Genomic DNA, 56,393 nt, shown 5'->3' on the forward strand with positions numbered 1-56,393 from the left:
ATTGGTACATTTGATGCTAATGGAATTTGTATATTTAGGGAACAGCTGCTTGCAAGATTATTTTGGGCAATCTGAAACTGCCTTTCGCGGTGTTACTGTCATGTCGTATCTCATCATCTGTTTAATTGAGTGAGTATTTGCCAGTTTTCAGAGCATTCTGACAATGCATCTCCCTCCCGCTTTCCAGAGCTCATAGTTTTACCGCTCATCACAACCAGCCGTTAATTATCCGGAGATCCGGTGTCCAGCCGTTTGAGTAATCCTGCCAGTTGTAACACACCACCTTTGCAGTGCGAGCAATGCCATATCGGCTCCGTTGCTGCGTCTGGTTTTTTTCGTGGGCGCTGCTGCCTTCGGTTCCTGTGCTTTGATTAAGGCCAGTTTTGCGTGATATTTTTTTAAAGGTGTTTTTTGGAAAAAAGGAAAACATAAATCTAGTCAGGCATTGGGGTGAATGATAGATGACGATGGGGTAACGCATAGCCCTAGGCTACGGTTTAACGAATTGAATATAAAAAAGAAGCTGATTGAAACAGGGGGCTGAGCCAATTTACTGCGTAAATATGGATCTGCCCCCGGATATGCCGCAAATTAGCGGACTATTTCCATCTCTGCCAATAAATTATCAGCGTTATCAACGTATTGCATCATCCACAATACATAACGGATATCCACATGAATAGCACGGGTGATTTCCGGGTTGAAATACCAGTCTTTGGTGATGGACTCATAAGTCGAATCGAAGTTTAAGCCCACCAACTCGCCTTTGCCGTTCATCACTGCTGAACCCGAGTTGCCGCCTGTGGTGTCGGCGCTGGATAAGAAGTTGACCGGCACTGAGTTAAAGGCTTTTACCTCGTTTTTTGGGCAGTTAAAAATGCCGCAGAACCAAGGCTCTTTGCTTTGGGCAGCTAAGTCAGCATAAAAGTAGCCAGCTGTTTTACCTGCCTGATAGGCATCCACCAGCTTTTGCGGCGCGTTAAACGGATACTCAGCCTGACGTTTGGCGATTAACCCCTTCACTGAAGTAAAAGGCGTTTTATAGACACCGTCTTTGGCCGGATAACCGTCCACAGAACCATAAGTGATACGCAAGGTGCTGTTGGCGTCCGGGTACACTGGTTTTCCCTGTGCTTTGTTGTAGGCAATAATAGCTTGCATATAAGCTGGGCGCACTTGGGACAGCTGCCCTTTCAGCTCTTTATCCTGAGCTTCTAAAGCCAGGTTTTTGTCAGAAATAGCCACTGCGATGCGAATAAAGGGGTCTGCACTTTGCGCAAAATCAGCTGGTGTTTTACCCAGCCAGGTTTTACGCCCTTCGGTGCTGGTTAAGCTGCTTTGTGGGTAAAGCGCTGTGATTTTTTCAGCAACCTGTGCCTGGCTCATGCCAGCAGTTAAACCTAAAGCGGCGTCTAACTCTGCTACACGCACCGCATCAGGCTGAGCTAAATACTCTGCGAGCTGTTCTGACCAAATGGCGATATCCATAGTCGGGTGGAAGCTTTTCTCCATCCGGGCTAAACGGCCTTCGATCATTTTTAAGTCACGTTGCTGAAAGCCCATTTCCCGTTCTGCGTCCGGCTTTTGGTTTTCCTGCGCTAAACGGTACAGCAAAATAGCGGCTTGTAATAAATCACTGCGTTTGGCCGCTTCAAAGTAATAAGTTTGTTGAGTAAAAGCCTGTTCGGCGTCTATCACCTGCTTTAAAGCATCAATACTTTGCTGGTAAGGCGCGCGCTCTGCATCGGCTTTAATCCACTCCAGCAAGGCTTTTTCCTGGATTTCTTTAATGGCCTGAATATCCGTCACTTTAAAACCGTCCAATAAGCCCTGCAGTTTTTTCATGCGGTTATTGTGGCCTTTGACAGTGGAGGCGTATTTCACTTTTAGGTCGCCGTCAGCGGCACTTAAACGATCAATGGTGTTGATCATTTGTTGATAGGTTTTTACCTGAGCCGGATATTGCCAGTCGGCGGCAAAAGAGATTTCATCGGCTAAACGGTAACGGCTGGTTTGGCCAGGGTAACCGGCTAATAAAATACCATCGCCCTGGCGTACACCACTGGCATTAATTTTTAAGAAGTTTTTGCTTTGATAAGGCACGTTATCCACTGAATACGGTGCAGGTTTGCCATCTTTGCCGACATAACCACGGATAAAGGTGTAATCGCCTGTATGGCGTGGGTATTCGAAGTTATCTATATCACCACCGTAATTCCCTACAGATTCTGAGGGTGCATACACCAAACGTACATCCTGCAGCATCAGCTGTTTAATTTGAAAGTATTCCATGCCATGGTGAAAACTCACCACAGAGCAGCGATAATTCGCATCGCTTTCGCAGTCTTTAATCAGCGCTTTGCGGTTGGCTTCTATCGCCTCATAACGCGCTTTGCCGGATAAATCTGCAGCCAAAGCACCGGTAACTTGTGCTGTTACATCGGTCACAGCTTCAGTGATATACAAGCGTTCCTGCGGCCCGGCTGGTAGCTCTTCAGCCATAGTTTTAGCTAAAAAGCCTTTATCAATCAGGTTATTGTCTTTGGTCGAATTGTTCTGAATAGCATTGTAGGCGCAGTGATGGTTCGTCACCACTAGGCCTTTTGGTGAAACAAAAGAAGCCGAGCAGTAGCCAAGGCTGACAATAGCATTCATAGGATACTGGCTTAAATCAGCCAGCTGTTTGCCTGGTATTTCAATGCCTTTGGCGGTTAATTCTTTTTGTAATTCAGCCAGTTGATGTGGCTGCCACTGACCTTCGTCGGCAGTAGTGGCAAAACTGATAGCCAAGGCTAAGGTACTAAGCAAATAAACAGATTTCATAGGATCCCTTGGGGTTTTTCGTTGTAGTTTTCATTTGTGAAGCACAAAGGCGTTAAATTATCCATGGAAAGCGCTCTGGTGCAACTGTGTTTAGTTCAGCGTGGGAAATTTGAGCCAAGTGGCATGTCTGATTCTTTTGTCAGACGGATTGAGCAAAAAGCCGCATCGTGCTAACAATAGTGGCATAAAAACAACACGATGGATCAACTACTTATGCAAGCATGGAATGAGCGTTTTCCCCGTTTAGCACAGTTACATTTTGCCCAGTGGGGTTATTTACTGGCCACAGTGTTTTTTCTGCTGTTTTTGTTACTGGGGGCAGACAACAGCGTTCTGGCAAAAATAGGCTCTGTGTTATTACTGCTCGCGACAGCCAAAGAAATGTGGCAACGCTTTGCTATCTGGTGGCACAGCCTGCTAGGCAAAGCCTGTATCCTGACTTTCTACGCCATAGTGCTGAATTTTTCTTTTGCTTATGCCGAATCTCTGGTCAACGGTGTGATAGGCGTAAGGCCTGATATAGTGCCTTACAGCGTCAACTTAGCGGCTTTGCTGCTGGCCCCGGCCTGGACCTTAATTGGCAGCATGCTGACCTTGCAGTTTTATTCCATGCTGCATTTGATTAAAGTCATGCTGCTGTTGATGTTGCGCCCTTTTGGCGTTCCTTCGAAACATCTGCTGGATGACGAAGTCTTTCCGGTCTGGACTTTAACCGCTCGTATTATCTACCTGCCAGTGGTTACTATCATTTTAACTTTTACTTTATTCAGCTATTTCAGCGGCCATCCGGAGCAATTTTTAAACTGGACCACGACTGAGCAACAAAACAGCCCTGAAGCGATGCAAAAACAACTGGCAGAAATAAAGCAACGTGAAGCAGAGTTGCAACAGCAGCAACAAGGGCCTCATAGCAAAGTCCCGGAGTTTCAGATCTTTATTGAAGACGGCTATTTAATGGGCGACAGAGGTTTTAAATTACCCACTATGCTGTGGTTGAATAAACTGGTGGCGTCTTTTAACTACCATATCGAAAGCCTTGGCGCGTCCAGTTGCAAACTGACAGAGCCTGAGCATCTGGTGCATATTAACGACTACGAAGTGCTGGTGATCACACCTGATACCACGCAGCCTGTAGGCTATAGCTATAAAGTGCGGGTCTGTGACTCGCCGGCTTTTCCTGCTGGCGTGACAGGCCGGGTTTTGGCTCCGCCCATTCAAACTGAAACGCCAGAACAGAGATAATCACAAACACAAAGGCCGGGTCTAAACCCGGCCTTCATCTGTGCGCTTAGTTTAAATCATCAGCTGTTTTGTGCCTGACGAATTTGTTTATTCAACAGTGGCGTTAAGGCAAACATGAAGATGGCGCAGCTACCCCAACCCAACCTAAAATAGCGAATACATCAGCATAAATAGCCAATGCAGTGCCTGTGTCTGTACCTGCTGGCATAGAGGCTAAGGTACCAAAACGCCCCGCTAACATTTCACCAAAAGCCGAAGCTAAAAACCAGACGCCCATCATTAAGCTGACTACGCGGCTGACGGACAAGGTAGTAACAGCAGACAGACCAATAGGCGATAACACCATCTCACCTATTTCCAGCACCAGGTAAGCCAGAATAAACCACCAAAAACCAGCTAATCCATTGGCTTCAGGGTTCAGTGCCGCGTATTGCAATACAAAATGCGCCAGACCTGCGAACAACAAACCAAAACCAAATTTGGCAGGGGCAGATGGGTTCCAGCCTTTTTTATCCAGCACAGGCCAAAGCCAGGCAAAAGGAATAGCCAAAGCAAAAATAAACAAGGCGCCCACCGAAGTTAATTGTGAAGCGTTAGGCGTAAAGTCGCTGACCAACAGGTTGAAGGTGTAGCTGTTCATCACCCGATCGGAAAATGCCAGCCAGGTACCATAAGTTTGTTCGTACAAGCCCCAGAACACAGCAGAGATACCAATCAGCACCATCAGCACTATCATATTGGCGCGTTCGACTTTGCTGCACTCAACAAAAATAAACTTAAACCACCAAATCAGTAAGGCGATAGTCATCAGAATAGCCACCACTTCAGTGGCCGTGATTTCAGTGCCTTCAGCTAGGCCTAAAACGGCTGCTAAAGCGCCAAAGTCAAAGCGGGTTTGCAGGATTTGCTGCACCACAATAACGCCAAGCAAAGCACCGATATAAATCAGCGTTTCACGGCGAATACCAAAACGTTTTTCGTCCAAAAGCTCAGGACGACCTGGTTCAGCCTGGCCCTGCAAATGTTTGGTTTGGGTAACAAACACCAGCCAACCTAAAATCAGGCCTATGCCAGCCGAACCAAAACCATATTCCCAGCCATATTCAATACCGACCCAGCCAACAAACAAACTGGAGATAAAGGCACCCATATTGATGCCCATATAAAAGATGGTAAAAGCAGAGTCACGGCGCGGATCGTTATCCTGGTACAAGCGCCCTACTATGGTGGAAATATTCGGTTTTAAAAAACCAACCCCCACTGCAACTAAGGCCAGCGACAAATACATAATTTGCACCGCGACATTGTCAAACCCCATTTCTGGGGTAGCTGCATGACCGCGATAGGCCATGCCAAGCATCCCTACCGCCATTAAAGCGCCACCAAAAGTGACGGCTTTGCGCATTCCGAGGTATTTATCTGCCAATAAACCACCGACCACCGGCAAGGCATAGGCTAAACCGGCATAAGTGCCAAGCAGAATATAACCATCGTCATCAGAAAATAAATGGTGTTTGGTCAGGTATAAAAACAACAGGGCTTTTAAGCCGTAAAAGGCAAAACGTTCCCACATTTCGGTGAAAAAACAGACATAAAGGCCCATAGGATGGCCGAGCAGCTGTCGCTGTACAGGAAGAGTAGTAGTTGTCATAGGGATCCGCGAATACTGTAATTATTATCCCCTTCTTACTTGAAGCTGCAGCTTTGTTGACTTCCCGCCCTCGCCCCAATCACATAGGTGAACTATGCTCCAGGGGTCTTGTGCACTTGTCGCCGCGCTGCAACTCCAATTAATTTGGGTATTAGTCTTAAAGTCTTAAAACGGCCTTATTAAAGCCGTTGCCAGAGAACTCAGCAAGCTTTTCCTGTGGCTAGTCCAGTCTGACCAGCGGCGAAATTCACTATTAAATGGTGATTTTCACGGTTTAAATTTCATACATTAACTTTATCTTTATGATTTATATCACAATTAAAATTGGCCCCGATCTTGTAACCATTTTGGCATAAGTGAAAAAAGGAGAACGACCATGGGTGCTTTACGACTGATATTTAATGTTTTCTGGTTTGTGATGGGTGGTTTTTTAATGGGGCTGGCCTGGTGGTGTATTGGTTTACTCTGCTTTTTAAGTATTGTATTTATTCCTTTTGGTCGCGCCTGTTTTGTCATTGGTGAAATGGCGTTCTGGCCTTTTGGTAACGAGCATGTCAACCGCGAGCGCCTGAACCGCATTTCCGATATTGGCACTGGACCACTAGGTTTTGTCGGTAACGTGATTTGGTTTGTGTTTGCCGGATTTTGGCTGGCCCTGGGGCATTTAATTCATGCTGTGGCCTGTTTTGTCACCATCATCGGCATTCCGTTTGGCTTAGCTCACTTAAAGCTGGCCACTTTAAGTCTGGCCCCTATAGGCCGTACTGTGGTCAATAAAGCTTATTAAGCGGACAACGGAGTAAGGGCCAGCAAAATGGCTCTTACTCTTGCTCTTGCAGTTGTTTTTGCTCTTGTTCTTTTTGTACCTGCCAGGCTTTTTGCTCTGCACGGTAATAATCCCAGACACAAGGACAGCAGCTGCCGCTGCCACAGCAATCGCTGCTTTCTGGCGCAACAGGTTCTTCGGTAGGTATACGCAGCCGAATACCGTCAATTGTGGTAAACATAAAAAACTCCGGCAAAAAAGGCGGCGGCATTGTAGCATTGTCCTTAAAAAAATAATGACAGATCTGCAGCCATGCCTGAACAAACGCCATCCAAACAACAAAAAATCTGGCAAACGGTGTTACAAATTCCGGCCGGAAAAATTGCCAGTTATGGTCAAATTGCCGATTTAGCTGGCTTGCCTGGCCGTGCCCGCTTAGTCGGAAAAACGCTGGGCTTAGCACCGGATGAGCTGCAACTGCCCTGGTACAGAGTGATGCGCTCTGGCGGTCAGTTGGCGTTTGCAGCAGGTACACCCCAGGCTTTGGCACAACAACAATTACTGCTGGCCGAAGGTGTGATAGTAAGAAATGGACGGGTTGCTAAAGATTTTTGGTGGCAACCTGATTTGGCTGAGTTGTTGTTTAAACTGCAGTATTAGTGATACATATAACCCAGCATACCAGTAACAAAGCCTGCAATGGCGCCCATAGGTGGTGCCCAGTGTTGCTCTAACCTGACCTGTGGCGCTATATCCTGAAACAGCGAATACAAAATACCACCAGCGGCAAACAACATAATCATAGCTACCAGAGCTGGTGATTCAGCCAGCCAGAAATAACCAACTAATCCAGCGAGTGGGCCAAAACATGCCATAGCTGTAAAGCTTGCTACTAGGACCCAACCTGAATAAGTCGAAAATTGCCTGAGTTCACGGTAAGCGTTAAAACCTTCCGGGATATTTTGTAGCGCAATTAAAGCGCCCAGTAATAAAGCCTGTGAACCTCCAGCCGCAATAGCTGCGCCTAAAGCCAGAGATTCAGGTAAAAAATCTGCCAGCATAGCCATCAGTTGACTGGCAGAGGTTTGATTTTTGCTCAGCCAAATATCCAGCAACATAAAAACAACAGCACCACAGATAAACCAGCTACAAGCCGCCACTGGTGAAAGCACCTTCATGCCTTCGGGAACCAGCACTAAAGCAATAGCGGATAACAAGGCGCCGGCACCAAAAGCCATAATGCTGTGTCTGAACTCCTGTTCCAGCCAGTCCGACTGAATATGCTCAAACTTAGCCAGCACAGCCCCTAAAGGCATAGCAAGCCCTGTAGCCAAAGTGAGTAGAATGACGTGAAGTAGATCAGACATAACAATAACAACAACTTTGTCGTGCTTTGAATAAAATCAGCCTAGCCGCAAGCGTTTGATCAGTACAGTATTTTGTTGCCGCTGATACCAGTCATTACCTACCAGTTCCAACTCATCTATCAGACAAGAACCAAAATCCACTGAAGTTAAGGCTTTGATTTTCTGCAGAAACAGCACGGGGTTAGCAGGCTGTTGGGTGAAACGTAATACTGTCATATGAGCAGTTTGAAGGGCATAACGCTGGTCAATGGAATGCTGCAAAGTCGATTGCCCAAAGGCAGAGCGCAGCTTTGCTCTTAACTGATTGAGCTTTTGATCATCAAAAAAGCCCTGCACCAGCACACAAGAAGGCGATGCGGTGATCCCCTGAAAATCCAACCGGAACGGGCCTGTATCCGCTATCACCTCTTTGACTAATTCAACATAAGCCGCTGTATCTATCTGCGATAAAGCAAAACCTGCATAGCAGGAAATCAGCGATAAGACCGTTAAGTGTAAATCTGAAGCCGGATAATAATACTGTTGTGGCTCCAGCTGCATCAGCTCTGCCAGATGATGCTGGACTTGTTGTTTTACCTGCTCAGAAGGACGGGCCAGCAAAGTGACGCCATAACGGCTATCCTCTCTGGCTGTTAACAGAGCGTCAGTCTCAAACTGCTGTTGTTCAAATTTAACTAAAGACTGTTGCCACAAGGCTTGGTAATGCTGCTGCAACTCTGGTTTGGTCATCACCTGCTTCCTAAGTAAAAGCCTTAGAACGCAACAACCAGCGCAGTGGCAATTGCGACACTAACATCCCCAGCAGCATCAGACCACAGCCTGTCAGCGCCCTGCTGCTTAGCTCTTCACCTAACAGCCAGACTCCACCTATAGCGGCAAACACAGTTTCTAAGCTTAAAATAATAGCCGCATGAGCCGGATGAGCATGTTTTTGTGCCATCACTTGTAAGGTATAGGCTATACCCACTGACACCACACCCGCATAAAGCACTGACTTCCAGGCCAATAATGCATTAGTGACTGTGGGTGTTTCGATGCTAAAAGCCACCAGCATGCTCAAAACACCGCAGACCACAAATTGCAGACAAGCTAATAAAATTGGCGGCACTTTTTTGCTGTAGTGGTCAATAGTCAGTAAGTGGGCAGCCCAGAACAATGCGCCTATCAGCTGCAATAAATCGCCGAAATTTACTGAAAAATTATCACCAACACTCAATATATACAAACCTGAGACAGCAATAGCGCAACCGAGCCAGATATTGCCACTGATTTTATGCTTCAGGAAAATCCCCAACAGCGGCACCAGCACTATGTAAAGCCCGGTAATAAAACCTGCGTTGGCAGCAGTCGTATATAAAAGTCCAACCTGTTGCAGTGATGCGGCAATAAAAAGTAAAACCCCAACAGGCACAGCGCCCCATAACAACAGTTTCCAGTCGACCTGCTGCAATTTACCCTGACGTTGATACCACCAGATCAAAGGCAATAAACTCAAAGCGCCAATCAAAAAGCGTAGGCCGTTAAAGGAATAAGGCCCTAAATGCTCCATACCCAAACGCTGGGCAACAAAACCTAAACCCCAGATCGCCGCGGCCAGTAATAACATCAGATTGGCTTGCATGGTCGACTCCCTAAAAAAGCCTATTGAAATTTTGTGTTGTAAAACGCCGGGTTAAAACGTGTCGCCATTGCCATCAGAAGCACTGCAATGGCGGCTAATAATAACCAACTGATACTAAAGCTTTGGCTAAAGTCACGGATAAAACCAGCAATCAGCGGCGAAAAAGCCGCCAGCGTATAGCCTATACCCTGTACAAAAGCCGTCAGACTGGCGGCAGAGGCAGGTTGGTGTTGATGATCCATAGAGACAATTAAAGACAAAGGAAACAACCCACCAATACCTAAACCTAACAGCGAAGCCCAAACTAAACCCAGCGTAGGTGCTATCACTAAACCGGAAAAGCCTGTCGCCATCAGGACTAAAAGTACCAGTAATACAGCACGACGGTCGGCTTTACGACTAGCCAGCCACGGGCTGATAAAACCCGACACGACCTCCATGCACAGCAACAATCCCAGCAGCAAGCCACTTTTTTGTTCACTCCAGCCCTGCTCGACATAATACGCAGGTAACCAGGCCAACACACAGGTAAAAGCACAAGTGACCAAACCAAAAAACATCGCTAAGGTCCAGGCCCGGCCGTAGTTGGCAAAACCCAGAGGTTTTTGTGGCGATTGCACCACAGGCAAATTTTCAATAACGTTTTTCTGTGAAAACCACAACAGCAAAGCCACTACAGATAAAACCACCCAACCGGATAAAGCCACCCGCCAACTCTGTGCCCAATCGGCCCAAAACGCTGCTAAAGAGGCTGTTAAAGCCGCACCGGCAATAATGGCGGAGATATACCAGCCCATCACTAAAGGCGCTTTGGTACCGAATTTTTGTTTAATCACGCCAGGCACCACAGCCTGTACCATGGCAATCCCTAAACCCGCCACTATCGCACTTAGAGTTAAATCTAAAGCTGCTACAGCCCAATAACGCTGCGCTGTAGCAGCGGCTATAGCAATAGAGGCCCAGAACACCACCTGATAAGAGCCAAACCATATCGCCAACTGATGCGCAAAAAAGATGCCTAAGCCCATCGCCAGTACAGGCAACATAGTCAGTAACGAAGCCTGAGTAAAAGACAGATGCAATTCTGGTTGCATCAAAGGTAATAAAGGTCCGATAGAGGCCATAGAAGGCCGTAAAGTCAGAGCGAGTAGCACTAAACTCAGGATCAAAATCCAGGTTTTGGCGGTAAATTTAGAGGTTTCAGTCATAACAGTACCCTAAGTCAGATCAGCGCCCTAGCGCAAAGCAATTTAGATAAAGAGGGGCGGAAAAGTCGCGCACATTAACATAAGTCCAGGGCCCTGATCGACCCAAAGCAAAAGATCAGAAAACTCTGACTTTACCCTTGCGATCCAAACCAGATCTTTTATACTGTTTTTATATACAGTATTTTGAGATAAAAATCATGAATGCACTGCTGCAACAGCTCCAGAACAGACAACTGATCTGGCATGCGAATCAGACCGAAGCGCCTTATGAGCACTGCCAAAGCACAGGTTTTCCCGCTTTGGATCAGCTTCTGGGCGGTGGCTGGCCACAGCATAACGTGGTTGAGTTACAAAGCCATGGCGCTTGTGCTGAACTGCAATTGATCTCAAAAGCGCTGGGACAATCCGGATCGGATCTGCTGCAAGTTTGGATCAATCCACCTGCAGCACTTTGTGCTGAATACTTACTACAACAAAAGCGGCCTTTGCATCAGGTCTTGCAATTGAATGCACCCCGCTCTGCTGATGCGCTCTGGGCGGCAGAGCTGTGCTTAAAAAGTGGCAGTTGTACCGATGTGCTGCTGTGGCAAAACAACTTAAATTTAACCCAGTTGAAACGTTTGCAGTTAGCTGCAGCACAAGGCCAAAGCCAGTTGTATTTTTTCCGCCCAGCTATGGCTGAACAACAACTTTTACCCTGGGCTTTAAGTTTACAGCTGACTCCGGTAAAGACTGGCTTACAGATCCGTATTCTGAAACGTAAAGGTGGCTGGCAACAGCAGGAAGTCGTGTTGCCATGGGCAGAGCTGTATCCGCAGTTTATTAAGCCGGAGTTACAGCAAAAGCAGTATTCCAAGCCACCTTTATCCAGAGTCAGCTGAGGCTAGCAGTATGTCTGCCCAGATGGAGTTTTGGTTGTATTTATATTTCCCGCAATTGCAGCTGGATAAGTTGCTCGTGCTGCACTCAAACACGCCTGCAACTAAAACCTTATCAGACAAAGGCAAGAGTCATCATCTGGATTTAACAGCTCCGCTAGCGATAGTAGGCGCTGACCATCAGTTGCTGCAACTCAACTCTGCAGCCAGGCAGGCGGGTTTAACTTTGGGCATGGGCCTGGCTTCAGCCGCAGCTTTATGCCACCAATTACAACTGATCCCACACAACGCTGCACAAGAACAGCAGCAACTACAGCAGTTAGCTCAACTGTTGTATCAATACTGCGCTGATATAGCACTGCAGCCCAACTGCGGTTTAGTACTGAAACTAAGCCCCATGCTGGCTTTGTATGGCGGTGCAATGCAGTTTTGGCAGCAACTGCAACAGGTACTGCAACAAGCGGGTTATCAGTATCATTTTGCCACAGCACAGCAACCTTTAGTGGCGCGTTTACTGGCGCAGCAAGGCTGGGATCAATTTTTACTGCAAAACGAGCAAATTCAGCAGCAACTCAAGGCTTTGCCACTACAGCAGGCTCAATTACCAGACAAACTACAGGAGCAATTACAACGGCTTGGGCTGACTCAACTGGGTGATGTACTAAAGATCCCACAGGCGGAACTGGTGCGGCGTTTTGGGGCAGGCATGCTGCACTATTTACAACAACTCACAGGAGCAAAACCCGCGCTGTTACAGTTTGTTCAGCCTGCAGAACACTTTGAGCAGCAGTTGGAACTGCTGTATGAAATGGATCGCAGCGACCAGTTGCTTGGGCCTTTACAGCATCTGTTTGGCTTACTGCAGCTGTATTTACAACAAAGGGATCAACTGGCCTACCAGTTGGAGCTTTGCTTACAACAACGTCAGGAGCAGCAACAACAGTTGCAACTGCATTCAGCTCAGGGCGAATACCAAAGCAAAGAATGGCTAAAGCTCTGCGAGTTGCAGCTGGAACGGTTAAAGCTGAAAAAGCCGGTGATCCAGCTCAAACTGATACTCCGCCGCGCCGGGCCGCGTTACGCTCAGTACAAAACCCTGTTCGCTGGGAAACAGCAGCTGTATTCGGCTTTGCAGCTCTTGTCGTTATTACAGGCTCGTTTGGGTAAAGATCAGATCACAAGCCCTTGTCTGAACAATGATCTGCTGCCAGAGCAGGCCAGTAGCTATGCTGCTGCTTTAGAGCCACAAGCTGCTATTGCCGGTACTTTAGCGACGGTGCGCCCCGTATTTTTAGTCGACCCGCCTTTGGTGTTAGATGCAGAACAACAGCAGCAGTTACAGCTTTATTATGGTCCTGAACGTTTAAGTAGTGGCTGGTGGCAACAACAGAGCCAGCACCGCGACTATTATGTCGGCCAAAATGCACAGGGCCAATGGCTGTGGTTATTTCGTGATTTACAGCAGCCGGAACAGTTGTATCTGCAGGGGTATTTCAGCTGATGAAGATCACTGCTGCCAGCAAACACTGTAATTACTCTGAATTAGTCTGCCAGAGTCATTTCTCTTTTCTGCACGGCGCGTCCAGCCCGGCTGAATTGGTACAACAAGCCGCAGCTTTAGGTTATAAAGCCTTGGCGATTACCGATGAATGCTCATTGGCAGGCGTAGTACGTGCTCACCATCAGATCCAGGAAAAACAATTGCCACTGAAGCTGATTATTGGCTCTATGCTGGTATTAAACCCACAGTTACGGCTGGTGTTGCTTTGCCCGGATAAAGCCGCTTATAGCGAGTTATGCCGTATTATTACTCAGGCCAGACGCCGCGTCGAAAAAGGCTGCTACCAGCTGGCCGAATGGGATATTCAGCGCATACAGCATTGTCAGATCCTCTGGCTGCCCAGTGGCGATCAACAAACGGATCAGTACTGGGGCCATTGGTTAATTCAACATCACGCCGAACGCTTATGGCTGGGAGCCAGCCGCAAATTACAAAGCCAGGATCAGTTTTATTTGCCCTATTGCCAGCAACTGGCTCAGCAGCTGCAACTGCCCTGCTGCGCTGTAGGTGAAGTGCTGATGCATCAGGCAAGTCGCTTGCCTTTACAACATGCCCTAAGCGCCATTAAAGCGGCTAAGGCTGTGCCTGATATGGCGCGACAGCTATTAAGTAACGCCGAACAAAGTTTAAGACCGATAAAAAAATTGCAGCAGTTATTTCCGGCTGAACTTTTAGACAATAGCCAGAAACTGGCGAGTTTATGCCACTTTTCATTGGATGAATTAAGTTACCAGTACCCGACAGAGCTGGTACCTGCAGGCAAAACCGCCATGCAGCATTTACGGGATTTGGTCAAAGCTGGTGAGGCACAACGTTTTCCTGAAGGGGTGCCTGCTGATATTCAGCAGACCATCCACAAAGAGCTGGATTTAATAGAACAACTGAATTATCCCTATTACTTTTTAACTATCCATGATTTGGTGGTCTTTGCGCAAAACAGCAGATTTTATACCAGGGCCGTGGCTCTGCCGCGAACTCAGTCGTCTGTTATTGCCTGGCAATAACTGCTGTCGATCCACGCCAGATCAAGGTATTGATTGAACGTTTTATCTCGATAGAACGCGCTGAACCGCCAGATATAGACGTCGACTTTGAACATGAACGTCGTGAAGAAGTCATTCAGTATATTTATCAGAAATACGGCCGCGAGCGGGCAGCTTTGGCTGCTACTGTCATTTGTTATCGCTTTAAAAGTGCCTTTCGCGATATCAGCAAAGCTCTGGGTTTTGAGCTGCATCAGGTGGAGTTTTTTCTGAAAAACCTGCACAGGCGGGATAAAAATCAACACTGGAGCAGCCAACTGACTCAGCTTGGGCTGGATCCTGATGCCAAACAAGCGCAGTTACTGGTGCAACTGGTGCAGCAGTTAGTGGGTATGCCACGACATTTATCCCAGCATGTTGGTGGCTTTGTTATATCTCAAGGGCCTTTGTACGAACTGGTGCCGGTAGAAAATGCCGCCATGGCCGATCGCACCGTGATCCAGTGGGATAAAGATGATCTGGAATCGTTAAAACTATTGAAAGTAGATGTGCTGGCTTTGGGCATGCTGAGCGCCATTCGCAAAGCTTTTGATTTAGTCCGGCGTTACCAGAACACCGGGTTAAGCATAGCGGCCATCACCAAAGCAGGTGACGACCCCAAGGTGTATGAAGCCATTCAAAAAGCCGACACTGTCGGCTTATTTCAGATTGAATCACGAGCCCAGATGTCGATGTTGCCACGACTTCGTCCTGAAACCTATTACGACTTGGTGATCCAGATAGCCATAGTACGGCCAGGCCCTATTCAGGGTAATATGGTGCATCCTTATTTAAAACGCCGCCATGGCGAAGAAGCGGTGTCTTATCCTTCTGCTGCGGTACAACAAGTGTTGGAGCGTACTTTAGGTGTGCCTATTTTTCAGGAGCAGGTGATTAAACTGGCGATGGTGGCCGCTGGTTTTACTGGTGGTGAAGCCGATCAGCTGCGCCGTGCTATGGCCAGTTGGAAAAAAACCGGCGAGCTTATTCAGTTTAAACAAAAACTGATCGATGGCATGTTAAGCAGAGGCTATCAGCAAGAATTTGCCGAACGTTTTTACCAGCAAATTTGTGGTTTTGGTGAATATGGTTTTCCTGAATCCCATTCAGCCAGTTTTGCGGTACTGGCTTATGTCTCAGCTTATTTAAAGCATTATTACCCTGTGGCTTTTTATGTGGCTTTGCTTAATAGCCAGCCAATGGGTTTTTATGCGCCCAGCCAACTGATTCAGGATGCGCGGCAACATAATGTCGAAGTGCTGCCTGTTTGTGTCAATGACTCTGATTGGGATCATTTAATGGTGCACGCCACAGCTAAATCTGGTTTTGCCATTCGTTTAGGATTGCGACTGGTCAAAGGCTTAAGTCAGCAAGGCGCGCTGCTGTTGTTAACACACAGGCCAAAGGGCGGTTATCAGCAACTGGCCGAAGTAGCGCAGTCTGGCCTGAGTGATGGTGATTTAACCGCCCTTGCCAGTGCCAATGCCTTGCAACAACTGTCAGGTCAACGTTATCAGGCACGCTGGCAGCTATTGGACCAGCAACATAAATCACCTTTACTGGCGGCTGAGCCTTATCAGACTCAGTATCAGTTACCTATGGCCTCTGAACTGACTGAAGTAGTAGAAGATTATCAAAGTACCGGCCTGAGTTTACGCACTCACCCCGTGCAGTTATTAAAACAACAAGGCCTGTTGGGTAAATTTGTGCAGGCCGCAGAGCTTAGCGCACTGAACCATAAGTCGGTGGTGACTGTAATAGGTTTGGTTACAGCAAGACAAAGCCCAGGCACAGCGTCAGGCGTGACTTTTATTACGCTGGAAGATGGTACAGGTTTTAGTAATTTAGTGGTCTGGTCGGCCACAGCTTCAGCGCAGCGCCAGGCTTACTTAAAATCTAAGCTATTGAAGGTCAATGGCATTCTTGAGAAAAAAGATGGCGTGATTCATATCATTGCCGGACGTTTAACCGATCTGACGCCACTACTTGGCTCGTTGAAGTCCTACTCCAGAGAATTCCATTAACCCCTTCATACTTGAAGCCGCAGCTTTGTTGATCGCGCTCATCGCCCCAGTCACATAGGACTACTATGCTCCTGAGGTCTCGTTCGCTTGTCGCCTCGCTGCAACATCAATTATTTTGGGTTCTGATTAATTAACATTGAAGAATACAAGCGATGTGGACACCAAAAAGTAATAAAAGAAACAAACCCTACAGGGTGAAAAAAACCGGTATTAAAGATGAAAACATCGACCGGCAAATTCTGGTGCTACATCAGGCTATTGCCGCCAAATTATTAGCAGAGCCTGCTTTATTGGCACAGGTTAACGCCAAACTGGAGGAGCGACGCGACAACGGCCAGCTGGGTTATGGCGCTTACATGCACTGGGTTTCAGTGCTGGAGTTGTATCAGCAGCCCGAACAATTCTGTGCAGGTATTACAGAAGACAGTCCCTATTTACGTAAGTTACGCCGCCGCACTCCTTTTGTGGGTATTTTAACTGAGCAGGAAAGACAACAGGCCTTACAGCAAGATGCGATGGGCGATTTGCAGCAGGTTCTGGTTGATCTTTAAATCCAAATTCTGAAGAACACCTTGCTAAATCAGCAACTTGCTCAGACAATCAGCTATAGCTTTTTCTATGGATATGTTATGCAGGATCAAAGTCTGTTACACAAACTCCGCTCCCGTCTGGCGCATCAGCTCGACCCCGTGCTGTATTCAGGCAATGGTATGTCACCGCTGAACATAGCTATCGCGATTGTCATACTGGCAGGTATTTTTCTGGCCATTATTCAGACAGAGCCCAGCATTCGTCAGGGGCATGAGCAGTGGTTTCGAGTGACAGAGCTGGCTTTGGGCTCGCTGTTTTTACTGGAGTATCTGGCCAGGCTCTGGACTTGCGTTGAAAATGACTCTGTGAAAAATCGCTGGCAACATTTCTTTTCTTTTTTTGCTCTGGCCGACTTACTGGCGATTTTTGTCGCCTTTTCGCTTTATCTGGGCAATGGTGGCGTGATTTTACGTCTGGTGTTATTAATTCGGGTCGTTCGTTTAGCTCGATTGGGCCGGTTCTCCACTGCGCTGGAATGTATAGCTGAAGCAGTGCGCAGCCGCACCTATGAGCTTTTAGTCAGTGCTATTTTTGGCGTTATTATCCTGCTCTTTGCCGCCACTTGTCTGTATTTAGTGGAAGGCGATATTCAACCCGAAGCTTTTGGTTCTATCCCACGCGCCACCTGGTGGGCTGTCGCCACCTTAACGACCGTAGGTTATGGCGATGTCTACCCCATCACAGTGCTTGGCCGAATTCTGGCAGGTATTACCGCTGTCACTGGTATTTGTATGATTGCAGTGCCTACAGGCATTTTGGCATCGGCTTTTAGTGACGCTATTAAAGAAGCCAAAGAAAAACACCGCCGCCTGCCAAAGATGCTGGATAAGGATCTTTAACTAAGTAGTGACTTAGTTTTGCAAATGCACTAACAACTCCAGCAAGTCATCGACCACTAAATCAGCTTGCTCCGCATAAATATGGTTATCACCGTAGCGGTATAAACAACAATAAGAGCCGGCATTACGAGCGGTTTGAATATCAAACAGATAATCGCCGACATACAGGATTTCATCCGGCATCACGCCCAAACGTTCGGCAATCAGCCATAACCCTTCAGGCTGAGGTTTAGCAGGTGCATCATCGCGGGTCAGAACCAACTCAATAGGTATATCCAGCGCCTGCATACAAAGTTCTGTGGCCTGACGCATATTGCGCGTCAAAATAGCATGGGTATTTGTCTGTGCTTCAGCTGCTTTAGCAACAGATCTGCATTGGGCATCCAACTGGCGTTATGCGCGCCTTCGAGCTCAAAGTCGACAATAATTTGCGCGGCCTGCTGTTTCTCAATAGCGCAACTTAGAGTAGCTAAATGCTCCAGGATCAAAGTGTGCTCAGGCCAGCCTAGACGACGACGCAGCTCAGTAAAATCAAGCTGCGAATCGACCAGGGTTCCATCTAAATCAAAAACAACGGCTTTAATTTGCTGCAGAAATTCAGCCATGCTCTGACCCTGTATGTGCCATTTCACCCCGGTGTAATTTGTCATGTACAGCGTGATCGTGCTCCAGATACTGAGGCATCAAAGAGCCAATCAACATACCGGCAATACTGGCCAGTAAACCGGCAAACTGGGCTGGCACATAAGGATCTTCAGGTCCAAGGAAAATAATACCCAGCCAGGTGCTGACACCAAAAGCGATCGCCATTAAAGCGCCCTGATTGGTGGCTTTGCGCCAATACACACCAAAAGCCAGCGGCACAAAAGCGGCAACTAAAGTCACCTGATAGGCATCTTCCACCATGCCAAAAATGGTGGATTCACTATTGAGTGCATAAGCCAGAGTACAAGCAGCAAACACCAGAGTCACAGCCTGCATCAGTCGCAGTAACTGTTTATCCTGCATCGGGGGTAACAATGGTTTAAGAATATTTTCAGCAAAAGACACCGAAGGCGCCAATAAGGTGGCTGAAGCACAACCTTTAATGGCAGATAACAAAGCACCAAAGAAAATAACCTGGGCTATCAATGGCATATGCTGCAATACCAATTGCGGCAAAATCAGTTGAGAGTCAGACGCCATCAGATTTTTCACCATATCAGGCGCCACTATAGTGGCGGCGTAACCTATAAACAGCGGAATAAACGCAAACAGGAAATACAAAGAGCCACCGAGAATAGAACCCCAAACTGCTATTTTTTCTGACTTAGCCGACTGCACCCGCTGAAACACATCCTGCTGTGGCATAGAACCTAACATCATGGTGCAGGCAGCAGCCATAAACGCAATAATGGCTTTTAAATCAGCTTCCGGCCAAAACTCCAGTTTGCCCGCCGCAGCCGCGTGGTCTACCACCACGGACACACCGCCAACCATCTCAGAAACTTCACCGCTTATGTATAAAAGCCCCAGCACTATGACTATCATCTGCACCAGGTCGGTAATAGCCACAGCCCACATACCGCCAAACAGAGTGTAAATCAGAATACTGCCAGCTCCAATCCACATACCAGCTGTCATGCTGATAGCACCGTCCGAGACCACATTAAATACCAGACCCAAAGCCGTTAACTGAGCGCCAACCCAACCTAAGTAAGACAAAACAATAGCTAAAGTCGTCAGCACCTCCACTGAACGGCCATAACGTCTTTTATAAAAATCACCAATAGTCAGCAGTTTCATCCGGTACAAAGGCGCAGCAAAAAACACCCCAACCAGAATTAAACAAAGTGCAGCGCCAAAAGGGTCGGCTACTATGTCTCGTAAACTTCCATCAATGAAGGTAGCCGGAATACCCAGCACAGCTTCGCTGCCAAACCAGGTGGCAAAGACTGTGGCTGTCACCATATAAAACGGCAGATGCCGGCCTGCGACAGCGAAATCGCGGGTGTTTTTAACTCTCAATGCAGCCCAGAGCCCCAACGCAACAGAAAATACCCAATAACAAATCACTAAGGTTAATAACATAAGCTGCTGACCCTTTTAATCAGGCGGTAAAATTGGCGCTACTTTAACCAATCAATGTATTGAAATACAGCAAAAATACGCCGTTTGGATTGAAGTTTTTTCACTCTTTTTAATACCCCAAGTAATTGGTGTTGCAGAGAGGCGACAAGGGCGAGAGCTCGCAGTCAACAAAGCTGCAGCTTCAAGTACGAAGGGGATTTTAATAGCCAAAGTAATTGATGTTGCAGCAAGGCGACAAGGGCGTGAGCCCCTGGGAGCATAGCTTACCTATGTGACGAGGGCGAGAGCACGCAGTCAACAAAGCTGCAGCTTCAAGTACGAAGAGGATTTTCGGTCCAGACCGGTGCCCATGCGTACTGACTAAAAGCTTCACTAAACCATTGCAGCGCCTTACCCTGGCCTTGTTTTTGCCAGGCCAGATACAGCATGGCTTTTTCGCGTGGAATGCTGGTTTTTTTGGCTATTAATAAGCCTCTGGCCAGCTCGTCTCTGATCAAATGTTTAGGTAAAAACCCAACCCCTAAGCCCTGCACCTGCGCGGCAATTTTGGCCTGCATAGAGCTGACCCTAAGCACTCTGCGGGTAGTAAATAAACCTGAGCTGCGTTTAGGTGCATCCAGAGCTGAGTCTGAAACCACTATGGCGGTTTCCTGCTCTACATCGGCTAAATCAATCTGTCGGTTGATATTGGCCAGTTCATGCAAAGGCGATAAAGCAAACACAAACTCAACCTCGCCTATAGGCAGCAGCTCATATTTACCTTTGGGCATATCGGCCGACACCCCCACAGCCATTTGTGCGCGACCGGTTTCCAATGCTTCCCAGCCTCCTCCCAATACCTCTTCACGGATACTGACTTCGGTCATTTTGCCAAGCAGCATAAATTCATTAATCAAACTCAGCACAGGTGGATAAGGCACTATGCTGTCTTTGGCGATAACAAACTGGGTCTCCCAGCCGGTATCGACTTGCTTAATCGCATCCTGTAACCGACTGGCTGCCTGTAATAGCTCTCGCCCTTGCTGCAACAAGAGCTGTCCTGCCGGAGTCAGTTGAGCTTTTTGCTTGGAACGATCAAACAGCTGAACATCCAGATCAGACTCCAGCTTCGCTATCGTATAGCTCAAGGCAGACGGTACTTTGTATAAATGTTCAGCCGCCGCAGCAAAACTGCCCTTGCGGTCAATTACGTCCATAGCGCGTAAAGCGTCCAGCGTCAAAATAGGATGATTAGCCATAAAAACCTTAAAGTGGATCCTTCACGGATTCATATTCAAATATTTTGAACAGTCAACTCAGTTTATTCCGCTTTTTTAAAAATGCAAGCCAATCTAAAGTACACACATCGGAACTGACAAGCGGTTTAAAGCAGTCTGACAACCCTAATTAACGGTCAATTTATTTAAAGGTGAATAGTATGAACAAAGCAACTTTACAACAAATTTTTAGTACAAACGCAGGTTTTGGCGCTTTAGCTTTACGAGTACCAGTCGGTATTATTTTTGCTGCACACGGTGCTCAGAAATTATTTGGCTGGTTTGGCGGCTACGGTTTAGAAGGCACTGGCGGCTGGATGGAAAGTATAGGCCTGGCGCCGGGTGTACTAATGGCGTTTTTAGCCGGCGCAGCTGAGTTTTTTGGTGGTCTGGCATTGGTGTTTGGTGTGTTAACCCGCCCTGCGGCCGTGACTTTACTTATCGCCATGTTAGTGGCCATCTTTAAAGTGCATTTCGCCAACGGCCTCTTTATGAGCAATAACGGTTACGAATTTGGTTTAGCTCTGTTAGCCGCCAGCGTCTCTCTGCTGTTCAGCGGTGCAGGCAAAGCCTCCATCGACGCCATTATCGCGAAGAAACTGAACTAATAATCCACTCAAAGAGACTCTCTCTGCCACAGAGAGAGTCTTGCCCAAAGTAGCCTGCCGGGCTGCAGCTTCAAGAACGAGGGACATAGCCAAAGTAATTGGAGTTGCAGCAAGGCGACCAAGCAATTGAGACCCCATGAGCATAGTTCACTATGTGATTGGGGCGAATGAGCGCAGACAACAAAGCTGCAGCTTCAAGAACGAGGGATATCATGATTGAATTAAGACTTTCTGCCGATCGCGGTATAGCCAGTTTCGGCTGGTTAAAAAGCAAACACAGCTTCTCTTTTGGCCGTTATTACGACCCAGCTCATATGGGATTCTCAGCCTTAAGAGTGATTAATGATGACGAAGTTGATGCAGCTGCAGGCTTTGATACCCATGGCCATCAGGACATGGAAATCATCAGCTATGTGTTGGAAGGACAAATTGCTCATAAAGATTCAGCCGGTAATGTCAAAACTTTACCCGCAGGTGAATTCCAATTGATGAGCGCAGGCAAAGGCATTTACCACAGCGAATTTAACGCCAGTGAGAAAGACAACTTAAAGTTTTTGCAGATCTGGATCCAGCCAAACCAATTTGGCGGTGTACCAGGTTATCAGCAAAAAGACTTTAAAGCTGAACCAGGCTTAACTTTGGTGATATCGCCGGACGGCCGCGACGGTACGCTTCAAATCAAGCAGGATGCCTATTTGTCACAGCTTTTGCTAAGTGAGCATGATGTGATTGAATTACCTGTGACTGCCAAACGTAACTTTTACCTGCATTTAATTACAGGCGAATTAGAGTTAAACGGCACTCCAATGCAACCTGGTGATGGCGCAAAGATCAGTCAACAGACTGAACTGAAAGCTCTGGCAACCCAAGGTCCAGTCAAAGCCTTGTGGTTTGATTTGCCTTAACAATCGAAAGGGAGCCATTTTGCTCCCTTTGTTTCGTTATCCAGCCATAAATAAAAGACTCAGGACTTAAGCTCTTTTATTCAGTTTATTTAAGGTTTCAGACAAACTAGTGAGTAACGACTGATTTTTACCTACCACTGAATTTATTTCACTGGCCGAAGCACTGGCTTTAGATGCCAGACTCCTGACTTCGTCGGCAACCACAGAAAATCCCCGCCCAGCCTCACCTGCCCTGGCGGCCTCTATAGCGGCGTTCAGCGCCAGTAAGTTGGTCTGATCGGCAATGGAATTAATCGAAGACACCATATTGTTGATACTTTGTCCGGAGTTCACCAGTTCAGACATCACAGAATCACTGGTTTGTACCACCTGCAGCCGCTCAGAAATATCAGCACCAAACATAATAATTTTCTGCAACTCGCCCCGTGTATCTCTGACAGCACAAAAAGTAGCGGCAATGCCCAATTGTCTGCCATTACACTCTATATGAATATCAGAAATTACACTCTGTCCGGCCAGTACTTTAGTGGCCTGCTCCTGAGTCAAAAAGCTACGCCAGTCTGCAACTACACGACTGAATTGTTCGTTGTTTAACTTAAACTGTTGCTGCGGGTAATCATTGATCTCCATCAGTTGCCCGGCACTATTCCACTCCAACATCAGATTCGACTGACTAATCGCCTGAAATCGGATTTGATATTCCAAAGCTGAAGATTTTACTTTGCTGATATCCGCCAGAATAGCAATGTAATGGCTATGTTGACCCTGTTCATCGTAGACAGGGTTGCTGGTCACGGAAATCCATAAAGAAGAACCGTCTTTACGATGAATTTCAATTTCATCATAAAAAGCACGTGGAGCATTTAACTCCGCTTCAATCCGCTCTTTAGTCACAGGATCTGTTTTGGGTCCAACTAAAAACTCTCTGGCAATATGACCCAGTACTTCCTGTTGGTTGTACCCCGTCATCTGACTAAAGCCTTTATTTACATACTGGATCCGTCTGTCAGCACCGGATATCAGTACCGCATTATCCGTTTCATTGGCGACCATAGAAAGCAGCCGAAACTCTTTTTTCTGTTCGATTTCACGACTGATATCACTGGCAAACTTAACAATTTTCAGTACTTTGCCATCGGGTCCTTTGATCGGATTGTATGTAGCATGGATCCAGACTTCTTTACCGCTTTTGGTGAATCTTTTGTATTCAGCCGTCTGATACTGCCCCTCTTTCAAACGTCGCCAAAAGTCACTGTAACGGCTTGAAGCAGCCTCTTGTGGATCGACAAAAATACGATGATGCTGCCCTGTCACCTCGTTCAAGCTGTAGCCCATCAAACTCAGAAAATTAGGGTTAGCAAACAGAATTTTACCATCCAGATCAAATTCAATCACCGCCTGGGCTCTGTGAATGGCCTGCAACTGCGACTCAAAATTGGCCTGTTTGGCCACCTGCTCTGTCACATCGGAAGCAAACTTAATCACCTTATGCACTTTGCCATTTTTGACAATAGGCGTGTAAGAAGCCCGGATCCAAACTTCTCTGCCACTTTTAGCAATACGTTTAAATTCAGCCGTTTGAGATTTACCATCACGTAAATCTGCCCAAAACTGCTGATAAGCCGCAGAATTAGCAGTACCAGGCTCCACAAAAATACTGTGATGCTTGCCTTGCACTTCATGCAACTGGTAGCCCATCAGATCTAAAAAGTTACTGTTGGCATGCTCAATCCGTCCATCCAGCGAAAACTGGATCACAGCCTGGGTTGCATTAATGGCATTTAGGATATTGTCTGAATTAGAATTAAAACCAAACATAACCGCACTCCATGTCCCTGAACTTAATTTGATTTAGTGTTTAGTTAACTATAGGCAGGTGCTTGATTTAGTACAGAAAAAAGCTAATCATTTTTGTAAGGTACAGAGATAAACAACTTTTTTCGGCAAAGGATAAAGCGGCCTGGACAGTCTCACTTGAATTGTTTGCTGCGGCTGGCTACAGTGGCGCCCCTGATTACCCATTTGTGGTTTGCTACCTGCATGAACTTCTCGTCTTACCGCTATTTTTACATGGCCGCTTTAGCAGCATGATGATGGGTACTATTGGTGTCATAGCGCGCTACAGTGAAGTAGCTCCTGCCAGTCTGACCTTTTACCGCCTGGGTTTCGGTGCATTTATCCTGGCTCTCTATCTGGCGCTGACAGGCCAGCTCAGGTTCATCATAGCCAGACCACCACTGCTGGTGTTACTCAACGGTGTGTTACTGGCCAGTTTTATTTTGTGTTTTTTATCTGCTATTCAGACTATTTCTCTGACCTTAGCTATTTTGCTGGTGTATCTGGCCCCGGCGCTTTCAGCCATCATCGCTCATTTTTTGTTTGCAGAGCGCCTGACTAGCCGCACTTTTCTGTTGATCCTACTGGCATTCTTTGGCTTTGCTATGTTACAGGAATTTCAGATCGACAGTCGCATTGAGCAGCAACAAGGCCTGTGGTACGCGCTGGCGTCTTTGATTACCTACACAGCTTTTATTTTGCTCAACAAAAAAGTGCCAGACACAGTGCCTCTGTATCATAAAAGTTTTTATCAGCTGTTGGTGGGCTCTTGTTGCGTACTGCCTTTCATGGTCAATCAACCCTGGCCTGAAGCGCAACAATGGATCTGGTTGGTGATTGCAGGTTTATTTCCCGGATTTTTAGCCTTGATCTGTGCTTTGCAGGCTATTGAGCACTTACCTACCCGGGTCTTTGGAACTCTGGCTTATCTGGAGCCTGTAGTCGTGATTACTGCTGCCTGGTTACTCTTTGCTGAACCCATGTCGTGGTTACAATGGTTAGGTGCTCTGGTGATACTAAGTTCAGGCGTCGCTCAGGCGTGGCTAACTCAGGATACTGAAATTAAATAAGTTATTCGGCAACTTCTAAAGAGAGCCTGTTGCGCAGCGTTACTGTCTCCCCTGGACTGAACAGGTTGGTGTTGTGTAAATACAATTCCACTCTGATGCCAGGGGTGATACGCAGAGGCCGCTTCAATATATAACGCTTAGAGCAAGGTAAACTCAGCAGTAATTCTTGCTGCAGTCTGAGCTCTAACTGGCATTTCACGCCTTCCGGTATCACGCCTGTCATACTATAAGCAACAAGGTCGGCCTGCTTTACGGGCCATGGCGGCTCATGTGGCAGACGACTTTGTTGCCCTGCAATCAGCAGCTTTTCGCTGGTCCAAAGTAAATCCATAGGCGCAGCCTGTGTGAATAACGACACAAAGCACAACAAGCTACAGATATATTTCATGGCTTAGCCGCCTTGTTGGATCAAACTGAACTGGAGTTCAGCTTGCTTTAAATCGCGTTGCAGCTGACCTTGCATTTGATTTAACTGACGCAACTCCTGCTGTAAATTGCGGTTTTCATCCAGGAGCTGTTGTTTCTGTTGTTTGTCTTTGAGCACGCTCAGCTCTTTCGAGTTATCGTCAATACGTTGTTCTAGCTGATCAATAGTGTCAGCATTTTGCTGCAAGGTTTTTTGTAAGTTCAATAAAGCAGATTCAGCCTGATACCATTTGCGGCCGCGGTCATAACCTAAACGAAACTGAGGCTCCAATGCGCCAACACAGACTTTGTTATAGCTTCCCCCACTTTGGCCTAACTCACGACCCTCATCATAAGTGCAATACAACAATACCCCTTCGGCATGACCTTGTTGATAAGCCTGGAAATCAGAACTCAGCCCATGTTCAGCGCACTCTTTCTGATAGCTGCGAAATTTACTGCTGGCAATGCCTTGCTGGCCATCTGTTTTGCCAATGGCAAACCAGTCACCAACCTGACATTCCTGTGGACTGATGCTGCTACATCCAGCAAGCGCCAGTAGAGCAATCAACAAAACCCCTTGTTTCATCGGACCTGTTCCTTTGTGATACTTTTCATGTAAAGACACCTACTTATAACGGATCAGCGCAGCAAATACATCTTTTTTGCCTTAGACTAGAGGCAGTTTTTACGAATTGAAATGCCGTAGCCTCATGAATTATCTGGCCCATTTGCTGTTAGCACAACCCACATCCCATTCCCGCATTGGCAATTTATTGGGCGACTTTTTCTACGGTACCAGATTAGAGCTTTTAAGCCCTGCGATGGCCGCAGGTTTGTATAATCACAGAGCCGTGGATTGGTTTACCGATCGCCATCCAGAGGTCAGAGCGGCCCGCTTACTGTTTAGCCCACAGATGCGGCGTTTTGCACCTATAGCTCTGGATATGCTGTTTGATTTTTGTCTGATCAAACACTGGACGCGCTTTTATGATTCAGATTTTACAGACTATAAACATCAGTTGTACTTTAACCTGCAGCATGACTTACCACAGATGCCTGAGACAATGGCCAGAACCTTCAAAGCCGTGACTGAACAAGATTGGTTTGGCAACTACGCACAACTTGAAGGGATACAGCATGCACTGCGCCGCATGGCGTCACGTGGCCGCTTCACTGCGCGTTATGCTGCAATAGCGGATGAACTACCGCAGCTTCAGGCGTCAACAGAACAGGTATTTTTGAGTTTTTTTCCTCAGCTACAACAATTTATTCAACAAGCTGCGATAGAACAGCATCCGCTTTTGGCCTTGGAGCGTTACAACAAAGCCACGGGCAGAGACCAGAGTAATACAGCTTGATCTGGTGTCAGTTCAAGGGCTGTGATGGACGCCTTTTTAATAAAAAAATGTTCGGCCTCGCTATTGAGCAGCAAGGCCAGCAAAGTTGAAATATCGGGCTCATGACCGATACAACAGACAGACTCTACCCCCTGTTTGAGCAGATCAATCAGCGCCTTGTGCTGTATTTCAGGCAAAGTATCAATAATCAACCAGGCCTGCTTTTGAGGCTCTGGCCAGTGCGTATGTTGATGCAATAGTACTGCAGTTTGTTCAGCCCGCACCAAAGGGCTGGTCAGTAGCAGCTGCGGTGCTTGTAGCTGCCGTTTACAAAAGTCTGCCAACTTCAGTGTTTGTTTAACCCCTTTTTCCACCAAATGACGACTGGGATCGGGCACTCCCAAAGTTCGGTCCTGCGCTGTGGCATGGCGCACTAAATACACTAGCATCAGAGAAGGCTTCGCTTCGATCGCAAAAAATGCACATTCAACACAAGACAAAAATTTTTCATCGGCACCCACTCCCTGATTGTATGAAGCCTGAGTCTGCAACTATCCATCAGAGGGGTCAAGTTCGACACCAGATTGCGATACACAGACAGCCGAAAATATTGCTATAATCCGGCCACTTGCCGCACTGGGCCTACCGGGTCGGCCTATTAACCTGATGTGGAGAGCGGACCATGCAATTTCCTGATGACGGCAATGGCGATATGCTGCGTGCCTTAATGGACGCCGGAATAGATTTAAGCCAGCCTCTGGCCATTGATTTTTATCTGGTATTTAAAAACAAAGAACACGCAGAAAAAGCCATGGCGGCTTTAGTAGCGTCAGAGCTGCAAGGTGAAGTGGAATTACATTTCAACGACCTGGAACAGTGGGAGCTGATTGTCAGTCAGACCATGGTACCAGAACATGCAGCAGTCACAGCACGTGAGGCTGAACTGGATAAGTTTGCTAAGAAATTTGGCGGCCACAATGATGGCTGGGGCGTGATGCAACATCAGGACGGCGATGACGATTTTGATGATGAACACGGCGAACATTGTGACCATGATTGTGGTCACCAGCATTAATTTTTACTGATACAGATACGAGAGAGAAGCAATGGGCGCTCAATGGAAAGCTAAACATAAAGCAGATGCCTCGGCTGCCAAAGGCCGTATTTTTACTAAATTAGCCAAAGAAATCATGGTTGCAGCGCGTAATGGCGCCGACCCTGATATGAACTCTAAATTACGTGTAGCGGTAGAAGCTGCGAAAAAGGCCTCGATGCCACGTGAAACTTTAGAGCGCGCTATCAAAAAAGGCGCTGGTTTACTGGACGGCCCTGCTAACTACGAAACTGTGGTTTATGAGGGGTTTGCGCCACATCAGGTGCCTGTAATTGTTGAATGTTTAACAGACAACAAAAACCGCTCAGCTCAGAGTATCCGTGTGCTGTTCCGTAAAGGTCAGTTGGGTGGCTCGGGTTCAGTATCCTGGGACTTCAAATACTTAGGTGAAATTGTGGCTCACGCCGTAACACCAGATGCCGATCTGGAAGTTGCGGCTATTGAAGCCGGTGCACAGGACTTTGAGGAAGGTGAAGAAGGCGACAGCGTGTTCCTGACTGAACCCACCGATCTGGATGCCGTCAGCAAAGCGTTGCCTGCTTTTGGCTTTAACGTCACCTCAGCCAAGTTGGTGTATCGTCCAAATAACCCTGTGACTCTGGATGACGCAGCCCGTGCCGAAGTGGAAGCCTTTTTGGAAGCCATCGACGCCGACGATGACGTACAACATGTGTACGTAGGTTTGGCAGGTTGATACTGCAGACTGAACATAAGGCGGCTTTGGCCGCCTTTGTTGTATCTAAGCGTTTGATAAACAGAGGTGCTGATGTTAGTCATAAAAGTAGCTTCCGCCAATCCGGCAAAAATCAAAGCTGTTGCTTCTGCTTTTGCAGAGGTGTTCCCAGCTGAAACTCTGGATGTGCAAGGCATAGCGGTAGCCAGTGGTGTCGCCAATCAGCCAATGAGCAGCGATGAAACCTTATTGGGAGCCATGAACAGAGTAGCTGAATTGGCAAGCGTCAAGGCAGATTACCGTGTTGCGATAGAAGCGGGTTTAGATGGTGATTTTACCTTCGCCTGGATGGTAATCGAACATCAAGGCAAGCTGGGCAAAGCCCGCTCAGCCAGTTTAATGTTACCCCCCGCAGCTTTGTCGCAACTGCAACAAGGCAAAGAGTTGGGCGATGTGATGGATGCCATGTTTAATCAGGACAATATCAAACAAAAAGGTGGCGCCATAGCCTCTTGACTCAAAACAGATTAAGCCGCAGTTCTGTCTATCATCAAGCCTTAATTCTGGCGATGATCCCATTTTTAAATTCAGATTTGTTTTAAATCAGGTTGTCATACCACGGATTCAGCCTTAGTGTAGAGTAGAACTTCACATCAAGGAGAATCCAATGTCCGGACTCAAAGTACTGGCTCTGTGCGGCAGCTTAAGAGCAAAATCCACCAACAAAGCTTTAGTTGAGTATGCAATAGCTCATGCACCAAAGGGCATGCAGATTGAACTGGCTGATTTAACGGATGTACCTTTTTATAACTCAGACATCGCCACTAAACCTGCCGCCGTAGAACGCCTGCTGGCTCAGTGTGCACAAGCAGATGCTTTTTTGCTGGCCTGTCCTGAATACAATTATTCTATTGCGCCCGTGCTGAAAAACGCACTGGACTGGGCATCGCGTGAACCCAATAACGCCTTAAAGGCTGGTAAAGTGGCAGCTATTATGGGATCAGGCGGAGGTATGGGCACTTCAAGAGCTCAGTACCATTTACGCCAGGTTTGTGTGTTTTTAGACTTACATTTAGTGAATAAACCGGAAGTCTTCTGTAATGCCTTTGCCAATACTTTCGATGCAGACAACAAACTGACAGATGAACGTATTCAAAGCTTAATAGTGCAGCAATTGGACGCTTTGCAGCAGTTGGCATTACGTTTTAAAAACTAACAGTGCTGAACTTTACAATACAAAAAAAGCAGATAAAACAATAAGGTTGTTTTCATCTGCTTTCTTTGTCAGAGTAAGGAGCAAACGAATAAACAGATTTTATATCCAGGCCATCCAACGATATGGAACACCAGAGGTAGCTCTTGTTACAACGCCTAAAGCATGATTTCCATCTTTTCATGATTACGCTGGTGGGTCTAATCGCCAGCTGTACGCTATTGCCTTATGCGTTATACCGTATGGCTACAGGAGACTATCTGGTTAGCATGGTAGATATACTGATGATTACCGTCAGTACAGTTTCGGTCTGGATGGCGTGGCGCTCCGGAGAGACGGAAAAGCCAGGCTTTTTGATGGCCGCCGTTTTCTGTTTTGGAGCGGTGCTTGTTTGTATGAAACTGGGACAGGATGTACTGTTCTGGATTTATCCTCTGATGGTATTTATCTTCTTTTTAGTAGCCCCGATCAAAGCCTTATTGCTGCTATTGCTGATGGTCTGCGCTATTGTATCGCTGCATTTTTCTGAACACTCCGCTATTTTTAATACTAACTTTCAGTTGTTGGCTTTTATTACCACGACCTTAGTCACCAGTATTTTTGCGTATATTTTTGCTTACCGCACCCATCTGCAGCGTCAGGAATTAAGGCGTTTGGCCACTACAGATCCGCTCACAGGAGCGGCCACCAGGCATTCTCTGACCGACGAGTTAACCTATGCCATCCAGCTGTTTCAACAAAAAGGCGTAGTCAGCGGTTTAATGCTACTGGATTTAGACCACTTCAAACGTATCAATGACAATTTTGGTCATCATGCTGGCGATCAAATTTTAAGTCAGCTGGTACCGTTGTTGAAACAAATGATCCGTCAGCAGGACTCTGTATTTCGTTATGGCGGTGAAGAATTTGTCTTACTGATCAAAGAAATCCAGCTGGCCGATTTACATCGTTTGGCCGAAAAAATCCGCCATGCCATTTGGCATCAGTTGACTCTGCCAGATGGTTCAGCGCTGACCACGTCTATAGGTATAGCGACTGTACAACATGCCAGTGACTGGGAAAGCTGGTTACAAAACGCTGATGTGGCTTTGTATCAGGCTAAACACAATGGCCGTAATCAGGTGGTTATTGCTACAGGTTCAACAGAACAAGCCATAGCAACATCTTAGACTTAAGTCGAAGCGCCATTTCATCAACAATACTTTAAGCTGATATTCTTTGTTCTGCCCAGGTGTGATCTATGTTGCCTTTTATCATCAGCCGCTTTTTCGCTATTCAGATCCTGATTTTATTGGTTCTGGCTTTAGCCAACTATTTTTCAGCCATTAAATTAGGTTTTGTGCAGGACGTATTATTACTGCCGGCACTGACAGTGTTTCTAGTGTATCAGTACAGTAAAAAACAAAGTGCAGTACTGACAACAGAGCAAAGTCAAAAGGTGATTTATGCGCTTATCCTGAGCGATGCGTTGATACAGGCCGTGCTAACGTTCAGCAGCCCTGCCGGTATAATCGCTGTTCAGCATTTCACCGACGCTGCTTTAACTTACGCCGCCGTGATGGTGTTCCATAGCCTGATGATTTATTTTGCGGTGGGCTACGGCAAAAGCTTATTTGATAAACGCCAGGCTATAAGCTGAGACCTAAAAACGACTGCGACCACAATGCTGTTGCTCACACGGAATGCCGTCGCGATCCCCATCAATCATTACATCAGGGCAATTTTTTAAATAAAATTCGGCCTCTTCGCAAGACTGCATTTCAGTGCAATACTGCTTACCTTCGCATTGAAACTGAGTAAGGCTCTGAGTTTGTATCGGTGGCCAGACCGGACTGTCGGATAAAACTGTAGCTTTGTGTTCTTTTGCACTCTCATCCGTCCCTGTCATAGCTGGCAAAGAGGCCTGCGCACTGAACAAATACACAGATTGATAACCCAGCCATGCCAAAATAGACAAGCTGACCAAGCCTGACAACAGGCGTTGAAATGGCAAAGACGAAAGCCTTGGTTTTTTCAAGTCTGGAGCAGGCACAAAATGCTGGCCGGCTTTATAGGCTCCTACTGCTATGAGCTGTCCTGCTGAGTCGACTTCGATCTGAAAAAAAATGCTGTCACCGTTTTGCAGTTGATCTGGTTTCTTTCGAAAACCACTGCTGCAGATACTGATATCTGGCCCTGCTTTATCGCGTTGAATCAAACCGCGGCCTTGAGTGGGATTCCAATCTTTGAGTCTTCCCTGATGTAACATATCAACGTCCTGTTGTTGCTATTTCAAAAACAGCTTCATTTAACCTAAATCGCTTTTATTTTACAAGCATAAAAAAAGACCACGTCGATAGAAGTGGTCTTTTCAAACAGTATAAGCAATTAGTTACGGATCAGGTAATCAAAGGCACCTAAAGCCGCTGTTGCACCACTGCCCATCGCAATAATGATTTGCTTATAGGGTGTATTAGTTGCGTCGCCTGCTGCAAACACACCTTTTAATGAGGTCTGGCCATGGCTGTCGACAATAATTTCACCGCGTGGCGTTAATTCTACTGCACCACGTAACCACTCGGTGTTTGGCACTAAACCAATTTGTACAAAGATACCGGCCAGTTCCACAGTTTTGCTTTCGCCATTGGTACGGTCTGTGTACTGTAAGCCCACCACACGTTGGCCATCACCCAGCACTTCTGTGGTTTGTGCTTGCGTGATAATAGTGATGTTGCCCATAGACTCTGCTTTTTTGATCAGTACTGCATCTGCACGCAGCTTGCTGTCAAACTCCAGCACTGTCACATGCTGAACAATACCAGCTAAGTCGATCGCAGCTTCAATACCTGAGTTACCACCACCTATGACTGCAACTTTTTTACCTTTGAATAAAGGACCATCACAGTGCGGACAATAGGCTACGCCTTTACCACGGTATTCTTTTTCACCTGGCACATTCATCTCTCTCCAGCGGGCGCCAGGAGATAGAACTATGCTTTTACTTTTCAGCACGGCGCCATTTTCAAGCGTGATTTCAAATAATTCGTCTTTGCCCAGCTTCACAGCCTTTTGACTATTCATAATGTCTACTTCGTAATGACGAACGTGAGACTCTAAATTAGCCACCAATTTTGGACCTTCAGTTTCTTTGACAGAAATAAAGTTCTCAATACCCACAGTGTCCGCTACCTGACCGCCAAAACGCTCAGCAACAATACCTGTGTTCAGACCTTTACGGGCTGCATAAATAGCAGCTGCAGAACCTGCAGGACCGCCACCCACAATCAGCATGTCGAAGTTGTCTTTGGTCTTCAATGCTTCAGCCTGACGAGCCGCAGCGCCGCTGTCGACTTTGTTCAGAATGTTGGTCAGGGTTATAGCCCCCTGAGAGAACTGCTGACCATTTAAATAGACTGTTGGTACGGCCATGATATTACGTTTGCTGACTTCATCAGGGAACACAGCACCGTCAATCATGGTGGTTTTAATAGCAGGGTTTACTGCCGCCATTAAATTCAGCGCCTGCACAACTTCAGGACAAGTCTGACAGCTTAACGACACAAAAATTTCAAAGTTAAACTCACCCTGCAGTGCAGCAATTTGCTCCAGCACAGCAGCTTCTTCTTTAATAGTGTGGCCGCCTGAATGCAATAAAGCCAACACCAGTGAGGTAAACTCGTGGCCCATGGGCACACCAGCAAACCGAATTTCAGTATTTTTAACAGTAGAGCGTACCAGCATAGATGGCTTTAATACGGCTGTGTCTGTCTCATCTTTTAGATGGATCAGCGAACTTAAACTGGCGATATCTTCAGCCAAACTTTTCAACTCGGCTGCTTTATCGCTGCCGTCTAACGCAACTACCAGCTCCACCGGGCTTTTCAGGTTTTGCAAATAGGTTTTTAACTGGTTCTTTAAATTGGTATCTAACATATTTGGCCCCTTTCTTATAGCCACAGTCACGGCCACCTTGAGGTGGATTGCCACTGCCCTTTTGGACAAAGCTTCGCCGTACCAGTACATACTGGTGAGCAAAACTCACAAATTTATTTGGATTAGGGGCTGAGAACTCAGCCCCTTTTTCCCATCGTATTTGAAGCCGCAGTGTTGTTGACTGCTTTCACTCACCCCAATCACATAGGACTACTATGCTCATGGGGTCTCGTTCTTTTGTCGCCTAACTGCAACATCAACTACTTTGGGATCTGATGAATAAATCAGACTTAGATTTTACCAACCAGGTCTAAAGATGGAGCTAAAGTCGCTTCACCTGGAGTCCATTTAGCTGGACATACTTCACCGTCGTGGTTTGCAACGTATTGTGCAGCCTGAACTTTACGGAACAGTTCTGCAGCGCTACGGCCGATACCTAAGTCGTGAATTTCAGCAACTTTGATTTCGCCTTGTGGGTTGATCACGAAAGTACCACGTAAAGCTAAACCTTCTTCCTCGATCATCACACCGAAGTTACGAGTGATAGTACCTGTTGGGTCACCGATCATTGGGTAGTTGATTTTCTTGATAGTTTCAGAAGCATCGTGCCACGCTTTATGAGTGAAATGCGTGTCAGTAGATACTGAGTACACTTCAACACCGATTTCCTGGAACTTAGCGTAGAAATCAGCTAAATCACCTAATTCAGTTGGGCAAACGAAAGTGAAGTCAGCTGGGTAGAACACTACTACTGACCATTTGCCTAACAGATCCTGTTCAGTAACTGGAACAAATTTACCGTGATGGAAGGCTGTCGCTTTAAATGGCTTGATGGTGCTGTTGATAATTGAAGACATTGTCTTACTCCATGTTGGTTGATTACTAAAAATGAACTCGCTTCGATGGAACAAAGAATAACTGTTCCACACGATTAGAGATAACGAATTAAATCTATAAACCTAATCTGTTTTTATGATTGCAAAACTCAGATGCTTATCTGTTTTTTCACTTTAATCTACAGTGCCTGTATGACAATAAGAAAAACATCAGGTTCTGAGCTGCAGACCTTCTTTGCTGATAGAGAACACAAAAGTGCAAAGAATGACTATGCTGAATAAGCTGATATCTAAGTGGGGGCATAAATTGAAACTTCAAGCAGCTAAAGCCCTGACCTTGAGTGTTTTTTTGATGCTGCCCCCTGCTGTTGTAGCTGAAAATCCGCCGATATACCGTTACCGGCAAGCCAATGGGATTATCGCGTTTTCCGACCGTGCTCCGAAAAACAGGCCTTATCAGCGGCTTCGTTTTGATTGTTTCGCCTGTAGTGTGCAAAGCGCAGTGCTCTGGCACAACACTCCTTTGTTTCTGCAGAAATATCAGCAGGAAATAACCAGTGCAGCAAAGCAACATCAGCTGGATCCAGCTTTATTAAGGGCCGTGATCCACGCTGAATCTGCCTTTGATGCCAAAGCATTATCTAAAAGTGGCGCTGCCGGCTTAATGCAACTGATGCCTGAGACTGCTACTGAGCTTGGTGTCACAAATATCTGGCACCAGCAGCAAAATATTCAAGGTGGTGCTGCTTACCTTTCTTCTTTGCTCAAACGTTACAAAGGCAACATCAAGCTGGCAATGGCGGCGTACAATGCTGGGCCTGGTGCTGTGGATAAACATCAAGGCATTCCCCCTTATACAGAAACTCAACTCTACGTAGAAAGAGTTGTATTACTCTGGTCACGATATCAAAAAGCCATATAAAACGACTGAAACATTTAAAAGCAAAGAGTAACAATTTATAAGTATATGTTTTTAAATATTTTTTACTGGTTCCATTCTTTTGCAATTCTAAAATGCCAGGGGCAAACTAATAGTAGTTTTAAGGATGTTTTTTTAAGGATTTGTGATGAAACAATTAATAGCGGTTTGTGTGCCCGTGTTTTTGCTCAGTGCTTGTGTGATCCACGTAGGCCACAGTGCTGCGGCTGAAGATCTAAAACACCAAAAACGTCAGTTGCAACTCAATGCCGCTGGTTTAACGGAATTAAAAGCTGAAACTGAAGCAGGTGATTTGAAAATCATGGGGGTCCAGGGCCTCAGTCAAATAGAACTAACTGCGGATTTATATGCCAGCGAAGACAGACCCTTTACTTTATCTCTGGAAAAACAAGGCTCTGTGGCCTTACTTAAAGCAGTTGGAGGCCCTTGTATTGGGATCTGTACTGGCTCCTCGCTTATGCCGACATAGTCATACGGGTACCAGCTGAACTGGCACTTACTCTGGAAGACGGGTCAGGTGATATCAGCATTGAAGGCTTAAGCTCTGATCTGGTGATTGAAGATGATTCAGGCCATTTAACTGTGCAAGGTGGCCGTAATCTGGTCCTGGAAGATGATTCAGGCAATGTGAGTCTGACCCAGTTAAGTGGCAATCTGACTCTGGACGATGACTCTGGGGACCTGTTTATCCAGCATGTCGCTGGTACTGTATTGGTAGACGATGACTCTGGTGATATAGAAATTCAACAGGTTAAAGGTATGGTGAGCATCAGTGACGGTTCAGGCGATATCCATGTGCAACAAGCTGGGGGTTTTACCTTACTGGACGACGGTTCTGGTGAGCTGAAAATTGACCAGATCAATGGCCCTGTCAGCCTGAATAAAGATTAAACACAGAGTATCAGGGCTGAGCCTGACTCTGCCCTTTTTCGGTCCGTAACTGCCGCAATTGTTTATCATGCAAAGCTTTGAGGCTAAACCAGCCAATCAGAGCACCAGTCAAAGCCCAGGCCATATCGGACTGCGTATCCCAGACATAACCCTGAGTCCCTAAAAATGCTGCCGCATCTTCGCCTGACAACAAAGCCACCCACCACTCGATCAATTCATAAAAAGCACTGAAGGCTAAACAAAAACAGACGCTGAAAAAACATTGCCAGCTTTGACCAAAAATTAAAGCTCTACGCAAAATAATTTCACGGCAAATAATTACAGGGATAAAACCCTGCGCAAAATGCCCAACTTTGTCATAGTTGTTGCGCTCGCCGCCTGTCCAGTCCCGGATCCAGTCAAACAGTGGTACTTCAGCATAAGTGTAATGACCGCCTACCATTAAAATAATGCAGTGCAGCAGAATCAAGCTATACAACAAAGGTGTTAGAGGAAAACGGTTTTTGGTCAGAGCCAGTACAACCAGACCAATCAAGGCAGGCAGCACTTCCAGAAACCAGGTAAATTGGTCTTTAGGTTCAATACCAGACCAGATCAATACAGCAAAAAATACAACTAACCACGCGCTTTGTTTCATCCTGCTTTCACCTTTCCCAATTCGTTACCACCATATAACCCAGTGACCTCAAAACGCGCAAGGCCAGACGAGTGCAACACCCAGCAGCTCTGTAATGACCTTCTATCCCCTGAAATCGCCGCTTATCACTTTTTCGAGAACAATAACCAATAGTGAAAGCACAATGGTCTCTGGATTTCAACGGACCCAAAGATGATGGACAACAACAAACAAAGCGTCACCGGATTTTTACTTAGTTTTATTTGCCTTAGCTTGATCCTGGCGGCAGGCCCCTATTTAACCCTAAAAACAGCCCCTGCTCTGGGTTCTTTATTAAGATTAATACTCTGAACCCATATGTAGTCCCCAACCAGATGTACCTATCATCGCTTGGACTTACTGACTGATTTACTGCTGCTGACGGTACCATTCGCCCAGAATCAGGCTAGCAGCCACGCTCACATTTAACGATTCCACTTTGCCAGTGCCTGGAATTTGCAGCGCAATATCAGCAGATTTAGCCACAGACTGAGATACACCAAACATTTCCTCACCAAACACAATGACGACTTTGGCTGGCAACTGGCTGCTGTACAGCGAGACGCCAGCATGGCTTGATGTGGTCACCAGGGTATAACCTGCTTGTTTGCACAACTGCAATGCCAAAGGCAGGTTGTCACAACTTAATCCCTCTACAAACTCAACACCACCTTCAGCAGTACGGGCAGCAGCACCCTGCGCCAGTAATTCAGGGTCTTTCATTACGATGCCACTGATACCAAAGTGAGCGCAGCTGCGGGCTATAGCACCTAAATTATGCGGATTACCGACACCATCTAAGGCCAACAAACAATCCTGCTTTTTACGACCGTTTTGAGTTAAATAAGTCGCCAGTGACATTACTGCTTTACGTTTGACCAGTAGTACCACACCACCGTGATGCTGACTGCCTGCAACTTTTTCAAGCTCAGCTTCAGACACCACATGGTAGGCTTTTTTATTAGCCGCCAGATATTTCATCAAATCTGCAAACTTAGGCGCCATTTGCTCACTTAAATACAAACGCACTACAGCCTGCGGGCGCTGCACAAAGGCAACACTACAGGCATTTTCACCATAAATTTTGGCTTCTTCCTGACGGTTCTGTTTTAACACTTTGGCAGACACAGCTTTAGGCGCCGCAGTTTTTGCTTCAGCTGTTTTACCTGACGCTGGTTTTACCTTAGTCCAGGGTTTTTGCAGCTCTGAACCAGGCTGATTTTTTTTATGCTGTGGTGCTGGGGTTTTGCGATTCAAGGGAGATCCTGTAGCTGCGGTGTCGCGAATAGAGAAGATTTTACCACTGCAACAGCCAGAATCCCAAGCAACTTCTAGCTCACAGAACACTTGCCTTTCTGCTCTGGCGCAGTATGCTTGCGCTTTTAATGCGCTGTCGGCGCGAAAATAGTTTTAAAAGAGTGAGCTTATGCTGAGTTATCGTCATAGTTATCATGCAGGCAATCACGCTGATGTGATTAAACATCTGGTGCAGATTTGTATCCTGAATTACTTAAAACGCAAAGAGAAACCTTTTTGCTACCATGATACTCATGCCGGAGCAGGTTTATACAGCCTGCACAGCGAACAAGCGCAAAAAACGGCTGAATACCAAACCCATAGGTAAACTCTGGAACTATCAGGGCAGCAATGCGGATATCCGGGCTTATGTGAATACCATCAGACTGGTAAACGACAGTGACGATTTAGCTTTTTATCCGGGTTCACCCAAAATTGCCGATTTACTCTGTCGCGCTACAGATACTATTCAGGCCACCGAATTACACCCAAGCGATCATCCTATACTGGCCAGTCAGTTTCAGCGTCGTCGTCATAGCCGTATCGAAAAAATGGATGCCTGGGCCGGCCTTCGCGCTATGTTGCCGCCTTTGTCCAAACGCGGCTTAGTGCTGATTGATCCACCTTATGAGTTAAAAACTGAATATCAGGATTTAATCAAAGGTTTACAGCAAGCTTACCAGCGTTTCCCGCAAGGTACCTACGCTATCTGGTATCCGGTGATTGAACGTCAGGCGGTCGAAAGCTTTATTGATGCCATTGTTGATACACAAATTCGTAATCAGCTGCGGATAGAATATTGCCCGCAGCCAGATGCTGAGGGTTTTGGTATGACAGGTAGCGGTATGCTGGTGATTAACCCGCCTTTTACGCTGAAACAGGATATGGAAAGCTGCTTAAAAGAATTATCTCCGCTGCTTTCACAAAGCCCACTCGCCCACTGGCAAGTCACTCAACTGGTGGATGAATAAGGAAATACTTTATGCGTAGTCTGGTTTTAGCTTTTGCTTTGTTTTGTAGCCCTGTATTTGCTTTTGGTGAATTAGGTCATCAGATGGTCTGCTCTATGGCTTATCAGTTATTAAGCCCGGTCAGCCAGCAAAAAGTGCAGCAACTGATGCAGTTGCATGAACAAAAAGATTTCACCCAAGCCTGCTCCTGGCCGGATCAGATCCGTTCTCTGCCAGAATATCAGCACACCAAAGTCTGGCATTACGTCAATATTCAGCGCTCTGACAGCAAATTAACTATGCAACACTGCCCTGCTGAAGGTTGTGTCTTATCGGCCATTGAACAGCAGCGGAAAAAACTAACGCCTTTTGCCCCCTCAAAAACTCAACTGGAGGCATTGCTTTTTGTCGGTCATTTTATTGCAGATTTACATCAGCCTTTGCATGCGGGTTATGCCGATGATTTAGGTGGTAATAGAACAGCGGTGTATTTCGAAGGTGAACCATCGAATTTACATGGAGTCTGGGATAGCCGTATTCTAGAAGCGGCCTCTTATCAGGAGGCGACCAAACAGCAGGCTTTGTATCAGGCGCTAAAGACGAAACAACAAGAATGGCAAAGCGTCAACGTACTGGATTGGGCCAATGAGTCCGTGATGCTGGTGAAACTGATTTATCAGGGTTACAAGCCAGGCATGCTTATCGATGAAAACTACCAGCAACAGCATCTGCCGCAGTTGGAGCAACGTCTGCAACAAGCTGCAGTGCGTCTGGCTTTAGTGCTGGAGCACAGCTTTAATCACACCTCTAACGCTGGTTAAATTGATCCAGTACAAAGGTTTTAAACTTGCTGAGCTTTAACTGGCTGAGCAAGTTTGCCAAATGTTCCTGATGAGCTAAATCATCAGGTTCTGCCAGAAAGGCTTTGTAGTACATTTGCGCTGCAGGGCGCAATTCGCCTTCTTTTTCGTGTCGTAACCCCATTTGCGCATAAATGTGCCCACGTTCTGCTGTGGCATAAATGAAATGAAAAGCCTGTTGATGAACGCAGGCAGCATAGACTTTATGCATGCTGTGCGGCAGTCTGTTTAAAGTTTTATTCGCCAGATACAGTAAATCAAATGCCGCATTCATCTTACCAAGATCAGCCATCAGAGTTGCCCCATGGCATTGACTGGCGACTGACATCTGCATGGACGATAAATGCTGTTTTTGTTTCTCTAAGAACGCAATAGCCGCCTCTTTCCCCTCTGCCTGAGCCAACAGGCTGGCCTGTAACCAGATAATTTCAGCCGCAAACTGACTGGCTTCTTTGTCTGCGATCAACTGGCGAAAAGACTGCTGTAGCAGTGTTTGTAATTGTGAGCTCCGCTGTTGTTCCGTTGTCTGGGCCATTAAAAACAATAACAGCTTGCACAAACTTACAGTCAGAGCACAAAACTGAAAACCGCTAGCAGCAAGACGTCTTTTACGTTCAACTAAATCTATCGCCTGCTCAGCCTTACCTGACGCCATCATCACTAACTGCACTAACTGAGTGATCTGGGTTGACATGCCAACGGCCGGAAACTTTGAAGCTATCTCAAAAGCGGCTGCATAATCTTCGTTTTCCAGTGCCAGATAAATTTGCCAGACTTCTTTTCGTTCCTGATAAGGCTGTAAATCATCACTGTTACTGGCTAAAAAGCTGTAACAAGACTCCAGATCTCCCTGTTCGTAATCCAATAAGAACTGTAACCATAAAGCCCAGCTTTGCTGTTTAGCACAGGCGGTTTTAATCAATGCAGAAGCGGCGTCACAGACTCCAAGCTCTAATAACATCTCTGCTTTGAGCTTCAGTACCGACACCGGAGTATCCAGCCCCGCTCTATGCTGCAACTCGCCTATCAATTTAAAGGCGTCAACATAACGGCGTTTATGCACAAGTGGCAGAATTTGATCCATAAAAGGTTTTAAGCGGACATGCAATTTCAGTTGCTCATCCATATGAAATTTATTGCAAGGTCTGTCGAGAAAATCAATTTGATGAAAAGGATAATCCACAGCATATTTTTGCCGCTCTGTTGCTGTCGACAACACCACCAGACGGCACAAAGGGCTGACACTATGCTGATTGAGCAACAGCTCAATCAAATCGATACCAGCTAAAGCAGGTTCTGCATCATCATCCAGAAAGATCACATCATAAGGTGCTGTGCCCTCGCCGTTTAATAGCGTTTGAGCGGTGCGACTAAGTTCCACCTTTTTGATACCCAGGCCAATCAGGCTTTGCTTTAACTGATGGCCAGACGCAGGATCAGACTCAATCACTAAAACATTGAGTTCAAATAACTTACTAAAATCAAATCTGGTAAGACTCAAACCTTTGCCTCGTTTATCTCAGATCCTGAAATCCGATCACTGACACCTCTTTAGTGTAGGCGCAAGATAGCCAGTCGCAAACGAAAAATCCCAAAAAATGATATAAAATCCGAGGCTTGGCTTACTCTTTAGCTCAATTTAGTCTTGCCCACGCCAACGGGCATGGCATAAAGTTTCAAACTTCTCTTTGCTCAACAAAATGCGGGCAAGCACCAACTCAGCAACGCCATTGATCTCTGACAAACCAATATGCGCCTCCACATGCAGTTCCGGGTCTATGTCCATAGCAATCATATCCACCCAATCCTCAGTGGCTGGTACTAAATCTACATAAGCAGATTCCACCGCATGTTGTTGATACAGCGCATAATCTGTAGCAGATAAGTTCTCCTCTGCTAACTCTTCAAAAATTACAAAGGCGTGATCGCACAACTCATCCAAAGTCCAGAGTTCAAGTTCTGAGCCAGACATTCGTTTCTCCACAGGGATCGATTAAAGAAGGCAGTATACCAACTCAGTTCTTTGTCTGCCCAGCCAAAGGCCTGTGAAGAGAGAATATTTACTGGTATCCCAGGCCGCAGGTCGGTAGCATAACACCACTTTTTAACCCGTCCCCTGGTCGACATGATGAAACAACGTTTAGGTTTAATAAGTCTATTGGTCGCTGACTACGACGAAGCGATACAGTTTTACACTCAAAAACTTGGTTTTGATTTAGTGGAAGACAGCCCGCAAGGGGATAAGAGATGGGTGGTAGTACGGCCTCAGGGTGCAACTGAAACCGCACTGTTACTCGCTAAAGCCAGTAACGACCAGCAAAAACAACAGATTGGTAATCAATGTGGCGGCCGGGTTTTTCTGTTTTTAAATACCGACGATTTTTGGCGCGATCACTCAAGAATGCAACAACAAGGCGTGAAGTTCCTCGAAACACCTCGCGAAGAAGCTTACGGTACTGTGGCTGTTTTTGAGGATTTATATGGCACCCGTTGGGATTTGCTACAACTGAATTAAACCGGAGACGCCTGTATGTATCGTTGCCCACTTTGCCAGCAGCACCTGACGCAACAGCACAATAGCTTTGTCTGTGCATCCAACCATAGCTTTGACATAGCCAAAGAGGGATATTTGCACTTATTGCCGGTACAACAAAAAAACTCTAAAGTGCCGGGCGATTCCGCACTGATGATGCAAAGCCGCCGGGACTTTTTAAACGCCGGGTACTACCAGCCATTATCTGATGCAGTAAATCAGATATTTTCCGAAGTGTTGCCAGCACAGGCAAGCTTATTGGATTTAGGTTGTGGCGAAGGTTATTACAGCAATAGATTGATGCAGGCTTTAGCGAATAAAGAACTCGGATTATATGGTCTGGACATTGCTAAAACCGCTATCAAAAAAGCCGCTAAAAGCTATCCGGCGATCAAATTTTGTGTCGCCAGTGCCTGGCATTTGCCTTTTGCCGACCAAAGCTTTGATGCGGCTTTAAAACTGTGTGCACCTTGTGAGCCTGACGAACTGGCACGGGTACTAAAAACGGATGGCCTGTTACTCACGGTCACTCCGGCTCCCCAGCATTTGATCGAAATTAAACAGCAGGTTTACAGTTCAGTGCGCTTGCACAGCGATCAGATTGAAGCCATAGCCAGCTTTGAACATCAGCAGCGTCACGAACTTCAATTGCAACTGACACATTTACCTGCTGATATGGTGTTAAACCTACTGGAAATGACACCTTTAGCCTGGAAGTTTAAACCGGAGCAAAAACAGCTGTTTGCCGCCAGTTCACCGCAAATTAGCCTGAATTTCTATTTAGACTTGTATCGAAAAAATCGTTGAGACAAATGCCTGACAGACTGGCAAAACCTTTGCATTAGCTCCAGCTAGGCTCCCTTAGTCCGGCAATGCCTGCAACATCAGCGAGATTTTCAGATATTCCGACCTGCAGCCACAACAAAAAAAAGCCTGATTTATGCTCAGGCTGTACTGTCTGATGAAGGTATTGCTTTGGGAGCACTGTGCCTTTGCTTTAAATTTGAGGATGAAATAACGAATATTTTCAAAAACTTACTACCAGAGCGCAGCCAAAGCATCTTGTTGCTGCAAGCAGAAGATGGCAGTACAGTCTTTAGCTCAGACACCGAGTTGTTACCTCCACTGATTACTATGACAATCCACTCTATTGCTGCGTACTACTGCACTGCTAGTCTAAGCTCGGACCAGAGCTGCCTCATCAATTAAACCGATAGAGGCTATTGAGTTAAAACGTTATCTTTCATTTGCATCCATCTCTATGCTGAGCACAAGTCAACGCAAGATGGATGCAGTGATGCTCAAAGCAACTGCCCCCTTCTGCTGCTCCGCCTTTTGCTCAGCCATTAACCAGTTGAGAAGCTGATACCACCTGAGACTGAACCAATACTAATGGCTGTGGTCCATGTTGTTAGCTGCAGTATGGACGCCATCACGAAATGATGAGTCTTCTGGCCATCATTAGGTTTGTAGTGTGAGGAGTTCTAGCGCAAGCGGTTTTGTTTATCTCCCTGAACCGCTATTTTTCGCCCGGCTATCCAGCCGGGCTTTTTTTATTTCACGGCACAGCATCACGATCAATTCTGGATAGTAGTCACTTTATTCCATAAGTTTTGATTTTTACTGTAAGAAAAATACTCATCAGGAAACCAGCACTTTGGAATTAACTCCATATTTTTGCGTTCTTCAAAATTAGAGACCAGCTTGCTCAGTATTTCCAGCAACCGCTCTTCGCTCATTTTTTCTAACTTTTTTCGGGCCGCTGGAAAATACAGATTATTATCCACACTAACCACCACATTAGTCCCGGTATTACTAAAGGTCATGCTACGGGTGACCACCCTGCAGATCGGCATATCCAAAGCAGGCGGATACAAAGACACAACCAACGCATACTCATATCTGTCCAGATCACGTTTATCGGAGTCTTTTGGAATATAAGTCACCCCATAACCTTGCGGAAACAAGCCGGTAATTTTAAGCAGCGCATCCACAGCAGCTTTATGGTAATAACCACGTTCCACACCACTTTGTAGCACCAGAGCCGCTTTAGGCAATGATTCATAGCTGTGATTTAATTTGGTCGACAAGACGACTGATGTATAAATCTGTGGGATTTTTAGCAGATTCCCAACACCACCTTCGGGTTTAATCGCATTTTTAAGCAAGGTGTAAACAAAATTCAGTTTGTCTTGCTCGTTCTGATTAAACAGCTCCCGCTCTTCTTTGGAATTACCGACGTAACGATCACAGGCCAACCCTTTTGTCACATAACTTAAGGTTTCCTGATAATTAATTTTTAATAGCGCAACCCGACTCTCATCATCAAGCACCCGAAACTCATCCAGATCGCCCTCAGGTCCTTTCAAGATAGCCAACGCGTCCGGATGATAGGTGCCGATATCCTGCAAAATAGCAGCCATTAACAATGGCAATTGCACATCATCACGAAAAGGGGAATAGTCAGCCTGATAAGCGGCCTCTGAGTTATCCAGCATTTCTTTGGCGGCACGCACTTTCGCCTGCACGTAATTATTGTTCAGTTCGTCGTCCAGCAGCAAACGATCCAGCAGTCGCAAACTTAAAACGCCTTTGTATAAATGCTTAAACTTTTGATTCACCGACGCCACATATTTGCCATTGCTGGGAGCAAGCAGCTGAATAGTCCCCAAAAACTTAGAGGACATCTGGACTGTTTCGTCAAAGCTTTCGCCTTCAGTCAGTTGTAACACTTGCAAACATAAGGCCTTTAAGGCTCGATAGCGCTCCAGACGACTGTCATCCAACATACGGACATAGAGTTTTAATGCTGACTGTGCTTCTGCGAGTTGCTTTTGTTCTGCGCTGGAAAGCTCTGGTTTTTTTTCAAACTTACGCACCTGCATCTGCAGTTGAGTCAGTTTGTCCTCTTGCTGCTTTGCGTGACGAAAATAATCAGTAGCGACTTCATACACTGAATCATTCAGTGCTGTGGCATCATGAATTTTGCTCAGGATAGTTTTTACGGTTTTACTATACGAAGACTGACTTATGGTTCCCATCGACATATCGGGCATCTATCCTTATGTACGAACTACTTCAATTTAATCAGCATGAGTATAGCAGTGCTTTGCATCTGTCCAGCATCAGTCAGCCAGCAAAGGGGCCTGCCACTGAATTTCCTCGTCCATCTCCAATTGCCATTCGTCCTGCATTTGAGCTGCCATACGTTTTTTCTGTTTAGGTTTAACCGCCAATAAATTAGACCAGAACCAGGTAGACAAATCGCCAACCAGATTGGTTTCAGCGTTGATCAGTACAACAAAACCTACACCTTTTTCTTTGGAGTAAGCCATTTCAGTACGATAACCTTTCACCCAGCCGCCGTGGTAATAAACCTCATGTCCGCCAAAGTTAAAAATACGCACTCCTAAACCATAATGTGAGGTCGTGACATATTGACCCCAGGTACGGCCCCCTAAATCATCGGCTACCTTCACTCTTTTGGTCCGAACATCTTGCAGCATGGCTGGACTTAATACTGCTGGATACTGCCCTAACTGCGCCATTAACCATTGGCTCATATCCATCACACTGGCATTTACACCGGCAGCAGGGCTGACTCTGTAATAGCTTGGATTTACTTTGGTTTCAGCCCAGCCACGTTTAACCCGCACATGAGGCATGGCGCGGTTTTTCGAGGCTAAAAAGGCGGAGTACCCTACCGAAGCAGTGGGCATTTTTAGTGGTTTAAACAGTTTTTGTTCCATCAGGCTTTCGTAACTGCTGCCGGTAGTTTTTTCCATCACAGGCCGGATCAGACTGAACAGGACGTTTTGATAGCCATAACATTTCCCCGGATTACAACGCGGATTTAAATAACGGAACTTAGGTAAAATTTGTGCAGGCGTTTGATTAGCTTCAATTAAATCATCATAGGTATTAGGCACTAAACCAGCGCTTTGTGATAACAAATGTTCAACTTTTAAAGCTCCGGTATGGCGCGGACTTTTAAAGGAAAAAGACGGCACATAACGGGTGACAGGATCATCCCACTGGAAACGGCCCTGATGCACCAGCAAAGAAGATAATTGACCAGCAAAAGTTTTAGATACAGACGCCAATCTAAATACAGTATAAGCATCAATATTCGATTTGGAGCCCACGGAGCGCACACCATAAGCACCGACTTTTACGACTCTGTTGTCTTTGACAATAGCGTAGGCAGCGCCAGGAATATTGTTCTTTTTTAATGTCTGGCGAAAATGCCAGTCAAAATTGGTAGCCAGTTCGTCAACATTAGCCGCCAGTAACTGGGGGGAAAGGACGAGGAATGCGCCCACCAGTAATTGGATTAATTTCAATGCGTTAGTCCTCAGACAAAGGGGATGCCTTTGTTTTAGTGCCGCTACAGCCAGATAAATTATGATAAGTCGTTAACATCGACGGTATCAACTGCGTAATCAAATGCTTTTTATGTTCTTCACTAACTTGCTGCAAAGACCATTCTCCTGCCAGATAAGGCAACAGAGCTGGCCCGGCGGCATAACACCAGGCATCCAGCCATTGGCCAGAATACTGAACTCTAACCTTTTGGCGTACATACAAACCTGAATCCACCTCTTCGAAAAAGTCCAGTTTATCCAGCTCTGGCGGTAAAACATCAAGCAATAGCTGTCCATGCTGTAAATGCCCAGGACTGCGGGTTAACGCCGGTACTGGCGTCTCTCCTGGCTGCTGGCTTAAGCCATAGCTTTTGTAATCAACCAGACTGGCTGGCTGCATGTTATAGCGCTGTCCTGTAATTGCATAAACCACTTCAGGAAAAGTCAATAAACCATACACAAAAACGGCATCACCAGAGCTCATAAGGCTTTTCCTTCCAGCTGTCTTAGTGTTAAAAACAGGCGTAAGTCAAATTCCAGTTGATGATACTGGGGTTCCATATGCTGACACAATTGATAAAAGGCTTTGTTGTGATCTTTTTCGCGTAAGTGCGCCAATTCATGCACAACAACCATCTTTAACAGAGGGAAAGGTAGCTGCTTAAATAAAGCCGAAATACGGATTTCCTGTTTAGCCTTTAATTTTCCGCCTTGCACCCGACTGACAAAACTATGTAAACCTAAGCTATTATCCAGATGAATTTTACTATCAAAACAGACTTTACTGACGGGTGGGCTGGATTTGACAAAACGTTGCTTCAGCTCCTGAGTAAATTGGTACAGACTTTTGTCATTCTGAATGTCATGTGATGATTCGGGATAACGGCTTGCCAGCACTTCAGCCAAACGATTTTGAGCAATAAGAGCTTGCACCTGAATCCTCACAGCTTCGGGGTAAGAGGTCAAAAAAGTTAATACAGGTTCCACTACACAGCATCCGGAATAAAAACAACCTTAGTGTAAAAAATAAAAGCCTTGCCGTGAACCTTTCTTTTTAGCGGCTGGTGTATGTTCCGCATATCTGGCATGCTCCACTGGTTTTTAACACTGACAAAACCGCAAAAATGAGGAAGCCGTGTTGAACAAGGTACCAGTTTTTGTCGCAGTCCTACTCTTGGGCTGCTTCACATCGACTCTGCGCGCAGCGCCCAGCGAAATTTATCTGCTGCGCCATGCAGAAAAATTAACGTCAAAGGACAAGGACCCACAACTGAGTCCTTGTGGCGTAGCGCAAGCACAAGCTATGGCAAAACTCATACCTGGTTCGCTGGCGACTATCTACCACAGCGGCTATCAGCGCACCCGGCAAACAGCACAACAGATTGGATTGACACAACCGAGCGCAAAAATCGACCTCTACAATGCAGCTGATTTAGCTCATCTTGTCACAAGAATTCAGCAGCAGGATGCGGCAGTGTTGGTGGTAGGTCACAGTAATACTACGCCTGAACTGGTTTATTTACTCAGCAAGCTTGCTGCACCTGTAATGACAGAACAAGACTATGGAGTGGTCTATCAATTAAAGCAGTCAGAGCAGGGATATAGTTTGTTCAGCTTTAGCATCAAACAACCTTCCATCTGCCTGTCATCCAAAACCTGAATCAAAGCCAGATGAAACAAAAGCGCTAGGGTTGTCGTCCAGCTCGCAGTATCTGAAGTTGCAGTGCGTTGCTGCCCACTGCAACTTCAGTTCTCATCAATCTAAAAGTGAACAGGCTCTAGACTTTACGGAACCGCTCGACCAATTCGTGCAACTGCTCTGAGGTATTCTGTAAATCCTTACCGCTCTCGCTGACTGCAGTCCCCTGATTTAATGAGGTAGTGGCTAAATCGGAAATACTGACAATTTGCTGGTTAATATCCTCAGCTACATGAGCCTGCTCTTCCACGGCTGCAGCCATTTGTCCAGCCATAGCCGCTATACTGCTGACAGCGACACTAATACCTTCCAGCGCTTTTTCTGCCTGAGCAACCTGAGTCACACCCAATTCAGCGTCCTTACGACCATTCTCCGCGACCTGTACCGACGCTTTGGCTTTCGCAGAGAGCTGCTGAATAATCTCATAAATCTCTTTAGTGGATGCAGTAGTGCGGGAAGCCAGTTGCCTGACTTCATCGGCCACCACAGCAAATCCTCGGCCTTGATCACCAGCCCGCGCCGCTTCAATAGCTGCATTAAGCGCAAGCAAGTTAGTTTGTTCAGCTATTTGTTCAATGATTTGGGCTGCACCAACTATTTTATTGGTTTGCTCAGCCAAATCCGCCACCGACTGACTGATATCATTGACCGTTTTTTGTAACTGCTGCATAGCGCCACGGGTTTGTCCCGCCACAGTCGAACCTGAACGAGCTAACGCATCAGCATCATCCGCTTTACTCGCAGTATCCTGCACATGAGAAGATACTTCAGCAATAGTGGTCGTCATCTGATTCATGGCTGTGGCTACTTGCTCCGTCTGCATCTGCTGCTTACGAATACTGTCCGCTGCATCGACAGATAAATGCCTGACCTGCTCCGACTGCACCGCCACTTTGGTCGACGCGTCTTCAATCCGGGTGAGAACTGTATTTAAGTGCGCACTCTCAGCAAGTAAAGCGACTTCCAACTGCCCTAATCGCCCCTGATGTTTTGCATAAGACGCCACCGCTAATGGATCAGTAAAAGGAGTGGGCAACAACTCCACTAAACCACTTAACGATTGCTTCAGGCGATACACACCTAAACCATAACTAAATAAGGCCGTGATAATAAAAGCGATAGCAGCTGCAGTAGATCCGATAGCCCACCACAGCACCAAAGATAGCATCACCGCCAACAGTGGCATCACAGCCCAGCGTAAATCTGCAGCCAGATCCGATGCCGCCTTTTCGGTATTTTTACCCGCGTTAATCGCTTTATACAGTTGCTCTGCATGCTCGACCTGAGCCCTGCTGGGCAAAGTGCGTACCGATTCATACCCTACCACCCGGCCATGCTCAGTCACAGGAGTGACATAGGCATTGACCCAATAATAATCTCCATTTTTACAGCGGTTTTTAACCAGCCCCATCCAGGGTTTGCCTTGCTGTAAATAGCCCCACATAGTTTTAAAAGCCGCCTCAGGCATATCAGGATGCCGCACAATATTATGAGGTTTACCGACCAGCTCCTCTTTGCTAAATCCACTTATAGACACAAAAGCATCATTACAATGCAAAATTGTACCTTTAATGTCCGTTGAAGAGATGAGCTGCTGCTCTTTTGGAAAAGTACGTTCTTTGTCAGTCACAGGCAGGTTCTTACGCATTAACAACACTCTCCTTAGCAAGTCCGCGATAGAACAATACTCCACGGACATAAATTAAAAACAGGGAAATGAAAATACTGATAAAAAATTAGCAGCAGATTTAGATCTTGGACAGGGAAAATACAAAAATATATAAATTACTGAGTCACTTACAACGGACGTCTTTGTAACAAGGTTAACACTTCCGCATGCTCCGTGTGAGGAAACATATCAAACAACTGTACCTTTAACAGTTGGTAATCCTGGCTAAGCATAGCCAAATCACTGGCCAGGCTCTGAGGATTACAACTGGAATACATGAGCCAGGCAGGTTGTAGCGCCAGAACAGACTGACAAAGCGCAGCTCCTAAACCGCGTCTGGGCGGATTCACCACTAATAAATCAGGAGCACAGGCAGAGGCTTTTGCAAAAGCAGCGGCATCCAACGCCTGAAATGTCACCCCGGTCAACGCCAATTCTGCAGCTGAGCGTGTTGCGCTGGCGATGGCTTTAGGCGCGATTTCAATACCAGTTAAATCCCATTTGTTATCCTGCGCCAGATGCAAGCCAAAGCCTCCGATCCCACAAAATAAATCCCACAGTCGTTTTCCGGGAATAGCTTCAGCCCAGTCTTTGGCGGTAGCATATAAAGCTGCAGCTACGGCTGTATTGGTCTGAAAAAAGCTTTGCGGGGTTAAATACAGAGGGATATCGTTTAACTCTTCCCGCAAGACATCCTGTGCAGTTAACAGGACTTCCTCAGGCCCTTCCAGCACAGCCATATGGACAGGCTGCAGATTCACAGAACACACCTCTAACTCTGGCCATTGCTGTTGCAGCCAGGGTAAGTGTTTTTGAATCGACGCAAGACAGTTTTTAGAACGCAACACAAAACGCAGCATAAAGCGAGCGGAGTGCTGACTTTGACTAAGCAGAACAAATTTCAGCTCTCCTTGTTTTTGTTCCACCTGGTAAGGAGTTAAGCCTGCGCGTTGTATAAAACTTTTGATCAGAGCAAAAGCTGGCGCAAACGAAGGTGGATACAAAGGACAAGCCGATAAATCAACAGCAGTCCGGTCAGTAAGAATACCCAGCACAGGCTGATTTTTACTGCCCGACACCACCATTTTGGCTTTGGTCCGAAAACCTTGTTCTTCACTGGCTACGGGGAACAACAGAACTTCAGGATGAAAGGGTTCCAACAGTTGTTGCAAAGAGTGCTGCTTTGTCTCCAACTGTGCAGGATAAGGTTCAGCTAAATGAGCACAGGAGTGGCACCGACCTTCCGCAAATTCACGACAAAACATAGATTCTCAACTAAATAAATAAAGGCTATCGCCAGATAGCCTTTATTTTACCCCAGAGCTGAGCATTCACAACCCCTTGAAACCGGATCTGGACTGATCAGTGGGTATGCTGACGAATAAACTGAGTCACCTGTTCAAAGTAATGTTGCCTGTTTTCCGGGTCATAAAAGCCATGGCGCTCATTATCAAATTCAAGCCATTTATAGGTTTTATTGTGTTTATCCAGAGCCTCACGTAAAGCTTCAGCCTGAGACATCGGAGCCCGTTTGTCTTTTTTACCATGAGCTAACAACAAAGGCGCCTTTAGCGTGGCGACTCTGTGCACAGGAGAAAATAACTTCAGTTCCTCTGGATCAGTCCCCAGCACTTCATCCAGGTAAGAAATACCAAAAGAGCGTAGCGGCACATCGCCATCAGTTTTCATTAAATTCAGCTCATAAACTCCAGATACCGCTATTGCGCAGCTGAATAAATCAGGCTCTATTGCTGCAGACTGGACTGCAGAATAACCACCAAAAGATGTACCCATAATACATATTTTCCCCTGCTCCGCATACCCCTGGCCTATAGCCCAGCGAGTCCCGGCAATAATATCTTGCTGCACAGCGCCGCCCCACTGCCGATAACCCGCTTTAAGAAAATCAGCCCCATAGCCGCCAGAGCCACGGTAATTCACCTGTAGCACGTTAAAACCTGCCTGACTCAACAGCTGAACCTCATTGTCAAAGCCCCAATAATCACGAATACCATGTGGGCCGCCATGCACAAGGACCACCATAGATTTGCTGTCCGCTTTGGCTGCTCTGGTGATATAGCCGTGCACTTTGGTTTGATCAGAAGCACTAAATTGAACAGGTTCTGTTTTTGCAAACTGGATTTGGCTCAATTCAGGTTTACGTTGCATTAATTCGACTAACGAATTTTTGTCTTTTCGATACAGATAATAAGTACCAGCGTGATCATCACTATAACTAAAAACCACCCAGATATTATCGTCATCTGTCCTACTGGTAATATGCACTGCACTTCCTGGCAGAGCGGCAACTAACTCTTTGAATATTTGGGCTTCTTTTTGTTGCCCCTCTAAAATAAGGTAAGCAGGTTTACCATCATCCACTCTTAACGCATAGGCTTGGCGTTCCTTTTGGGTAAGAGCAACAGAGCTCACCTCGACAACGGGGTCGCGATAAATTAAACGTCTGCTGGCATCTGTGAATTTCAACTCCGAGAGCCCCTGCTGCTTGGCGTTAAATTGATCAAGAATGATTAGTCCATCATCCGAGTTGTTGACCGCTATAGCAGTCAGCCTTTCGCCAAATTTATCCGATGGGATCTGATGCCATTTCTTCTGATCATAGTAATAAAGCTCGCTACTGTAATCTTCTGTCAGCACCACAGCTGCGCGGATTTCCCCTTGACTATTGGTCAGGATCTGACTGTTTGGTGCTGGCGAAACTGCAATTTTTTTAGACCTGCCAGTATAGGTATTGAGCAACAATAATTCAGAGTGGTGCTCCCCTCTTACTGTCCATTGGGTACTGGAAATAAGAATGTTGTCATCGTCATGTTGCAGAGTGTCGATCACCTCTCCCCAGGCTCTTTTGGCCTCCTTCGCTCGGATACGACTAAAGTTTGAACTCTCGTCCACCCTGAAGCCAAAAATCATTTCGCCTTTTTTCCCGGTATAATTCACGGCATAAAGCTCACCATAAAACTTAGGTTCGGCATCCCAGGGAGAGGCTTCAGCCAGGCTGATCACAACACGTTCATTGTTTACCCAGTGATAATCACCCACTTCAATATCGCCCGGGAATTTGATTTGACCTGCAGGCTTAAATCCGTCCAGTTGAATAAATAGCAAGGCTCTTTTATTGTCCAGCCGCACCACTACAGCAAGATGTTTACCATCAGGCGCAATTTTCACGTTGGAGTACGTATCGTGTTTAGCCAATAAGGCTGTGATATCAGTGGAGGCTGCAATCAGGCTGAATGAGGAGAACAGCCACACCAAAGCAACAATGAATTTAACACATTGATTAAACATTCCTTGTCCTTAAAAAACAATATAAACACAATTGTTAAACAAATATATTACATTCGAAAAAACAAAGCTACTGCCTGCTGATAGTTCTGCAGCGCTAATGCGGCGTCGTAACGTTCACCTTCATCGCGCATAAAAGCGTGTTGGGCATTGTATTCATGCCAGCTAAAACGAAGATTAGCTTCGATCAGCTTTTGGTAGACTTTCTGCCGTCCTTCAGCGGATACATGAGGGTCTTGTTTGCCCCAGACCATCACCAATTCGCCCTGAATATCAGCGGCACGGTCCAGGGTCTGCTGGCCTTTACCGCAAGGCAAAGTATCGCTGTGTAAATCTGTGGCATACAAACAGTAGGTGGCTTTAATCGCTGGATTGAGTGCAGCACGAAACGCCAGATGACCACCAATACAAACTCCCATAGCCCCCACCTCTGGCCGGACATAGGGCAACGTCTTTAAATAATCCAACATGGCCTGATTATCGCTATCGTAGCTTTCCAACGGTTTAGTCCATTTATCCTGATTGCCTTTGTCTTTGCCTGCATCGTCGTAGGCAAGCACAGTACCCGGCGGATTTAACTCATGAAAAATCTCAGGCACGAGCACCACAAAACCATGACTGGCGAGCATAACGGCGCTACGCGCTATAGGCGCAGTTTGCTGGAAAATCTCTGAATAAAACAAAATTGCAGGATAAGTTTTACCTGCTGTGGCTGCGCCCAGCGGCTGATACTGATACACCAACATAGGCCCTGTTGCAGTTGTTAAGCTGACTTTGCTCTGTTCAATTTGCATAAAAGTTCGTCTGAAATAGAAGTCTGGGCTTCCATAATAAAGGGCCAGATGCAAAGGCACCAGCATGTTTTGCCAACTATACCCAAGTGCTCAAGGCATTAATCAGCCATTCAGCTACTCTGCATACACTGAGTTTATCTAAAGAACAGGAGTTTATATGCAACAGTCCCTCTCTTGGGTTGCTGCCGCAATACTAGCCGCAGGTATGGTCGCAGGTAGTGCAATCTTAGCCAGCAGCGTGATTGAATTTAGGGCTATGGAACGTGTAGTTCAGGTCAAAGGTTTGTCGGAGCGTGAAGTCGCCGCAGACAGCGTCATCTGGCCTATTAAATTTAACGATGTCGACAATAACCTGACCACTTTGGTCGCCAATCTTGAACGTAAAAACGAGCAAATTCAGGCGTTTTTAAAGTTGCAGGGCTTTAGTCAAAAAGAAATCACTATTGCAGTGCCACAAATTGTCGATCGTCAGGCGGGTTATTACGACCCCAACGCCAATCAGATGCGTTATACCGCCAGTTCTACTGTGACTGTGTACAGCAGCAATGTCGATTTAGTGCATCAGGCGATGGCGAAGTTACTGGAGCTAAGTAAAACAGGCATAGCCATAGCGGGTCAGGATTACGACAGTAAACCCGAATTTATCTTCAGTGGTTTAAACGAATTAAAACCCGACATGATTGAGGAGGCGACTCGCAACGCCCGTGAGGTCGCCACTAAATTTGCCGCTGATTCGGACAGTAAACTGGGCAAAATCAAAACGGCAAGTCAGGGCCAATTCAGCATTACTGATCGGGACAGCAATACCCCTTATATCAAAAAAGTCAGAGTAGTAGCGACAGTTGACTACTACCTGTCAGATTAACAGACGGAGCTTATGATGAAAAAAGCATTGTTGATGACCACAACTATAGCCGCACTGCTTACACTGACAGGTTGTGCGGTACGAGGCCCTACGGTTTGGGTTGAACCACCGGCTTATTACGGTCCTGCGGTAATAGTCGAACCAAGACCTGAGGTCATAGTGGTTGAAGAAAGACACTATTATCAGGACAGGCATTATCATAAAAAGCACAAAAAGCATAAACGCCATTACCACCGTCATGATGACTGAGCGGATTGACACTTCAGATTGTACAAGTGTTGAAATTCGCTCTAAGCTAAAGGGGTAAGTTTAAATAAAAGGGAAAAAAATGCGTATCTATTCAGCTTTAGTTGTTGCAGTAGTGATGATGTCAGGTTTAACAGGCTGTGCAGTCAGAGGTCCTAGTGTCACAGTTGAACCACCTAAAGTTCTGGTGCCTGGTGTCATAGTCGAAGGTCATGGTCACGGCAAACATTGCCCGCCAGGACAAGCGAAAAAAGGTAAATGTTAAGTTTTGATTTTTTGTTTTTATTTTAATTTGGCAGGACGTGTGAAAAGGCCGGTGTTTAATCAAACACCGGCCTTTTTGTTGAGCGCTATCTATTCTGTTCTCAATGAGCAGGCAGTAATTCCAATACCTGCTCTAAAGGCACCAGTTTTAAGTTCTGCCCTTGTTCCGGCATACGGTTACGGCCATCCTGCACTATCACAGCCCCTTGTTCGAAACCTTTACCCAAGGA

The 56,393-nt window shown here is 46.3% G+C and carries 57 protein-coding genes and 5 pseudogenes (1 of these 62 running past the window's edge); 29 read left to right on the forward strand and 33 right to left on the reverse strand.

Annotated features, from left to right (window positions below):
* Nucleotides 1-221 precede the first annotated feature (221 nt).
* A pseudogene (locus tag WH43_RS21170) lies at nucleotides 222-399 on the reverse strand (IS91 family transposase); the annotation flags it as partial.
* A 192-nt stretch (nucleotides 400-591) separates the two neighbouring features.
* Nucleotides 592-2,823: a S46 family peptidase gene (locus WH43_RS02805; protein ID WP_053423146.1), complete on the reverse strand. Its 2,232-nt coding sequence runs from the start codon at nucleotides 2,821-2,823 to the stop codon at nucleotides 592-594.
* Between the two features lie 213 nt (nucleotides 2,824-3,036).
* Between WH43_RS02805 and WH43_RS02810 the strand changes: the two genes are divergently transcribed.
* Entirely contained in the window at nucleotides 3,037-4,065 is a 1,029-nt protein-coding gene (locus WH43_RS02810) for a hypothetical protein (RefSeq protein WP_053423147.1), read from the forward strand.
* 103 nt (nucleotides 4,066-4,168) lie between these two features.
* On the opposite strand, the gene WH43_RS02815 is transcribed toward WH43_RS02810, so the two are convergent.
* The gene (locus WH43_RS02815) at nucleotides 4,169-5,716 is read right to left on the reverse strand and encodes a peptide MFS transporter (protein WP_286049415.1); all 1,548 of its coding nucleotides are present in this window, start codon (nucleotides 5,714-5,716) and stop codon (nucleotides 4,169-4,171) included.
* Between the two features lie 376 nt (nucleotides 5,717-6,092).
* Here WH43_RS02815 and WH43_RS02820 point away from each other — a divergent pair, with 376 nt between their 5' ends.
* Complete coding sequence (locus tag WH43_RS02820) at nucleotides 6,093-6,503, forward strand: YccF domain-containing protein (protein ID WP_053423148.1); 411 nt, start codon at nucleotides 6,093-6,095, stop codon at nucleotides 6,501-6,503.
* A 34-nt stretch (nucleotides 6,504-6,537) separates the two neighbouring features.
* Here the strand turns inward: WH43_RS02820 and WH43_RS02825 are convergent, their stop codons facing one another.
* A complete protein-coding gene (locus WH43_RS02825) occupies nucleotides 6,538-6,723 on the reverse strand; it encodes an oxidoreductase-like domain-containing protein (protein ID WP_082335662.1) in 186 nt (61 codons plus the stop codon).
* Between the two features lie 71 nt (nucleotides 6,724-6,794).
* Between WH43_RS02825 and WH43_RS02830 the strand changes: the two genes are divergently transcribed.
* Nucleotides 6,795-7,142: an MGMT family protein gene (locus tag WH43_RS02830; protein WP_053423149.1), complete on the forward strand. Its 348-nt coding sequence runs from the start codon at nucleotides 6,795-6,797 to the stop codon at nucleotides 7,140-7,142.
* Here WH43_RS02830 and WH43_RS02835 read toward each other — a convergent pair.
* The 4 genes from WH43_RS02835 to WH43_RS02850 are packed head-to-tail and all read right to left on the reverse strand — an operon-like array spanning nucleotide 7,139 to nucleotide 10,678.
* The gene (locus WH43_RS02835) at nucleotides 7,139-7,849 is read right to left on the reverse strand and encodes a ZIP family metal transporter (RefSeq protein WP_053423150.1); all 711 of its coding nucleotides are present in this window, start codon (nucleotides 7,847-7,849) and stop codon (nucleotides 7,139-7,141) included. The genes WH43_RS02830 and WH43_RS02835 overlap by 4 nt on opposite strands.
* A gap of 36 nt (nucleotides 7,850-7,885) precedes the next feature.
* Complete coding sequence (locus WH43_RS02840; protein ID WP_053423151.1) at nucleotides 7,886-8,578, reverse strand: 2'-5' RNA ligase family protein; 693 nt, start codon at nucleotides 8,576-8,578, stop codon at nucleotides 7,886-7,888.
* A 10-nt stretch (nucleotides 8,579-8,588) separates the two neighbouring features.
* Nucleotides 8,589-9,470 (reverse strand): DMT family transporter, encoded by an 882-nt coding sequence (locus tag WH43_RS02845; protein ID WP_053423152.1) that lies wholly within the window; start codon nucleotides 9,468-9,470, stop codon nucleotides 8,589-8,591.
* Between the two features lie 20 nt (nucleotides 9,471-9,490).
* Nucleotides 9,491-10,678 carry an MFS transporter gene (locus WH43_RS02850; protein WP_053423153.1) on the reverse strand — a complete coding sequence of 396 codons (1,188 nt, stop codon included), beginning with the start codon at nucleotides 10,676-10,678 and terminating at the stop codon, nucleotides 9,491-9,493.
* 197 nt (nucleotides 10,679-10,875) lie between these two features.
* On the opposite strand from WH43_RS02850, the gene imuA reads away from it, so the two are divergent.
* From imuA to WH43_RS02875, 5 genes and pseudogenes are all read left to right on the forward strand, one after another.
* Nucleotides 10,876-11,559, forward strand: a complete 684-nt coding sequence (gene imuA / locus WH43_RS02855; RefSeq protein WP_053423154.1) for a translesion DNA synthesis-associated protein ImuA — start codon at nucleotides 10,876-10,878, stop codon at nucleotides 11,557-11,559.
* Between the two features lie 10 nt (nucleotides 11,560-11,569).
* Nucleotides 11,570-13,057 (forward strand): Y-family DNA polymerase, encoded by a 1,488-nt coding sequence (locus WH43_RS02860; RefSeq protein WP_053423155.1) that lies wholly within the window; start codon nucleotides 11,570-11,572, stop codon nucleotides 13,055-13,057.
* Nucleotides 13,057-16,163: pseudogene (locus tag WH43_RS02865) on the forward strand (error-prone DNA polymerase). Before WH43_RS02860 ends, WH43_RS02865 begins: the two are co-directional and overlap by 1 nt.
* A 152-nt stretch (nucleotides 16,164-16,315) precedes the next feature.
* Nucleotides 16,316-16,714 carry a YggT family protein gene (locus tag WH43_RS02870; protein ID WP_053423156.1) on the forward strand — a complete coding sequence of 133 codons (399 nt, stop codon included), beginning with the start codon at nucleotides 16,316-16,318 and terminating at the stop codon, nucleotides 16,712-16,714.
* Nucleotides 16,715-16,792: 78 nt separating this feature from the next.
* Nucleotides 16,793-17,593, forward strand: coding sequence for an ion transporter (locus WH43_RS02875; protein ID WP_053423157.1), 801 nt, complete (start codon nucleotides 16,793-16,795; stop codon nucleotides 17,591-17,593).
* 12 nt (nucleotides 17,594-17,605) lie between these two features.
* Here the strand turns inward: WH43_RS02875 and WH43_RS20250 are convergent, their stop codons facing one another.
* The 4 genes from WH43_RS20250 to WH43_RS02890 form a co-directional block, all read right to left on the reverse strand.
* Nucleotides 17,606-17,905 carry an HAD family hydrolase gene (locus WH43_RS20250; protein ID WP_286049416.1) on the reverse strand — a complete coding sequence of 100 codons (300 nt, stop codon included), beginning with the start codon at nucleotides 17,903-17,905 and terminating at the stop codon, nucleotides 17,606-17,608.
* Nucleotides 17,906-17,913: 8 nt separating this feature from the next.
* Nucleotides 17,914-18,198: an HAD family hydrolase gene (locus WH43_RS20255; RefSeq protein ID WP_286049417.1), complete on the reverse strand. Its 285-nt coding sequence runs from the start codon at nucleotides 18,196-18,198 to the stop codon at nucleotides 17,914-17,916.
* Nucleotides 18,191-19,663 (reverse strand): high affinity choline transporter 1, encoded by a 1,473-nt coding sequence (locus tag WH43_RS02885; RefSeq protein WP_053423158.1) that lies wholly within the window; start codon nucleotides 19,661-19,663, stop codon nucleotides 18,191-18,193. Before WH43_RS02885 ends, WH43_RS20255 begins: the two co-directional genes overlap by 8 nt.
* Before the next feature lie 311 nt (nucleotides 19,664-19,974).
* Entirely contained in the window at nucleotides 19,975-20,901 is a 927-nt protein-coding gene (locus WH43_RS02890; protein WP_053423159.1) for a LysR family transcriptional regulator, read from the reverse strand.
* Nucleotides 20,902-21,080: 179 nt separating this feature from the next.
* Between WH43_RS02890 and WH43_RS02895 the strand changes: the two genes are divergently transcribed.
* Nucleotides 21,081-21,527, forward strand: a complete 447-nt coding sequence (locus tag WH43_RS02895) for a DoxX family protein (protein ID WP_053423160.1) — start codon at nucleotides 21,081-21,083, stop codon at nucleotides 21,525-21,527.
* 212 nt (nucleotides 21,528-21,739) lie between these two features.
* Nucleotides 21,740-22,432 carry a pirin family protein gene (locus tag WH43_RS02900; protein WP_053423161.1) on the forward strand — a complete coding sequence of 231 codons (693 nt, stop codon included), beginning with the start codon at nucleotides 21,740-21,742 and terminating at the stop codon, nucleotides 22,430-22,432.
* A gap of 66 nt (nucleotides 22,433-22,498) precedes the next feature.
* On the opposite strand, the gene WH43_RS21175 is transcribed toward WH43_RS02900, so the two are convergent.
* Together WH43_RS21175 and WH43_RS21180 are read right to left on the reverse strand one after the other, a co-directional pair.
* Complete coding sequence (locus WH43_RS21175) at nucleotides 22,499-23,092, reverse strand: methyl-accepting chemotaxis protein (protein ID WP_152342771.1); 594 nt, start codon at nucleotides 23,090-23,092, stop codon at nucleotides 22,499-22,501.
* A gap of 63 nt (nucleotides 23,093-23,155) precedes the next feature.
* A pseudogene (locus tag WH43_RS21180) lies at nucleotides 23,156-24,250 on the reverse strand (PAS domain-containing protein); the annotation flags it as partial.
* Nucleotides 24,251-24,519: 269 nt separating this feature from the next.
* Here WH43_RS21180 and WH43_RS02910 point away from each other — a divergent pair.
* A complete protein-coding gene (locus WH43_RS02910) occupies nucleotides 24,520-25,338 on the forward strand; it encodes a DMT family transporter (RefSeq protein WP_152342769.1) in 819 nt (272 codons plus the stop codon).
* 1 nt (nucleotide 25,339) lies between these two features.
* Here WH43_RS02910 and WH43_RS02915 read toward each other — a convergent pair whose 3' ends face one another.
* Nucleotides 25,340-25,726 (reverse strand): hypothetical protein, encoded by a 387-nt coding sequence (locus WH43_RS02915; RefSeq protein ID WP_053423163.1) that lies wholly within the window; start codon nucleotides 25,724-25,726, stop codon nucleotides 25,340-25,342.
* Between the two features lie 3 nt (nucleotides 25,727-25,729).
* A complete protein-coding gene (locus WH43_RS02920) occupies nucleotides 25,730-26,332 on the reverse strand; it encodes a DUF2799 domain-containing protein (RefSeq protein WP_053423164.1) in 603 nt (200 codons plus the stop codon).
* A 124-nt stretch (nucleotides 26,333-26,456) separates the two neighbouring features.
* Between WH43_RS02920 and WH43_RS02925 the strand changes: the two genes are divergently transcribed.
* Complete coding sequence (locus WH43_RS02925) at nucleotides 26,457-27,104, forward strand: acyl carrier protein phosphodiesterase (protein WP_053423165.1); 648 nt, start codon at nucleotides 26,457-26,459, stop codon at nucleotides 27,102-27,104.
* Here WH43_RS02925 and sixA read toward each other — a convergent pair.
* Entirely contained in the window at nucleotides 27,062-27,532 is a 471-nt protein-coding gene (gene sixA, locus WH43_RS02930) for a phosphohistidine phosphatase SixA (protein ID WP_152342770.1), read from the reverse strand. The genes WH43_RS02925 and sixA overlap by 43 nt on opposite strands.
* A 233-nt stretch (nucleotides 27,533-27,765) precedes the next feature.
* On the opposite strand from sixA, the gene WH43_RS02935 reads away from it, so the two are divergent.
* From WH43_RS02935 to WH43_RS02960, 6 genes and pseudogenes are all read left to right on the forward strand, one after another.
* Complete coding sequence (locus WH43_RS02935) at nucleotides 27,766-28,158, forward strand: ribonuclease E inhibitor RraB (RefSeq protein WP_053423167.1); 393 nt, start codon at nucleotides 27,766-27,768, stop codon at nucleotides 28,156-28,158.
* 31 nt (nucleotides 28,159-28,189) lie between these two features.
* The gene (locus WH43_RS02940) at nucleotides 28,190-28,891 is read left to right on the forward strand and encodes a YebC/PmpR family DNA-binding transcriptional regulator (RefSeq protein ID WP_053423168.1); all 702 of its coding nucleotides are present in this window, start codon (nucleotides 28,190-28,192) and stop codon (nucleotides 28,889-28,891) included.
* Nucleotides 28,892-28,963: 72 nt separating this feature from the next.
* Nucleotides 28,964-29,472, forward strand: a pseudogene (gene yjjX / locus WH43_RS02945) (inosine/xanthosine triphosphatase).
* 65 nt (nucleotides 29,473-29,537) lie between these two features.
* Complete coding sequence (locus WH43_RS02950) at nucleotides 29,538-30,086, forward strand: NADPH-dependent FMN reductase (protein WP_053423169.1); 549 nt, start codon at nucleotides 29,538-29,540, stop codon at nucleotides 30,084-30,086.
* 179 nt (nucleotides 30,087-30,265) lie between these two features.
* Nucleotides 30,266-31,252, forward strand: coding sequence for a GGDEF domain-containing protein (locus tag WH43_RS02955; protein WP_286049418.1), 987 nt, complete (start codon nucleotides 30,266-30,268; stop codon nucleotides 31,250-31,252).
* Nucleotides 31,253-31,323: 71 nt separating this feature from the next.
* Nucleotides 31,324-31,722, forward strand: coding sequence for a hypothetical protein (locus WH43_RS02960; RefSeq protein ID WP_053423171.1), 399 nt, complete (start codon nucleotides 31,324-31,326; stop codon nucleotides 31,720-31,722).
* Nucleotides 31,723-31,725: 3 nt separating this feature from the next.
* Here the strand turns inward: WH43_RS02960 and WH43_RS02965 are convergent, their stop codons facing one another.
* The 3 genes from WH43_RS02965 to ahpC all read right to left on the reverse strand — a co-directional run bounded on the left by WH43_RS02965 (nucleotide 31,726) and on the right by ahpC (nucleotide 34,852).
* A complete protein-coding gene (locus WH43_RS02965; protein WP_053423172.1) occupies nucleotides 31,726-32,331 on the reverse strand; it encodes an excalibur calcium-binding domain-containing protein in 606 nt (201 codons plus the stop codon).
* A gap of 119 nt (nucleotides 32,332-32,450) precedes the next feature.
* The gene (gene ahpF / locus WH43_RS02970; protein WP_053423173.1) at nucleotides 32,451-33,995 is read right to left on the reverse strand and encodes an alkyl hydroperoxide reductase subunit F; all 1,545 of its coding nucleotides are present in this window, start codon (nucleotides 33,993-33,995) and stop codon (nucleotides 32,451-32,453) included.
* 290 nt (nucleotides 33,996-34,285) lie between these two features.
* Nucleotides 34,286-34,852, reverse strand: a complete 567-nt coding sequence (ahpC, locus tag WH43_RS02975; RefSeq protein WP_053423174.1) for an alkyl hydroperoxide reductase subunit C — start codon at nucleotides 34,850-34,852, stop codon at nucleotides 34,286-34,288.
* Between the two features lie 286 nt (nucleotides 34,853-35,138).
* Here ahpC and WH43_RS02980 point away from each other — a divergent pair, with 286 nt between their 5' ends.
* The 3 genes from WH43_RS02980 to WH43_RS02990 all read left to right on the forward strand — a co-directional run bounded on the left by WH43_RS02980 (nucleotide 35,139) and on the right by WH43_RS02990 (nucleotide 36,662).
* Nucleotides 35,139-35,753, forward strand: coding sequence for a lytic transglycosylase domain-containing protein (locus tag WH43_RS02980; protein WP_286049419.1), 615 nt, complete (start codon nucleotides 35,139-35,141; stop codon nucleotides 35,751-35,753).
* A gap of 145 nt (nucleotides 35,754-35,898) precedes the next feature.
* On the forward strand, nucleotides 35,899-36,240 hold the full coding sequence (locus WH43_RS02985) for a hypothetical protein (RefSeq protein ID WP_053423175.1): 342 nt from the start codon (nucleotides 35,899-35,901) through the stop codon (nucleotides 36,238-36,240).
* The gene (locus WH43_RS02990) at nucleotides 36,198-36,662 is read left to right on the forward strand and encodes a DUF4097 family beta strand repeat-containing protein (RefSeq protein WP_053423176.1); all 465 of its coding nucleotides are present in this window, start codon (nucleotides 36,198-36,200) and stop codon (nucleotides 36,660-36,662) included. The genes WH43_RS02985 and WH43_RS02990 overlap by 43 nt, the downstream gene beginning before the upstream one ends.
* A gap of 10 nt (nucleotides 36,663-36,672) precedes the next feature.
* Here the strand turns inward: WH43_RS02990 and WH43_RS02995 are convergent, their stop codons facing one another.
* On the reverse strand, nucleotides 36,673-37,299 hold the full coding sequence (locus WH43_RS02995; protein ID WP_053423177.1) for a DUF2238 domain-containing protein: 627 nt from the start codon (nucleotides 37,297-37,299) through the stop codon (nucleotides 36,673-36,675).
* A 387-nt stretch (nucleotides 37,300-37,686) separates the two neighbouring features.
* Nucleotides 37,687-38,574 carry a tRNA/rRNA methyltransferase gene (locus WH43_RS03000; protein ID WP_053423178.1) on the reverse strand — a complete coding sequence of 296 codons (888 nt, stop codon included), beginning with the start codon at nucleotides 38,572-38,574 and terminating at the stop codon, nucleotides 37,687-37,689.
* 169 nt (nucleotides 38,575-38,743) lie between these two features.
* Between WH43_RS03000 and WH43_RS03005 the strand changes: the two are divergent.
* Nucleotides 38,744-39,584: pseudogene (locus WH43_RS03005) on the forward strand (23S rRNA (adenine(2030)-N(6))-methyltransferase RlmJ).
* A gap of 11 nt (nucleotides 39,585-39,595) precedes the next feature.
* A complete protein-coding gene (locus WH43_RS03010; RefSeq protein WP_053423179.1) occupies nucleotides 39,596-40,384 on the forward strand; it encodes a S1/P1 nuclease in 789 nt (262 codons plus the stop codon).
* Here the strand turns inward: WH43_RS03010 and WH43_RS03015 are convergent.
* Together WH43_RS03015 and WH43_RS03020 are read right to left on the reverse strand one after the other, a co-directional pair.
* A complete protein-coding gene (locus tag WH43_RS03015; RefSeq protein WP_053423180.1) occupies nucleotides 40,371-41,924 on the reverse strand; it encodes an RsmD family RNA methyltransferase in 1,554 nt (517 codons plus the stop codon). The two genes, WH43_RS03010 and WH43_RS03015, sit on opposite strands and share 14 nt — an antisense overlap.
* Nucleotides 41,925-42,062: 138 nt before the next feature.
* Nucleotides 42,063-42,395, reverse strand: a complete 333-nt coding sequence (locus WH43_RS03020; RefSeq protein WP_053423181.1) for a DUF440 family protein — start codon at nucleotides 42,393-42,395, stop codon at nucleotides 42,063-42,065.
* Between the two features lie 153 nt (nucleotides 42,396-42,548).
* On the opposite strand from WH43_RS03020, the gene WH43_RS03025 reads away from it, so the two are divergent.
* Complete coding sequence (locus WH43_RS03025) at nucleotides 42,549-42,938, forward strand: VOC family protein (protein WP_286049422.1); 390 nt, start codon at nucleotides 42,549-42,551, stop codon at nucleotides 42,936-42,938.
* 15 nt (nucleotides 42,939-42,953) lie between these two features.
* Entirely contained in the window at nucleotides 42,954-43,763 is an 810-nt protein-coding gene (rlmA, locus tag WH43_RS03030) for a 23S rRNA (guanine(745)-N(1))-methyltransferase (protein ID WP_053423183.1), read from the forward strand.
* 770 nt (nucleotides 43,764-44,533) lie between these two features.
* Here the strand turns inward: rlmA and WH43_RS03035 are convergent.
* From WH43_RS03035 to WH43_RS03050, 4 genes are all read right to left on the reverse strand, one after another.
* A complete protein-coding gene (locus WH43_RS03035; protein ID WP_053423184.1) occupies nucleotides 44,534-46,003 on the reverse strand; it encodes a hypothetical protein in 1,470 nt (489 codons plus the stop codon).
* Nucleotides 46,004-46,081: 78 nt separating this feature from the next.
* Nucleotides 46,082-47,299, reverse strand: a complete 1,218-nt coding sequence (locus tag WH43_RS03040) for a serine hydrolase domain-containing protein (RefSeq protein WP_053423185.1) — start codon at nucleotides 47,297-47,299, stop codon at nucleotides 46,082-46,084.
* A gap of 4 nt (nucleotides 47,300-47,303) precedes the next feature.
* Nucleotides 47,304-47,804, reverse strand: coding sequence for a gamma-glutamylcyclotransferase family protein (locus tag WH43_RS03045; protein ID WP_053423186.1), 501 nt, complete (start codon nucleotides 47,802-47,804; stop codon nucleotides 47,304-47,306).
* Nucleotides 47,801-48,253, reverse strand: coding sequence for a YgjP-like metallopeptidase domain-containing protein (locus WH43_RS03050; protein ID WP_286049423.1), 453 nt, complete (start codon nucleotides 48,251-48,253; stop codon nucleotides 47,801-47,803). Before WH43_RS03050 ends, WH43_RS03045 begins: the two co-directional genes overlap by 4 nt.
* Before the next feature lie 202 nt (nucleotides 48,254-48,455).
* Between WH43_RS03050 and WH43_RS03055 the strand changes: the two genes are divergently transcribed.
* Nucleotides 48,456-48,980 carry a SixA phosphatase family protein gene (locus WH43_RS03055; protein ID WP_082335661.1) on the forward strand — a complete coding sequence of 175 codons (525 nt, stop codon included), beginning with the start codon at nucleotides 48,456-48,458 and terminating at the stop codon, nucleotides 48,978-48,980.
* Nucleotides 48,981-49,098: 118 nt separating this feature from the next.
* Here the strand turns inward: WH43_RS03055 and WH43_RS03060 are convergent, their stop codons facing one another.
* The 4 genes from WH43_RS03060 to WH43_RS03075 form a co-directional block, all read right to left on the reverse strand.
* Nucleotides 49,099-50,667 carry a methyl-accepting chemotaxis protein gene (locus WH43_RS03060; RefSeq protein ID WP_053423189.1) on the reverse strand — a complete coding sequence of 523 codons (1,569 nt, stop codon included), beginning with the start codon at nucleotides 50,665-50,667 and terminating at the stop codon, nucleotides 49,099-49,101.
* A gap of 149 nt (nucleotides 50,668-50,816) precedes the next feature.
* Nucleotides 50,817-51,953 (reverse strand): 23S rRNA (uracil(747)-C(5))-methyltransferase RlmC, encoded by a 1,137-nt coding sequence (gene rlmC, locus WH43_RS03065; RefSeq protein ID WP_053423190.1) that lies wholly within the window; start codon nucleotides 51,951-51,953, stop codon nucleotides 50,817-50,819.
* 97 nt (nucleotides 51,954-52,050) lie between these two features.
* Nucleotides 52,051-53,997 carry an alpha/beta hydrolase family protein gene (locus WH43_RS03070; RefSeq protein WP_053423191.1) on the reverse strand — a complete coding sequence of 649 codons (1,947 nt, stop codon included), beginning with the start codon at nucleotides 53,995-53,997 and terminating at the stop codon, nucleotides 52,051-52,053.
* A 47-nt stretch (nucleotides 53,998-54,044) separates the two neighbouring features.
* Nucleotides 54,045-54,788: a dienelactone hydrolase family protein gene (locus WH43_RS03075; protein ID WP_053423192.1), complete on the reverse strand. Its 744-nt coding sequence runs from the start codon at nucleotides 54,786-54,788 to the stop codon at nucleotides 54,045-54,047.
* Nucleotides 54,789-54,945: 157 nt separating this feature from the next.
* On the opposite strand from WH43_RS03075, the gene WH43_RS03080 reads away from it, so the two are divergent.
* From WH43_RS03080 to WH43_RS03090, 3 genes are all read left to right on the forward strand, one after another.
* Nucleotides 54,946-55,653, forward strand: a complete 708-nt coding sequence (locus tag WH43_RS03080; RefSeq protein WP_053423193.1) for an SIMPL domain-containing protein — start codon at nucleotides 54,946-54,948, stop codon at nucleotides 55,651-55,653.
* A gap of 15 nt (nucleotides 55,654-55,668) precedes the next feature.
* Nucleotides 55,669-55,902, forward strand: coding sequence for a YajG family lipoprotein (locus WH43_RS03085; RefSeq protein WP_053423194.1), 234 nt, complete (start codon nucleotides 55,669-55,671; stop codon nucleotides 55,900-55,902).
* Nucleotides 55,903-55,981: 79 nt separating this feature from the next.
* A complete protein-coding gene (locus tag WH43_RS03090) occupies nucleotides 55,982-56,164 on the forward strand; it encodes a hypothetical protein (RefSeq protein WP_053423195.1) in 183 nt (60 codons plus the stop codon).
* A 100-nt stretch (nucleotides 56,165-56,264) separates the two neighbouring features.
* Here WH43_RS03090 and WH43_RS03095 read toward each other — a convergent pair whose 3' ends face one another.
* A protein-coding gene (locus WH43_RS03095; protein ID WP_053423196.1) for a phytase crosses the window boundary here: on the reverse strand, nucleotides 56,265-56,393 show its 3' end. It continues 1,761 nt past the right edge of the window; only the last 129 of its 1,890 coding nucleotides appear in the window; the start codon falls outside the window, past its right edge — the gene reads right to left on this strand; it ends in the stop codon at nucleotides 56,265-56,267.

The organism is Rheinheimera sp. KL1, assembly GCF_001275035.1.
Classification (GTDB): domain Bacteria; phylum Pseudomonadota; class Gammaproteobacteria; order Enterobacterales; family Alteromonadaceae; genus Pararheinheimera; species Pararheinheimera tangshanensis.

Excerpts from the sequence above, each read along its gene's own strand:
- WH43_RS02805 (WP_053423146.1), bottom strand. The coding sequence starts at position 2,823 with ATGAAATCTGTTTATTTGCTTAGTACCTTAGCCTTGGCTATCAGTTTT.
- WH43_RS02810 (WP_053423147.1), top strand. The coding sequence starts at position 3,037 with ATGCAAGCATGGAATGAGCGTTTTCCCCGTTTAGCACAGTTACATTTT.
- WH43_RS02815 (WP_286049415.1), bottom strand. The coding sequence starts at position 5,716 with ATGACAACTACTACTCTTCCTGTACAGCGACAGCTGCTCGGCCATCCT.
- WH43_RS02820 (WP_053423148.1), top strand. The coding sequence starts at position 6,093 with ATGGGTGCTTTACGACTGATATTTAATGTTTTCTGGTTTGTGATGGGT.
- WH43_RS02825 (WP_082335662.1), bottom strand. The coding sequence starts at position 6,723 with ATGTTTACCACAATTGACGGTATTCGGCTGCGTATACCTACCGAAGAA.
- WH43_RS02830 (WP_053423149.1), top strand. The coding sequence starts at position 6,795 with ATGCCTGAACAAACGCCATCCAAACAACAAAAAATCTGGCAAACGGTG.
- WH43_RS02835 (WP_053423150.1), bottom strand. The coding sequence starts at position 7,849 with ATGTCTGATCTACTTCACGTCATTCTACTCACTTTGGCTACAGGGCTT.
- WH43_RS02840 (WP_053423151.1), bottom strand. The coding sequence starts at position 8,578 with ATGACCAAACCAGAGTTGCAGCAGCATTACCAAGCCTTGTGGCAACAG.
- WH43_RS02845 (WP_053423152.1), bottom strand. The coding sequence starts at position 9,470 with ATGCAAGCCAATCTGATGTTATTACTGGCCGCGGCGATCTGGGGTTTA.
- WH43_RS02850 (WP_053423153.1), bottom strand. The coding sequence starts at position 10,678 with ATGACTGAAACCTCTAAATTTACCGCCAAAACCTGGATTTTGATCCTG.
- imuA (WP_053423154.1), top strand. The coding sequence starts at position 10,876 with ATGAATGCACTGCTGCAACAGCTCCAGAACAGACAACTGATCTGGCAT.
- WH43_RS02860 (WP_053423155.1), top strand. The coding sequence starts at position 11,570 with ATGTCTGCCCAGATGGAGTTTTGGTTGTATTTATATTTCCCGCAATTG.
- WH43_RS02870 (WP_053423156.1), top strand. The coding sequence starts at position 16,316 with ATGTGGACACCAAAAAGTAATAAAAGAAACAAACCCTACAGGGTGAAA.
- WH43_RS02875 (WP_053423157.1), top strand. The coding sequence starts at position 16,793 with ATGCAGGATCAAAGTCTGTTACACAAACTCCGCTCCCGTCTGGCGCAT.
- WH43_RS20250 (WP_286049416.1), bottom strand. The coding sequence starts at position 17,905 with ATGCGTCAGGCCACAGAACTTTGTATGCAGGCGCTGGATATACCTATT.
- WH43_RS20255 (WP_286049417.1), bottom strand. The coding sequence starts at position 18,198 with ATGGCTGAATTTCTGCAGCAAATTAAAGCCGTTGTTTTTGATTTAGAT.
- WH43_RS02885 (WP_053423158.1), bottom strand. The coding sequence starts at position 19,663 with ATGTTATTAACCTTAGTGATTTGTTATTGGGTATTTTCTGTTGCGTTG.
- WH43_RS02890 (WP_053423159.1), bottom strand. The coding sequence starts at position 20,901 with ATGGCTAATCATCCTATTTTGACGCTGGACGCTTTACGCGCTATGGAC.
- WH43_RS02895 (WP_053423160.1), top strand. The coding sequence starts at position 21,081 with ATGAACAAAGCAACTTTACAACAAATTTTTAGTACAAACGCAGGTTTT.
- WH43_RS02900 (WP_053423161.1), top strand. The coding sequence starts at position 21,740 with ATGATTGAATTAAGACTTTCTGCCGATCGCGGTATAGCCAGTTTCGGC.
- WH43_RS21175 (WP_152342771.1), bottom strand. The coding sequence starts at position 23,092 with ATGTTGGAGTGGAATAGTGCCGGGCAACTGATGGAGATCAATGATTAC.
- WH43_RS02910 (WP_152342769.1), top strand. The coding sequence starts at position 24,520 with ATGATGATGGGTACTATTGGTGTCATAGCGCGCTACAGTGAAGTAGCT.
- WH43_RS02915 (WP_053423163.1), bottom strand. The coding sequence starts at position 25,726 with ATGAAATATATCTGTAGCTTGTTGTGCTTTGTGTCGTTATTCACACAG.
- WH43_RS02920 (WP_053423164.1), bottom strand. The coding sequence starts at position 26,332 with ATGAAACAAGGGGTTTTGTTGATTGCTCTACTGGCGCTTGCTGGATGT.
- WH43_RS02925 (WP_053423165.1), top strand. The coding sequence starts at position 26,457 with ATGAATTATCTGGCCCATTTGCTGTTAGCACAACCCACATCCCATTCC.
- sixA (WP_152342770.1), bottom strand. The coding sequence starts at position 27,532 with ATGCTAGTGTATTTAGTGCGCCATGCCACAGCGCAGGACCGAACTTTG.
- WH43_RS02935 (WP_053423167.1), top strand. The coding sequence starts at position 27,766 with ATGCAATTTCCTGATGACGGCAATGGCGATATGCTGCGTGCCTTAATG.
- WH43_RS02940 (WP_053423168.1), top strand. The coding sequence starts at position 28,190 with ATGGGCGCTCAATGGAAAGCTAAACATAAAGCAGATGCCTCGGCTGCC.
- WH43_RS02950 (WP_053423169.1), top strand. The coding sequence starts at position 29,538 with ATGTCCGGACTCAAAGTACTGGCTCTGTGCGGCAGCTTAAGAGCAAAA.
- WH43_RS02955 (WP_286049418.1), top strand. The coding sequence starts at position 30,266 with ATGATTACGCTGGTGGGTCTAATCGCCAGCTGTACGCTATTGCCTTAT.
- WH43_RS02960 (WP_053423171.1), top strand. The coding sequence starts at position 31,324 with ATGTTGCCTTTTATCATCAGCCGCTTTTTCGCTATTCAGATCCTGATT.
- WH43_RS02965 (WP_053423172.1), bottom strand. The coding sequence starts at position 32,331 with ATGTTACATCAGGGAAGACTCAAAGATTGGAATCCCACTCAAGGCCGC.
- ahpF (WP_053423173.1), bottom strand. The coding sequence starts at position 33,995 with ATGTTAGATACCAATTTAAAGAACCAGTTAAAAACCTATTTGCAAAAC.
- ahpC (WP_053423174.1), bottom strand. The coding sequence starts at position 34,852 with ATGTCTTCAATTATCAACAGCACCATCAAGCCATTTAAAGCGACAGCC.
- WH43_RS02985 (WP_053423175.1), top strand. The coding sequence starts at position 35,899 with ATGAAACAATTAATAGCGGTTTGTGTGCCCGTGTTTTTGCTCAGTGCT.
- WH43_RS02995 (WP_053423177.1), bottom strand. The coding sequence starts at position 37,299 with ATGAAACAAAGCGCGTGGTTAGTTGTATTTTTTGCTGTATTGATCTGG.
- WH43_RS03010 (WP_053423179.1), top strand. The coding sequence starts at position 39,596 with ATGCGTAGTCTGGTTTTAGCTTTTGCTTTGTTTTGTAGCCCTGTATTT.
- WH43_RS03020 (WP_053423181.1), bottom strand. The coding sequence starts at position 42,395 with ATGTCTGGCTCAGAACTTGAACTCTGGACTTTGGATGAGTTGTGCGAT.
- WH43_RS03025 (WP_286049422.1), top strand. The coding sequence starts at position 42,549 with ATGATGAAACAACGTTTAGGTTTAATAAGTCTATTGGTCGCTGACTAC.
- rlmA (WP_053423183.1), top strand. The coding sequence starts at position 42,954 with ATGTATCGTTGCCCACTTTGCCAGCAGCACCTGACGCAACAGCACAAT.
- WH43_RS03035 (WP_053423184.1), bottom strand. The coding sequence starts at position 46,003 with ATGTCGATGGGAACCATAAGTCAGTCTTCGTATAGTAAAACCGTAAAA.
- WH43_RS03045 (WP_053423186.1), bottom strand. The coding sequence starts at position 47,804 with ATGAGCTCTGGTGATGCCGTTTTTGTGTATGGTTTATTGACTTTTCCT.
- WH43_RS03060 (WP_053423189.1), bottom strand. The coding sequence starts at position 50,667 with ATGCGTAAGAACCTGCCTGTGACTGACAAAGAACGTACTTTTCCAAAA.
- rlmC (WP_053423190.1), bottom strand. The coding sequence starts at position 51,953 with ATGTTTTGTCGTGAATTTGCGGAAGGTCGGTGCCACTCCTGTGCTCAT.
- WH43_RS03070 (WP_053423191.1), bottom strand. The coding sequence starts at position 53,997 with ATGTTTAATCAATGTGTTAAATTCATTGTTGCTTTGGTGTGGCTGTTC.
- WH43_RS03075 (WP_053423192.1), bottom strand. The coding sequence starts at position 54,788 with ATGCAAATTGAACAGAGCAAAGTCAGCTTAACAACTGCAACAGGGCCT.
- WH43_RS03080 (WP_053423193.1), top strand. The coding sequence starts at position 54,946 with ATGCAACAGTCCCTCTCTTGGGTTGCTGCCGCAATACTAGCCGCAGGT.
- WH43_RS03085 (WP_053423194.1), top strand. The coding sequence starts at position 55,669 with ATGAAAAAAGCATTGTTGATGACCACAACTATAGCCGCACTGCTTACA.
- WH43_RS03090 (WP_053423195.1), top strand. The coding sequence starts at position 55,982 with ATGCGTATCTATTCAGCTTTAGTTGTTGCAGTAGTGATGATGTCAGGT.